This window comes from Bacillus sp. R86525, assembly GCF_042466195.1.
GTDB classification, from domain to species: domain Bacteria; phylum Bacillota; class Bacilli; order Bacillales; family Bacillaceae_G; genus Bacillus_A; species Bacillus_A nitratireducens.
The window spans coordinates 4089765-4147435 of record NZ_JAXHPX010000007.1; the positions used below are offsets into that span (position 1 = coordinate 4089765).

The window sequence follows — 57671 nt, forward strand, 5'->3', positions numbered from 1 at the left end:
TTAAGAAAAGAAACAACTATTTCTGATACACTTCGTAACTGGGTTGCTTGTTATGCAGGTAACTTAGCTGGTGCTTTATTCTTTGCCTTACTATTTTACGCAACTGGAATTTTCGAAGCAATTGATCACAGTCATTTAATGAATAAAGTCGTTGAAGGAAAAATGAATACACCTACAATGCAATTATTCTTTAAAGCAATTTTATGTAACTGGCTTGTCTGCCTTGCTTGCTTCTTACCTTCTCAAGTTAAAGGTGACACAGCAAAAATAATGGTTATGATGCTACTTGTTTTCACATTCTTCTTATCTGGTTACGAGCATAGCATTGCAAACTTATCACTCTTTGCTTTATCTTTAGTTTCACCACATCCTGAAACAATTTCTTTTTCAGGTGCTATTCATAACTTAATTCCAGTTACAATCGGTAACATTATTGGTGGGTCCGTATTTGTCGGTATGGTATACCACTACGTAACAAAGAAAGCACCTGTTGTTGAACAAGAAGAAACTGAATTAGTCGCAGCTCAAACAGAGGAAATCATACCTTTACAAGCACATATGAAACATTAAAAACTCCAAAGTTTTACTTTGGAGTTTTTAGCTCCCTACATATTTCAAGGCAATACAAGGATTAATATCCCCTTCTTCCTTCCCTCTCTCTATTCTCTGTTTCATCTGATGCATACCGATGACATCATTTGTATGAAGGTGAATTTCATTTACATATAAACCTTCCCTACAGAAAGCTTCTACAAAATCTAACCCACTTTTTTTTCGCCATCCCATATTAAAATCGAGGGAAATAATATTTATCTCATTATCCCTAACCATACGCAAGGCTAATTCTACTGTAGTTGCCAAAACATATCCGTACGGGCAACTTCTTTGATCATCCATATATACATTCATTTTCTATCTCCCCTCTATTTTGCATATGTAACCAACACGTAACATATTGCTCCAAGGCTAATAAAAGGTCCAAACGGAATTGGAGTTCTTATCTTTATACGTTTTAATGCTATACCTATTCCGAAAAAACACAGGCTAAAGCAAGATGCTAAAAATAAAGTTATAAAAATACCTTTCACTCCTATTATAAATCCGAGTAACGAAAGTAGTTTTACATCACCTCCGCCAAGACCCGCTGGATAAATCTTTTGCATGCAATATAACAAAATAAATATAGTTCCACTGCCGGCTATACTATCTATCCAAGTAACTAACGGTACAAAAATACATTCTAAAATAAGCAAAAAAGCAAACCAAATTAAAATGCGATTAGGTATTAACATATATACTAAATCTGTAACTGAAATAATAAGCAGTAAAGAAATGAGCGATAAAATGATTATGAGCTCCTGTTCTATTCCAATTACATATACAGTAAGAAAAAATAAACTCCCTGTAACGAATTCAAATACTATGTACAAACTTGAGATTTTTCTTTTACAACTCGTACAACGCCCTTTCTGCATACAAAATGAAATGATTGGAATAAGTTCTTTCGGCTTTAACGTATACTTGCAGTAGTGACAATACGAACGCGGTGTAATAATAGATTCACCTACTGGAACCCTCATTGCGATTACCATAAAAAAAGAACCAAACACCATACCCACTAACCATGCATATAAATAAGTGAACATCCCTTCCTCTCCTTTCCAAAAGAACATAGCAAAAAAAGGAGAGAACTTCTACTTCATATTATCTTTATTCTATTAAAAAAGCATGCCGTTTTCCGCCTGCTTTCCCCTATTTTATACGATGAAATATACTGCTTTTAATGGTCCGTGAACTCCGACAACAAGGTTCATTTCAATATCTGCAGAGTTACTTGGTCCTGTTATAAAGTTAATACAAGATGCAACTGCTTCGCCATTTTCTACACGTGAGTTCATATCCTGAACTGCTTGCGTAATACGAGGTACAAGTGTTTCACGTGGAATAATAGCAAAGTATACAGTCGGTAAAAAGTGTAAAGAACGCCCTTGACCTTTATGACTCTGTACAACAATCGTACCAGATTCAGCTAAAGTATAATCACTAAATGCGATTCCAATATTCGCTTTTTCCGCTATACGCATATTCTCTTCTTTTTTCTCAGGATCCCATACATTTACTTCAACATTTTGCTTTGGAAGCTCTTCTTTAAATAAAGAAGTCAATCCATAGGAATCAAAACGTTCATCTGCTGATAACATAATAGGTCCCCCGCCGTTTTCAACGATTACCTTTTGAATATCTTCGCGTAAACGGTCGTTTGTCGTTTCCACAACAGTCGTATGAATGTTTGTACATTGATTTTTAAATACTTCTAACAATTCTTCTTGTGAATAGTCTTTTAACGTTTCGACATTCACATTACTTTTCCATGCTGGACGTTCTACGCCTTCTGTTTTACGTGCGCGTCCAAGTTCTTTTGCGATATTATCTAGAAAGGACTCACGGTTTTGAATTAATCCTGTCATTATTTGTCCCCGCCTTTCTTATGATCTTTATACCAATCACGGAATCTTTCTTTACTTGGAGCCGGGAATTCACGAATATCTGTCCAGTTTTTAAGTGGTCCAACGCCTTTTGATACACGGTTGCCAGATGTAAATGGACTCATTGCTGCTGGTGCCATTTTTGATCCCATTTTATATAAAGCTGCTGAAGAAGCACCCATACTAAACATTTTCATTGCTAATTTTTCTGCAAGTGGCGCGCGGCCTTCTTGCTCAACGATAACTTGACGATGTTTTAATAATAAATCATGCAATGGAATTTTTACTGGACAAGCTTCTGTACATGCTCCGCATAAACTAGATGCATAAGGAAGTTCTTTGTAATCATCATATCCACCTAGAAGTGGTGTTAACACTGCACCAATTGGCCCTGAATATATAGAACCGTATGAATGTCCACCAACGTGACGATATACAGGACATACGTTAACACAAGCAGCACAACGAATACATTGCAATACTGAACGGAATTCCGATCCAAGAATTTGAGAACGGCCATTATCAACAACGACTAAATGAAACTCTTCTGGTCCATCTACCTCTTCCTCTTGAATTGGTCCTGCTACTGTTACATAACTTGTTAATTTTTGACCTACTGCACTACGACATAGTAAACCAACTAAAACATCTAATTCTTCCATTGTCGGAACCATACGTTCCATACCCATTACTGCAATTTGAGTTTTCGGAATCGACATAACAAGATCGGCATTACCTTCGTTCGTTACTAAACAAAGAGAGCCAGTATTTGCAACAGCGAAGTTACAACCTGTAACACCAATTTCCGCATCCATAAATTTTTCACGAAGTTGTTTACGAACAAACTTTGTCATTTCGTATGGATCATCAGAATTTTCATAGCCAAGTTTTTCTTTAAACACATCGCGAATTTGCGTTCTATTTTTATGAAGTGCAGGCGCAATAATATGTGAAGGTGGATCGTTATCTACTTGCAATATATACTCTCCTAAGTCACTTTCTAACACTTCACAACCAATTTCTTCAAGCGCATGGTTCATACTAATTTCTTCAGTTACCATTGATTTTGATTTTACAACTTTTTTCGCTTGTTTCTTTTTCGCAACGTCTTGAATGTACTTTGCCGCATCCTCTTTCGTTTTTGCAAAGTAAACGTGACCGCCTCTTTTTGATACATTTTCACTTAACTGCATTAAATAATAATCAAGATTCTCTAACGTATGTTGACGAATTTGTTCACCTAGTTCACGCCACTCTTCCCAGTTTCCTAATTCGTCTGCTGCTTTTAATCGATTTGTATACAATCTCGTTTGTGCAGAAGATACGGCTCCCCGCATAAACGAATCTTGAATTCCATCGCCTACGCGATCATTAAATTTTTTCTCACTGATTTTCATAGACATAGCTTATGTTCCCCCTTCATGAGCGACTATTCAGTACCTCAGCAATATGCATTACTTTTACTTCTTTACCTAAACGCTCAATACGTCCGCCAATGTTTAACAAACACCCACAATCTGCACCGATTAAATAATCAGCACCTGTTTCCATTACACTATCTACTTTCTCATCCACCATTTGCTCAGAAATAGGTGTCATCTTAACTGAAAACGTTCCCCCAAACCCACAACAATTTTGCTCGTTTGGCAGTTTTCTTACAGTTAATCCTTTTACGTTTGATAATAAAATCCCTGGTGCCTCTTTTACTCCGAGCAGGCGTGTCATATGACAGGATTTATGAATAGTAGCAATCCCTGGTAAACTTGCACCAACGTCTGTAACTTTTAAAACATCTACAATAAATTGTGTAAATTCATATGTTTTATCAGCAACCTTTTGTGCACGTTTAGCCCATTTGGGATCATCTTTAAAAACATGCGGATACTCATGAAACATTGTCGCACAAGAGCCAGATGGCGTGACGATATATTCTGCATCTTCGAAAGTTTCAATCATATGTTTCATCGCTTCTTTTGCTGCTTCTACATGGCCGCTATTATAAGCAGGTTGACCACAACAAACTTGCGCTTCTGGAAATTCAATTTCACAACCTAAACGCTCCAATACTTCAACTGTTGCTTTACCGACGTTTGTTTCAAACATATCGACTAAACAAGTAACAAATAAAGTAACTTTCATAACTATAATTCCCCCTCATTACAACTTCGCCAACAATCATATGGTCATCAGATGACTAAGACTAGAAGAAGTAGGCTCAACCATGGCCTATCCTCTCCCTCTTCCAAAGAAAACGCTTACTTAATCTCTCTCTATTTTATCAGAAAATTAGATTTTTAAAAGATTAAATTACGAATTTATATCGCTTTTACCTGTGACAATATGTTCTACATTTGTTAAATGATCTAGCATCGCTTGCTGCGCTAATTCCACATCTTGCTTTAACACCGCATCATATATAGATTGATGCTCCTCTAAAAGCCGTTCTGATGTTGTTTGTTCACCATATAAAATAATGCGTCTTGATTCACCAATTGTTTCAGCAATCATCTCTGAAACATGATTCATGAGCTCAAGTAAGATGCTATTATGCGAAGATTGTGCGATTCCCATATGGAACTGAAAGTCTGCTTTTTCACCAGCTTTTTCATCTCCAATGCTTTTTGCCATTTCATCTAACCAATGTTTCATATTTTGCAAATTATCATCCGTACGTTTTGCCGCAGCTGCTCGAACTGCCCCCACTTCAAGCACCTTCCGTACTTCTAATAAATTCAAAATATCCTCTTTCTTCATTAATAATTTATTATTTAATGATTTTGTTAATGAAGAAGAATCGAAATTCTTTACATATGTACCTTCTCCTTGTTTCATTTCAATTAAGCCCATTGCTCTGAGCGCACTTAGCGCTTCACGAACTGCAGATCTGCCAACTTGAAACTGCTCTGCTAATTGATGAACAGGGAGTAGCTTGTCACCAGGTTTTAACGTACCATTTTTAATCATTGTTAAAATAGCTTCAGATACTTCTTCGTAAATTTTTTTTGGTTTAATAGACTTGTACTCCAGTTAAATCACCTCAGTATCTTCCAAACAACAATTGTAACGTTTTATAAGAAATTAACATCCATAACTATTTTAGAACGAATTAGTAAGAAGTACAAATGTTTTGTTCATAAAATAGTCAAATTTTTGATATTTGTTAGATATTAATTAATATATTTCCGTGTAACTATAAAGAGCATGTCTCCGAAGTTAGAACATGCTCTCCTCATCTTGTACCTTTAATTTAATAATAACTGTCGTTCCCTTACCTTTTTCACTTTCTATTCTCCACTCACCATCATGTATATGAACAATTTGCCTTACAATTGCAAGGCCTAAACCTGTACCACCGTGTTGACGACTTCTCGCTTTATCTACTCGGTAAAAGCGTTCCCCGAGATTTTCTAAATGCTCTGTATCAATACCTATTCCTGTATCTTTTATGTGCAATTCACAGTAATCATCAATTTGCTTTAATGTTATTATGATATCCCCGTTTTGATTTGTATAACGTATCGCATTATCTAACACATTATGAAGTACTTGTTGCATACGATCATCATCAATCATTACGATAATTTCAGGATTTAAATTCGTTGAAATACGAAGTTTTTTTTCTATAAACTGTAACTCGTACGTATCAAGTACGTCTTCAATAAGCTGTGAAAAAACGATAGGTTGTTTCTTTAGAGGAAAGTGTTCACCTTCTAGCTGCGCTAAATCTAATAAATCATGAACGAGGCGCTGCATGCGATCTGCTTCTTTATGGATGAGTTGCGTTACTTTTTCCTGCTGAGGCCCCTTTGCTACACCGTCTAAAATAGCTTCACTATATCCTTTAATATAACTAAGTGGTGTTCTAAGCTCATGCGAAACATTAGCTAAAAACTCCTTACGCTTTACATCTTCTGTTTCTAAAGAATTTGCCATTTTATTAAACGCTTTTCCCAATCGTCCGATTTCGTCTTCTGAAGAAATTGTAATCCGCTCTGAGAAATCTCCAGTAGCCAAATGATTTGCAACCCGTTCCATTTGCGAAAGCGGTCTTGTAATAGCAATAATAATTTTTCTACCAATCCATATTGTAATTAGAATCATAGCAAGTGCTAACGGCGCTAAAATAAGGCCCATATCAAATATTAAATCTTTTATACTTTTTAAAGGAATATAAGAGTATACAATACCAACTAATTTTTTATTATCTAAAACAGGAATGACAACACCCATAATATTGCGATTAAAATGTTCTTCATACCCTATCTTAGTTACAGTTTTTCCATTTAATAGTGACTGTCTATCCCCTTCACTTATAAGAGAATGATGGTGCACATCGAAAGGCAAACATGCACTTAAATCACGCGGATTATACACGAAAAGAACATCTGAACTAGATATTTGATCGTATGCCCTTACTTTCTCTTCAAAAGTGGATACTCCTTCATATTTATCATATTGCGTAGCAAGACGCTTCCCTTCCATTACTAATGAATCTTTTAAATTGTCCACGTATAGCTTTTCATATGAGTATAAAGATACAAAATAAAGAAAGGAAACTGTTACACATACTGCACATACTACTGTAAGCCAAAGCTTTTGTACCATCGTAAACATACGTTACACCTCAAATTTATAACCTACACCCCAAACGGTTTGAATGTAGTTTCCACTTTCTCCAAGCTTTAGACGCATCGTTTTCACATGCGTATCTACTGTTCTTGTACTTCCTGCATAATCATATCCCCATACCTTTTCAAGCAATTGCTCCCGACTAAATACTTGTCCATTATGTTGGCAAAGAAAATATAGTAAATCAAACTCTTTAACTGTAAGTGACACTGCTTGTCCATCCGTCTCAATTCGTCTACTTTTTTCATTAATAAGGATCGGGCCAAATTGAATCTCCTCTTGCTGCTCTTGCTTTGTATAACGTCTTAGTACAGCTTCCATACGAGCGATTAATTCCCCGGGACTAAATGGCTTTACAATATAATCATCGGCTCCCATACGTAAGCCGTTTACTCTATTCCACTCTTCACCTTTTGCTGTTAAAAATATAATCGGTACATCCGATGTTTTTCGAATCTCTTTACAAACTGAAAGTCCATCCATCTCTGGCATCATTATATCTAGTACGACGAAATCATAATGATCATTCTCTAATTTTTGAAGTGCTTCTTTTCCATTTTCAGCTTCTCCCCACTCGTATCCAAAGTTATCTAAGTACATTCCGACAAGTTGTCTCATATCACTTTCGTCATCTACAACTAGCACTTTATATTTACTCATTGCCCTTCCCCTTCTCTCTCTATGAGTTGAAACGGTCCTTTGCCGACTTTAATTGTTTGTTTTATTTTCATATTCTTCATATCCATAACGCACACTTCATCGCTATCATAACTAGCTACATACCCTTCTGCTCCGCTTTTCAAAAATGAAAATGGGTTCGATCCTACTTCTACAGAAGCTACCTCTTGATATGTGCTAACATCAAATTTTCTAAGCGTATTTGAACCGTGACTTAGCGCATATACATACTTATCATCCTTTGTTATATTCACAGGCATAAACGGAGCATGTAAAGAACGCACCATCTCTCCGCTCTGTAAAGAATACACTAATACTTTCTCATTCACTTGACTTCCATCACCATGTCCACCAATCCATATTTCTTTCCCATCAGCGCTAACCGTTGCTCCTGTTGATGCTGGGGGAATCATAAAGGATTGTATAACCTCTTTTTTCTTTGTATCAATTGTCGTTAGTTTCGTATCATAAAAGTTTAGCACAGTTAATCGCTTATCATACTCTACCATCGTTATTGGTCCTTTTCCTGTTGAAACACTCCCTGTCTCTTTCCCTTTTATCGTAAAGAACCTTACCTTTTGAACATTTTGATCGGCAGCAAATAATTGTTTTTTGTCTTCTGATACGACTACATTCACAATTCCTTTTCCAGTCTTATATTTGTCCACCTGTCTTCCTTCTGTTAGTGAGTATACATACATATATTCTAACTGCTTGCCGTATACAAGTATTTCCTCATTATTTGGAAGTAGTGCAATTCCTGCCATCGGTTCATTTAATTCCCATGTCGTGATTAACTTTTTAGATTTTTCATCAATAAAACTAATACTACCTTCTTTTATATTCGTTGTTATAATAACATTTTTATCTTTAGCAATTGGTGTATATGAACTTCCTTGACACCCTACTAATAGAAATAAAAAACAGAGAAGAAAAATAAACTTTCTCAAAAGATTCCCTCCATCTTCGGATGATTTCGTTATAATTGTAAAATAACAAATAAATGTGTGGAAAATGTGAAATCTTCCTTTATTAATAAACTTACATATATAATGTACAACAAATAGAATTTGAGGTGTGCAAATTATGCTTTTTCCTGATTTAGCGAATAAAATTGTACGGGAAGTACGCAGACTAATTACAGAAAATATTATTATCATTAATATACAAGGTGTTATTATCGCAAGTACAAATGCGGAAAGAATCGGTCAATTTCATGATGGCGCACTCCGCTGTGCGAAACAAAAAAAGACTGTCATTATTACAAAAGAAGATGAAAGGCGACTGCAAGGCGTAAAGGCGGGGATGAATCTTCCTTTGCTATTCCATGATGAAGTAATCGGTGTTATTGGAATCACAGGAGAACCTGAAAACATTTCCCAATATGGAGAAATATTACGTAAAATGACCGAACTATTAATTCATGAAAATTACTTTTTAGAACAGCTAGAACTTGAGCACCGTTCTTATGAAGCATTTGTTTTTGATTGGCTTCAAAATGCAGACTGGTCTCCAAATTTTTTCGATCGTGCAAAAACACTTGGTATTGATTTATATAAGAAGAAACAACTTATTTTGTTCTCTATCGATCAAAATGACACGATGCTTCAGCGTAAAATTTGGCAACACGTACGCAATATATTATCAAAGGAGCATCTCTTTGTTCGCTGGGGAAATGATCGATTCATCTTATTTACGACGATAAGCTCCAAAGAGCAAACTTATCAGTTTTTAAAACGATTAAAACAAGACTGTGAAACTTTATTTTCTATTACTTTATATATCGGGATTGGACAAACAGTTACACCAAGCAATATGAACTTATCGTACGAACAAGCATTACAAGCTCTTTCCGTATCACTTGAAACGAAAAAAATTGTATTTAATGAAGATTTACGTTTAGAAATGTGCTTACAAGATATTTCTACTGAAACGCGGGAACAGTTTCTAGAGCGTACCATCGAAAACTTAGTATCATCTCCTGAACTTATGCACACTTTACGTTTATTTATTGATTATAACCAATCCTATAAGCAAACAGCTCAGCAATTACATATACACATTAACACATTGCATTACAGGTTAAAAAAGATTGAGGAACATACAAAACTTGATCCAAAACAATTCAAAGATTTAAATGTTTTATACTTTGCACTTCTATTATTAGATAATCATACAAAAAAGAACGATAAAATAGATTAATCTTTAGATGATTATACATAGAAAGAATCCCCTGACTTTTTTATCATTATAATGAAAGCACTGTTACAACGTTTTTTATTATTACTAAATACGTTAACAGTTTGAGGGGGATTTCCAATGTTAGAAAAGCAAATTATTGATTCATTCGTATCCATTGTTGGCGAAGATAATGTAGATACATCCAATATGGGGCGTTTAACTTATAGTTATGATGCCACTCCAAACTTCCAAGCGATGCCTGATGCAGTCATTGCTCCTCGTAATACAAATGAAGTAGCAGACGTGTTAAAAGTGTGTAACACTCATAAAATTCCTGTATATGTTCGCGGGTCTGGGACAAATCTTTGTGCTGGAACGTGTCCACTTGAAGGCGGCATTGTCCTTATTTTCCGCCATATGAACAATATTTTAGAAATTGACGAAGAAAATTTAACAATTACGGTACAAGCTGGTGTTATTACACTTGATATTATTAAAGCAGTAGAAGAAAAAGGTTTATTTTATCCACCAGATCCAAGCTCTATGAAAATTTCTACAATCGGCGGTAACATTAATGAAAACTCAGGTGGATTGCGTGGGTTAAAATATGGCGTAACACGTGATTATGTAATGGGGCTTGAGCTTGTCTTACCAAACGGCGATATCATTCGCACTGGCGGTAAATTAGCAAAAGATGTAGCCGGTTACGATTTAACTCGTCTATTTATCGGTTCTGAAGGAACACTTGGTGTTGTTACGGAAGCGATATTAAAACTTGTTCCTATGCCTGAAACGAAAAAAACAATGCTCGCACTATATGAAGATATTAACGAAGCTGCACGTGCTGTTTCTTCTATTATTGCAAATAAAATCATTCCTGCGACACTTGAGTTTTTAGATCAACCGACAATTGAAGTTGTAGAAGAGTTTGCACAAATCGGCTTACCAACTGACGTGAAGGCAATTTTATTAATTGAACAAGATGGTCCGCCCGAAGTTGTCAATCGAGATATTGAAAAAATGGCTAACGTTTGTCGTTCTATGAATGCAGTCGATGTTCACGTTGCAAAAGATGAAGCGGAAGCAGATGCCCTTCGTACAGCACGTCGTAGCGCACTATCAGCACTTGCAAGATTAAAGCCTACTACAATATTAGAAGATGCAACGGTACCACGTTCACAAATTGCTCCAATGGTTGAAGCAATTAATGCAATTGCAAAGAAATATAATATTCCTATTTGTACTTTTGGTCATGCTGGTGACGGCAACTTACACCCAACTTGTATGACAGATGCCCGTAATGAAGAAGAAATGCACCGAGCTGAACAAGCTTTTGCTGAAATATTTGCGAAAGCAATTGAACTTGGTGGCACGATTACTGGTGAACATGGTGTTGGCGCGATGAAAGCTCCTTATTTAGAAATGAAATTAGGTAAAGAAGGTATTGCCGCTATGCAAGGAATTAAACAAGCCTTCGATCCAAATAACATTATGAATCCAGGTAAAATGTTCGCGAAAGACTCTCGTAAAAGAGTGGTGGTTGAACGATGACCACATTAAATAAAGAAAACATTCAAAAGGAATTTAAAGAACGATTAAGTGAAGATGAACTACTAAACTGTATGCGATGCGGCTTTTGTTTACCGACTTGCCCTACTTATATTCAATCTGGGTATAAAGAATCGCATTCACCACGCGGACGTATCGCATTAATGAAAGCCGTCGTCGATGGTTTAATTGAGCCGGATGAAGATGTTGAAAATACATTAAATGTTTGCCTTGGCTGCCGTGCTTGTGAACCTGTTTGTCCATCTGGTGTGAATTATGGACATTTATTAGAAGAAGCTCGTGATATTATTAATCAAAATAAAAAATTCTCAGTGCCCGTGAAAGCTGTTCGTAAAGTCGTTTTTGAAGGACTATTCCCGCATCAAAACCGAATGAGAACATTAACAGGACTAATCGGATTTTACCAGCGTTCTGGTTTACAAACGCTAACACATAAAACAGGTATTATGAAGTTATTCCCTGAAACACTTGCAACGATGGATCTCGTTTTGCCAAAAGTCCCTAAAATGAAAGCAATGAAAGATCGTCCTGAATTTTTACCTGCTGAGGTGGCGAAAAAGAAACAAGTTGCATTCTTCACAGGTTGTTTAATGGATACAATGTTTTTAGAAACAAATAACGCAACGATGAAGCTTCTTCAGTTAGCTGGTTGTGATATCGTGATTCCGAAAACACAAAGTTGCTGCGGGGCATTACATGGGCATGCTGGTGAAAAAAGTGGAGCAAAAGAATTAGCGAAACGAAATATACAAGCATTCGAAGATTTACAAATAGACTATATTATTACGAATGCAGGTGGCTGCGGAGCTTACCTCGTAGACTATGATTATCTTTTAAAAGATGATCCAAAGTGGGCTGAACGTGCAAAGCAGTTTGTTTCTAAAATTAAAGATATTACTGCTATACTAGTAGAATTAGATTTCCATAAACGTACTGACTTACGACTCACGCCACAAATCATTACGTATCAAGATTCTTGTCATTTACGTAATGTTATGCGAACATCTTCTGAGCCTCGTATGTTACTAGAAGCCATTCAAGGTGCAACATACCGTGAAATGAAAGATGCGGATCGCTGCTGTGGTTCAGCTGGTATTTATAATATTGTCCATTCGGAGTTATCAATGGAATTTCTAGATTACAAAATGGAACGTGTGCATGAAACAGATGCAGCGACAATTGTTACTGCAAATCCTGGATGTCTATTACAAATGAAACTAGGTATTGAACGTGAAGGTCTTTCTCATAAAATGAGAGGAATTCACATTGTTGATCTATTATTAGAAGCAATTGAAACCAACTCGTAATAACTCGTAACATACGTAATAATAGGAAAACGGCTATCTCCTTCGTCTATGTAAAGAGATAGCCGCTTTTTTGTCTGCTACAACATTAAAAATATGTTACTTTATTATAAAAAAGAACAACAGAAACATTACAGTTTTGTAAAAATCAATCCATTATATTCCTCGAAAAATCGCTCAAACCATTGATACAATAGGATTCTTCATTTTCTATTTAGGTAACTTTATCCAAAAACCCCCTCTTAAAACGAAGTATAAAAATGCTAAAAATTCCTTTTATACTCTATGTTTCTCTTATTTCCGCCCTTTTCTTCCCTTAGGATAAATTAGGTAATTTTGAAGTCTATGAATTTTTTTCCATCTTTTTTCTTGTAAATTGTATGCTACGATGAATTGGTCAGTCAGACAGGCTGTCAAAAACAAATCGTGTGAAAACAAATTAAAACTTTATATAGGGGGACACACATCATGAAAAAGCGTGTTTTATTATCTGTAGCTGCTGCAACAGCTCTTACTTTAGGAGTATCTTCTTTAGATGCACAAGCAGCAACAGTACAACCATCTAACATAAAGGTTCAAAATATTCAGCATTCAAAAATGATGATGAAGCAAATGAGCCAACAAGAATTACAAGCATTCTTACAATCTATGGGAGTTGAATCATTAGCACAATGGAATCAAGGACAATTCCAACAAGATTGCTTCATTCCTGGTCAACAGCCTACTGAAAATGTTGTGACTGAACAACCAACAGCTAAGCCAGAAACTCAAAAGCCTGCTGAGCAAAAACCAGTTGAGCAAAAGCCTGCTGAAGAAGTTCAAAAACCAGAAGCTCAAAAACCTGCTGAAAATAACAATACTCAAAAGCCCGCTGAACAAAAACCAGCTGAGCAAAAGCCTGCTGAAGAAGCAAAATCTTTAAGCGAATTCGAACAACGTGTTGTTGAATTAACAAACGCAGAGCGTACAAAACAAGGCTTACCAGCATTACAAATCGATACTGAATTAAGCAAAGTAGCACGCATTAAGTCTGAGGATATGCAAAAAAACAACTACTTTGATCATAACAGCCCTACATACGGCTCTCCGTTTGACATGATGAAGAAATTTGGTATCTCTTATAAATCTGCAGGTGAAAACATCGCCCAAGGTCAACGTACTCCAGAAGAAGTTGTACAAGCTTGGATGAACAGTGCTGGACACCGTGCAAACATCTTAAATAGTGGCTTCACTCATATCGGTGTTGGCTATGTAGAGAGCGGCAACTACTGGACACAACAATTTATTACGAAGTAAATAGATTAAAAGAGTCTTCTCATTAGGAGAAGACTCTTTTTTAAATTTCATAACTTTCTATTATGTACGAATATAAAATGTAGAACATAAATAAAATAGACCCGAAGCTTATCACACTAATTAATACATAAAATCCCCATTTCAGGCTCAAAAGCAATGAAAATAATATGCTACATGCCATCACTTGAAAGATTCGCCTACTAACTAAACGGATTTTTTGTAATTTGATCGGTTCTTTCTCTGTATCCTTCACCTTTTTAAAAACTTTACTAAGCATAAAGAGAAACATACTAATTCCAATCGTTAGTCCTGTCTGAAAGAATATAATACTTCTCAAATTAATAAAAAGAATAAGCATATGGATAAACAACATAAATAAAGTAATACTCTTTATAAATCCGCTTACAATAAAACGCTCTCCTTCGTTAAACTTATATATATTATGTGAAATAATATACACGAATCCATGTAAAAAAATAATAAGGACAGGCAGAGATAACACGACAACTTGTTTACTTATAAACTCATTCGCTACACCATTCTCGTTCCAATGCATTGCCATACGAGTTGGTAAATATGGATAGATGCATAGAGTAAGTAAAAGACAAGCGAAAAATATTCCTAGCACATATTTATATTTGACCAAGTGATTCTCACCTCTCTTTTCTCTTAACGGCTTCGCCTCTTTTAGAGAAATTCCTGCAAAAATCTACCTTTCTCAATTTTAAACTTACACTTTACCCGTTTTCTCTTTCAAATTTTTTCATTGTATTGTTTAAATTTGCAGGGAAAGGTACGTCAACCATGATTTCTTCTTTCGTAATTGGATGCAAAAAATTAATCTTCATCGCATGTAGCGCTTGATGAGACATGTATTTTGTTTGTCCGCCATATAATACATCCCCAACTAACGGATTTCCATTATAGCTCATATGAACACGAATTTGATGCGTTCTACCGGTTTCTAACTGTAACGTTACGAGCGTAGCATCTTGTTTGTTAAAATATTTCTCTACTTTATAATATGTTATAGCTTGGTCTCCCTTTGGAGAAACACGGCGTCTCGTAGCGTGATGTCGATCTCTTCCGATAGCTGCATCAATTGTCCCTTGCTTCTTTTTTACTTTTCCTTCAACAAGTGCCGCATACGTTCTTTTAATTTTCCGTTCCATTAATAAACGATCCATAATTGCACCCGCAATTCTATGTTTTGCGAATACAACACCACCTGTCGTATCTTTATCTAACCTATGAATATGGCGAACCTTCGTCTCTAAACCTTGCATTTGAAAATGAAAAGCAACAAGATTAGCAAGTGTTCCCGTCCCATTTTTTTCAGATGGATGTGTATCCATTTGCTCGGGCTTATTTACAATGAGTACGTGATCATCTTCATACACTACATCTAATTCACCATATTCTGGATCTACGCCGTACTCCTCCTCCATAAACATATGGACTTGTAACTTATCTCCTTCTTTTAAAAGTTCATCCCATCTCCTCTGTTCTCCGTTAACCGTAATACCTTTTTCCATACGAAGCTGATGCAATAACTTTTTTGGCACCTCCCATTCTACTTTTAACAGCGATTCAATGCTTATACTATTCCATATCGCTGGAACCGTAATTTCACACCATTCGCCCTTTTTCTTTGTTTCCATACTGTATCACCTTATTTCTATTGATTCTCTCATTGTAACGGAAAACACACTTTGATGCACCGTCAAAAAGAGAAGACAGTCTTATAATAGACTGCCCCCTCATGCCCTAATCCTTTTCATTTCTTGCAATACTGCTTCAGCTTTTTGTTCATACGATAAATCTTTAAAGAAATCTGCCAATCGTTTATAGTCGTTGTATGTATCTAATAAGTCGTCTATCTTCTCGCCTTTCATAACTTGCTGCTTTTGCTTCATTTTTACTGGATAACGATACCCCGATACTTCTTGTATTTTGTAATACTCATCCTCTACTTGAATGACCTTTACAAGTTCCTCTTCTTCCGCATCCATCGTATACCCATCAAATTCTCTAAGCAGTTCATAAATGATATGAGTCCATTCATCTTTTGGATAAAATCCTTTTTCTAACCGATAACCGACAATGCGATACATATGTCCATCTTTTTCAGCAAACTGTACTGTATCATTTAGCTTAAACTTAAAATAACGAAACATTGCCTTCACCTACTTGTATGTAATGTTCTTATCACATACTATTTGCAAAATATAGGCCTTGCTATTCATAAAAAAATACTCACCTTATAGATGAGTATTTTTTAGGACGATTTTTCTTTTTTCTTTCGGAATGGTAGCCACCAGTTCCAATCTCCAAATAATTTCATTAAACTTGGTACGAGCATAAGGCGAATAATTGTTGCATCAAGAAATATAGCTAATGCAACCCCGATCCCCATCTGCTTTACTGGTAAAATATCTGTAAATGCAAACGCACCGGTAACAACAATCATAATTAAAGCAGCGGATGTAATGATGCGGCTTGTTGATACAAGCCCTTCTAACGTTGCTTGATCGTTATCTCCTGTTTCCTCATACAACTCATGAATACGTGAAATAAGAAATACTTCATAATCCATACTAAGTCCAAATACGAGGCCGAAAATGAAGATGGGTAATACAAATAAAACCGAGCTCTCTTCTAATCCGAAATGTCCACCTTCAAACAACCAAATAACAATTCCAATTGTTGCACTTAAACTAAGTACGTTCATAATAATTGCTTTAATTGGAATGAGTATAGAACGGAATGCGAATAATAAAATGACAAAGGTTGATCCAAATATAACAGACATACCAATTGCAACTTTATCTTTAATTTCATCTTCTAACTCTTGTTGGAACGTTGTCATCCCGCCTAAATAATAAGTAACATCGTTTTCTTTATAATTTTTTTTGAAATCACGAACCCATTGTTTAGCAGTTTCTGTACGAGGTTTCGTATCCAAAAAGACTTCAATTGTTGTCTTATTCTCTTTCGTATATGCTTCAAATATAGGAGCTATTTTCGCAGCTTCTGGTGATTGTAACATCCCAGCAACTTGATCTGCTTTCATTCCATTTAGCCCGTCATATATACTTTTCACCTTATATACTTGCTTATCATCTTTTAACTTTTGAATAACATCTTCTACCTTCTGTAAACTTTCTTTTGATGTCATATCTTTCTTCGTCTCTACTACTAATGTAACATCAGCATGTGTTTTGACAGTTTTATTAAATGCTTCTTCATATTTCTCATAAGCAACCCTTGTGTCACTCTTTTCAGGTAACGCTTCAACGCCAGGAAACTGCAAGTTAGCTGTACGTAGCGGTAATAAACAAATAACAATAAATGCTGTAACGGTAATAATCATGACGATTGGATGTTTCATTACAAACTGTGCAAATTTACGCCATACATTTGATGGCGTAGGCGCCGCCTGATTCTTTTTTAATATCCTTTTACCAATTAAAGATAATAGCGCCGGAAGAAGTGTGAGCGAAAATAAAATGCTCATAATAACGACAATCATCCCGCTAATAGCAACAGACTGAATATAATCAATCTTAAAGAAAAATAAACCTGATAAACCGACGAATACACATAACCCTGAAAATACGATAGCGCGCCCTGCCGTTTGATACGTAGTCGCTATCGCTTCTTTCACTGTTCTCTTCGCCACTTCCTCTCGAAAGCGATTTACAAATAACAGTGCAAAATCAATTGATAATGCAAGCCCAATCATCGGTGCAACATTTAATACAAAAATAGATAACTCTTTATCGCTACCTATAAAATATAAAATCCCCATCGTACTAATTACACTAAGTACGCCATTTAAAATCGGCAAAATAGACGCAAGCAGACTACCAAATGAGAATAATAGTACGAGAAAAGCAATAGGTAAACCAATCATCTCTGCTACTTTTAAATCATTTTGCGTCCTTTCATTAATCTCTTGATTAATTTTCGGATATCCTGTCGGTGTTACTTTTAATACTGCATTACTTTCCTTCTCAATTTTTTCAGCGAATTGTAATGTCTTTTCCATTCGTTCTTTATTTGTTTTCCCGGAAAATAATATCGTCGCATAACCGATATCATCTTTTAGCATCTCTTTATTTTGCATCGGATAATGGAAAGATTCGTATGTTTCCTTCTCTTGAATGTGATTTATAATTCCATCTATACGCTTTTGAAACTCCTCTTGAGAAGCATTCTTTTCTTTCTCAAAAACGAGTAAAAGCGTATCTTGAGACTGCTTAAAATCTTTATCTAAAATTTCTTTCGTCTTTTGATAATCCCCTTCTGTTTGGAAACCATCACCACCTAATACTCCCGGAAGCTTTGGAGCAAAAATACCGAGTGCTATTGCGAGTAGTAGTAATACGACGATTACTGTATAACGAAATTGATACAAAAAAGCGCCTAACTTCCCCCACTTATCAATTTTATGTACATTGGTCTTCACACATTTTCACCTACTTTATATAATTCACTTGTCATTTATACTGTATCACATCTCCCTATAAACAAAAAACGTCTAGGAAAACTATAATACTAGTTTTTCTAGACGTTTTTTTATCTCTCGTTATTAAGTCCCAATCTCTCGGTAAGTAAACGATGACAATAAATTGCTATGATTAACAACACGCCACCTGCGCAATAACCAGCTAAAATATCAGTCGGGTAATGAACATTTAAAATCACTCTACTTAATCCAATCAATATAATTAATATGCCCATCGAAATCGTAATACCACATTTTCCAGCTATGCTTTTCAAATTCGCAGCAATGATATAGGCAAGAAAACCGAATGTTATAATAGATAGCATTGCATGTCCACTTGGAAAGCTATACCCAAGTGCGTCAAGTGCCTCATTTAATGATGGGCGGTCTCTTTTTACAATTTCTTTTATTCCCTTATTAACAAGGTGTGTCGTTAATATAACCATTGGATACACAATCATAGCAGCATAATAACGCTTTTTCCAAAAAACGAGCAAGCTTATAATTAGTGTCGTTATAACTCCAATTGCAGATCCTAGCTTTGTAAAGTATGAGAAAAATGTAAGTGAGCTTTCCGTTTGTAACCCTTTTACCATATCACGTACGTATGTATCCATCATTGTAACACCACCTACATGTACCCTCCAAGCGATGATGCTAAATAGAATAAACAATGAAATGATACACATTAACTCATACTGATGTAACTTTTTCTTCAAACGATTTCCTCCTACTTATGAAAAAATGCGATTTCTACTTTAGAAACCGCATTTTCTTACTTATTTACCTTTTGTTTTCAGCTCTGTCCAGTAACGATCGTAATCTTTTAACTTATCGTCTACATCAACAAGCCATTCTGTACGATCTAATTCTTCTTTCGTTAAGAAAATCATGTGGTTTTCACGATATTCTTTACTATGAAGAGGACGAGCTTTTTCATTTGGATTACTGTAACCAATTGACTCATAGTTTTTCACACTTACTTTTTCATCTAATAAGTAATTCATAAACTTCTCTGCAAGTTCTTTATGTTTCGCACCTTTTGGAATCGCTAACGTGTCAGCCCAAATTGTGCCGCCTTCTTTTGGTACAACGTATCCTACATCTTTGTTATCTTTCGCGATAAACGCTGCGTCTCCAGACCATACAGTCCCGATCCACGCATCTTCTGTAATGAATTTTTGTTTAATATTATCTGTATCAAATGCTAATAAGTTTGGAAGTAGCTTCTGTAAATCATTAGACGCTGTCTTTAACTGTGCATCCTCTTTCGTACTATTAGAGAAACCATTTTTCTTAAGTCCCATTCCTAATACTTCACGAGAATCATTTAATAAAGTAACATGTCCTTTATATTTATCGTTCCATAAATCATTCCAGCTTGTAGGTGCCTCTTTCACATACTTTTTATTGTATGCAATGCCTGTTACACCCCAAGTATATACTAGAGAATACTTATTCTCTGGATCAAACGCAGGTGTTTTAAAGTTAGAAACAAGGTTCTCGATATTCGGGATGTTCTTCTTATCTAAAGGTGCTAATAAGTCCATCTTCGCCATCGTTTTCACCATGTAATCAGATGGCTGAATTAAATCATATGTCGCGCCACCAGCTTGTAATTTCGCAAGCATTTCTTCATTACTTGCATATTTATCATAGTTAATTTTCACGTTATATTTCTTTTCAAAATCTTTTAAAACTTGCTCATCAAAATTGTCAGCCCAGCTATAAATGTTTAATTCTTCTTTTTTCTCACCACAACCAGCAAGTACACCTGCAGCAAGACTGAAGCTAATTGCTATACCAGCTAATCTCTTCACTAATTTCATCGGTTTATTACCTCCTCGTTCTTTCTATATCATTCGTATTATAAAGGAAGGTGTCCTCCAGAGTTTTCTTCACCGTCTGCACCTTTGTTACGGAAGATTTCAGATAGAACCATTAATCCTACGATAACAACAATTAAAATTGTAGAAAGAGCATTAATTTCAGGTGATACTCCACGCTTAACCATACTGTAAATATATAATGGCAATGTTGTTGATCCTGGTCCTGATACGAAGAAACTAATTACAAAATCATCAATTGATAATGTGAATGTTAATAATGCTGCTGAAACAACTCCCGGTGCAATTGCCGGAAACGTTACAAAGCGAAACGTCTGCCAAGGCGTTGCTCCTAAATCATTTGCAGCCTCTTCTAAATCACGTCCCATGCTAGAAAGACGGGCCGCTAAAATAACAACAACAAATGAAATACTAAATGTAATGTGTGCGATAATAATTGTTGTTTGTCCAAGTTCCATACCTAATTGACTAAATAGGATAAGTAAAGATAAGCCCATTAATATATCAGGAATTAAAATTGGTAAATATACAAGACCATTAATGGCCCCTTCAAAACGATATTTGTAACGATGTAATGCGATCGCAAAAAACATACCAAGTATCGTTGTTACAACCGTTGTTATAACTGCAATCGTTATACTATTTACAAACGCATCAATAACATCTTGTTTTTGAAATAAATCTGTATACCAATGGAATGTAAAGCCTTCCCATTCCGCATTAATTCGAGAATCATTGAAGGAATATACCATTAAAACCATCATTGGAAAATACAAAAACAATAAAATTAACCAAGAATAAGAAACTAAAAACTTTTTCATTTTTGCCTATTCCCCTCCGTTTCCATCATATTTATATACTTTCGTTGCACGATAATATAAGTAAATTAACAGAACAGAGAATAGAACAACAATCATAGATAACGCAGATCCAAACGGCCAATCACGCGAACCTAAGAATTGATTTTGAATTACGTTTCCGATTAACGCTACCTTCGATCCACCCATAACGTCTGATACAACAAACATTCCGATAGAAGAAACGAATACTAAAATAGAACCAGTAACAATCCCTGACATCGTCATCGGTACTGTTACATTCCAAAATGCCTTTACTGGTGTTGCTCCTAAATCATAAGCTGCCTCTAGCTTACGCTTATCAAGCTGCTCAATCGCTGCATACACTGGTAAAATCATAAATGGTAATAAAGAATATACCATTCCGAGTATTACAGAGGGTGTATTATATAGCAGATTTAAAGGTTCACTAATAATACCTAGTTTCAATAGCAATGTGTTTACAAGACCTTGTGAACGTAAAATAACAATCCATGCGTATGAACGAACTAGGAAGTTAATCCAAAACGGTATCGTTGCCAATAATAAAAGGATAGAACGATATTTACGATCAACAATTGTAATTGTATACGCAAATGGATAACCAATTAATAAACAAAGTACTGTTGTAATAACAGCAATCTTTACCGTTTCCCATAACGTCCCCATATACAATGGATCAAACACACGTACTATATTATCTAACGTAAACTTCATTTCCACTGTTCCGTATGCTCCGCGTTGCATGAAGGCAAAACCCAATACGAATACAAGTGGAACTAGGAAGAAGAGTAACAGCCACGCGACTGTAGGTAGTGCGAGTAATTTCCCTTTTTTCAATTTAAGGTCACCTCGTCCTCTTGCTCCCAGCCTACGTATACATTATCTCCAATGCTCCATTGCGCTGCTTCTTCAGCAGTTTGATATGCCATTAGTAATTCTGATGTTTTCTCATCACGTACATAAAGCTTTTCCATATTTCCAACAAACTCAATATCTTCAATATGTCCAAGATGGTATTCTTTTAAAATTGGTTCTTCAACCGAACGCACCTTTACATTTTCAGGACGAATTGCTACATAGCCTTCCCCGTTCTTCACAACATTATTTTCACCGATAAATGTCGCAACGAACAACGTTTTCGGCTTATTGTAAATTTCTTTCGGCGTTCCGATTTGTTCAATATGCCCTTTATTCATAACAACAATACGATCACTCATGCTCATTGCTTCTTCTTGATCGTGCGTTACGTATATGAACGTAATTCCTAAATTACGTTGTAAGTTTTTCAATTCACGTTGCAAGTCTTTTCTTAACTTAAAGTCAAGCGCTCCAAGCGGCTCATCTAATAGTAATACACGTGGGTTATTTACAATTGCTCTCGCAATTGCTACACGCTGTTGCTGCCCACCAGACAACTTCGTAGGTTTACGATTACGGAACTCAAGTAACTGCGTTAAACGCATTGCCTCTTCCGCACGTTCTTTCTGTTCTGCAGCTGGTACTTTTTGCATTTTCATACCGAAACAAATATTTTTTTCTACATTCATATGTGGGAATAGTGCGTAATGCTGGAACACTAAGTTCATATGACGCTTGTATGGTGGCAAATCGTTAATCTTTTCATCATCTAATAAAAGATTCCCTTTAGTTGGAGTTTCAAATCCTGCGATCATACGAAGTAAAGTCGTTTTCCCGCAACCACTCGGTCCTAAAATTGTTAAAAATTCTCCTTCTTTAATATCTAAAGAAAGAGGTGGGATAATCACTTGATTTCCAAAATGTTTTTCTACTGCTTCAACTTTAATAATCTTTTTCATTTTCCCGTCCTATCTACCTTAAATTTTAATTTTTATATTCATGAATAAATATTTATGTTTTATAGACTATTTTTTGTTTCGATCCAAACAAAAATGGTTATTTAGCAAGCGTTCACTTCTATTCTTTATGTAGTATGTTTGATTCATTTTTGCATGATACATAATGTCGAACAGAAAAACCCCTTCCATTGCGAAGGGGCTATTATCATACGGCTACGCCTACTGATAAACACCATCATCATTTTAACAACTTTCGTATGAATTTTAAAGCACTTTTTGTAGAAGAGTAACGAATTTTCATATCAAATGCCGTAGATTGGGCTAAAATGCTTTTATAATGTGAAAAAGTCCGAAAACTTCCTTCCCCATGATAACTACCTAATCCACTACTTCCAACGCCCCCAAAAGGCAAATATGGTGTTGCAAGATGATAGACAACATCATTAATACAACCTCCGCCATATGAAATATTACTCGTCACTTTCTTTTGCACTTCTTTATCTTCAGAAAATACATATAACGCTAACGGCTTTGGATGTTGTTGAATTGTGCCAATTACATCTTCTAATTTGTCATATTCTATAATCGGTAAAATCGGTCCAAAAATTTCATCTTCCATAACAGTACTTTGCCATGTAACATTTGTTAACACTGTTGGTTCAATATGTAAAGTTTCTTTCTTATAATTCCCACCGATTACGGTTTTACCATCTTTCAAAAATGTACATAAACGTTCAAAATGACGCTCACTCACAATTCGTACGTAATTGTCATTGTTCAGTGGCTCTTTTCCATACTGCTCCGCAATTTCATGTCGTAACGCCTCCATTAACTGTTCTTTCACGGAAGAATGAACGTACATATAATCAGGTGCTACACACGTCTGTCCTGCATTTAAAAACTTGCCCCAAACAATCCGCCTTGCTGTTACATCTATTTTTGCATCTTTATGTACAATACATGGGCTTTTTCCGCCAAGTTCTAACGTAAGCGGCGTTAACTGTTTGGCTGCTGCTTCCATCACAACTTTTCCGACACCGACACTGCCTGTAAAGAAAATATAATCAAACCTTTCCTTTAACAATGCCGTACTCTCTTCTATACCGCCTTCTATTACCGCTACAAGCTCTTCTTGGAATAATTCCTCTAACATTCTCGTAAGCACTTTTGAAACGTTAGGCGTTAACTCTGATGGCTTTAAAACAACTGTATTTCCAGCTGCCAGCGCTCCTACTAGAGGTGCAATTGCTAACTGAAACGGATAGTTCCACGGCGCAATAATAAGCGTCACACCATACGGTTCTGGCACTACTTTCCCCTTTGATCCGAAATGAGTTAGTGCTGTTCGAACTCGCTTCGGTTTACTCCACGATGACATATATTTCAATTGAAAAGAAATTTCTTTTAATACATATCCCACTTCCGTTGTAAACGACTCATGAGCTGACTTATTCAAATCTAATTTCAATGCTTGAAATATCTCTTCTTCAAAACGCTGAATTCCATCATAAAGCTTTTTTAAATTATTTTTTCTTGTTTCTATACTTCTCGTATATCCATTATAAAAATATTGCTTTTGTTTATTTACAATAGAAGAAATACTCATTCACTCACCTTCTCCCACTATTTTTATCCAATTCTTTCATTATTTATATAGACTTTATACATAACAAATTTCTATTCGTAAAGTTACATTATATATGACTTTTCCAGCTATATAAAATTCATTGCTCACAAAAAAACTACCGAAAGAAATTCTCTCGGTAGTTTTACTGTATTAACGATATAAACGAACAGCACCTGCAGAATTATCATCAGCTTGTCCTACTACTTCAAACTTCAGACCAAGCTTCGGTAAAATACGTCCTGCATCTGGAATCTGTTGATTAATATACGTTTTAGAATCATCAAACTTCGGTACACCCGCTAAGCCATCATACGTAAATGTTCCACGCGTTGGAGATACAACCTTCCAAGCTGGCGTTTTGTCGAATGAGAACGCCGCATCAGCAATTTGGAATCGTGTACTACTTTTCACTGTTGGTTTACCATTTAAAGTTCCTACAATTGCTTCTGGATGAGAATCAACTACGCCAAGGAAACCATGTCCTGGATGTACACCAACCCAGTTATCAGTGTAAGCTGAATCCGCATACCATACAACCATACCAGTGTTAAATACTGGACCACGAGCAAATTTCAATGCGTTATCTGCCCCAGCATAGTTTCTCCACTCTACATAATAGTTATGTTTTTTCTTCTCAGTTCCGTTAGAAACCGCAAAACCATCTAATTTAAATTGTGGTGTACCTTCCGCATCATCAGAGAATACCACCTTACCATCCACTGTTAGTGAAGCATTATCAAGCGCAAAGCCGTTTAATGCTAGACCACCATCCGTAATGTAATCAAACGTTAATTTTACTTTCTTACCTTTGAATTGACTTAAATCATATGATTTGTCAATCCATTTTCCATTTGTCGTAGCTGCATTTCCACTATTTGCTTTCTCACCAAGTCTTTCAATTAACGTTTGTTGACCGTCTTCTGTTACAGCGTGTACTTCAAGGAAATCGTACTCTGCTTCAATTTCATACAATGACTTGAAATCAAATTTCGCAGTCGTTGCATTTGTTAAATCGAACAGCGGTGTTTCCATCTTTGTATGAAGATCGTCACCTTTTGTGCTGTAGTAATACTGTTTACCAAATGCAGGCTGAATTCCTTTTACATCTTTATCTGGTAAGTTAACACGAATCAGACCTGGACGATCTGACTTCGTAACACTTTGGTCTAAGTATGTTGCTAGACCGATACCTTTATTTAATTTCTCGTAATCTACCTCTACGATATTTGCCCAGTTACCACCTATTGTTTTTTGGAAAAACTCTTTATTTTGTGGTGAGAAACTCGTTGGTGTTGTTCCAGCAATTTTACCAGCCCAGCTACCGCCACTCATAATAGACCAAGCTTCAACCGGCTCACCCTCACCGCTATATTGTGTATCATACTCATCCGGAAGACCTAAATCATGGCCATATTCATGTGCGAATACACCAACCGCGCCATCTTCTGGTTCAATTGTGTAGTCGAATGCTGCCATCTTTCCGCCCCAATATGGAACTTTCGCTTGTGTACCTTCAATTGCGAATGGTTTTGGTCCCACTGTCCAGCGATGTGACCAAATTGCATCATCACCTAATTTACCACCGCCAGCCTCTTGTCCAACACCCGCATGAATGATCATTAAGTGGTCAATTAAACCATCCGGTTGATTTTGATTTCCATCACCGTTTACATCATATTGATCAAATTGATCAAATTCTGATAAATCAATACCGCTATCTACAGCTGCTTTTAATGCATCTTTTACTAAATCACGTGGTCCTTTTGGCCCTTTATTATCATGACCTGTACCAGCATCCGCACCGTAATCAGCAGCTTTACCAGGAACTGTTAACCATTTTGTTACTGTTCCGTCTACTGTGTAACTACCACCAGATTGTTCTTCGTAATATTGTTTAAACGTTTCAATTTTGCTTCCATCATCTAACGTGAATGGTTCATTACCAAATAACATTTTTTCATAGTGTTCTTTGTTAAAATCGTTAGAATACATGTATCCAGGCTCTTTATCGATATTGTTATGTTTAAAGTCAGCGTACTCTACAAGTAAAACGAGTACTTTATCTTTACGAACTTCACCGTTATATTCTTTTCCCTTTGCTGGAGAAGTTGGTACTTTACCATTCAGACCACCCTTAACTGGTCCTGTCGAAGCAGGTGTTCCTGTCGCTGGTTGGTCTAATTTTTCTTTCGTGTCTGCTTTCGCATCTTTCACTTTCTTTAAAAAGTCAGATGCCTCTTTCGTAAGTTGGTCCCCATTTGCCGCTTCTTTCCCAGGATTTTCACCCTTTTTGTTCTCTACATATTTTTCGACAGCTTTCTTTGTTTCTGTCTCTGAAGCTGACGAATCAATTACCCCACGTTTTTTCAGTGCATCTGCTAAACGCTCTTCTGGAATTAAATGGTCATCAACTGGGCTCGTAGCTGTCTTATTCACAGGTGTTTCAGCGTACGCAGACTGAGTGCCCGCGCTGAATGAAAGACCTAATGCAGCTGTCAAAGCAATTGATGATAATACTTTGAATGGTTTCTTTTTCATCCCTTATTTCCTCCCCTAATAAATAATATGTATTACAATTTAAATTTTATTAAAAATTCAATATTTTTTCAATATTTAGTTATATTATGTAATTTTTTTAATATATTTGTAAAAATTCCATAGTTAATATACGAATATATCACAATTCAACAATGTTTTCAGAAAATATTGAAAATATTTGTCAGAAACTTTATAATCGCCATAGAGGGAATTTAATGGGGATTTTATCTTTGTTTCATCTACAAAACATTCGATAATTTGACACATAAAATATAAAAATCAGTTAATTATCGTCTACTATGTAGCAGCAATTATGACCAATAATTAGGGAGGAATTACATTTGTACAAAGATAAGACTGACTCACTAGATCAAGAATGGATTGATTTAATACTTGAAGCTCTAGATGCTGGCATTGCCCTGCAAGATATTGAACACTTTTTTCAACGTATGAAGCATACGAGCCAGGCTCAATAGCCTCGTTCTTTTTAGCGAATTTTATGTTATAATAATCACATCATAAGACGACTACATATTGAGAGAAAGGTGCGCAAATATGATAGGAGAACGTATAAAACGCCTTCGTTTACAAAAAGGCATTTCACTAACAGAACTCGCCGAAAAAGCTGGCGTTGCTAAATCTTACATTAGTTCTATAGAACGAAATTTACAAAAAAACCCTTCCATCCAGTTTCTTGAAAAAATTGCAGCTGTTCTACAAATTCCAGTGGATACTTTACTTCACGATGAAACAACTACGGAAAGTCATCTAGACTCCGAATGGACACAGCTCGTTAAAGATGCGATGAGCTCTGGTGTCTCAAAAGAACAGTTTCGTGAATTTCTCGAGTTTACACAATGGAAGAAAAATCAAAAATAATACATAGTAAGGAGTGCTTAAAACGGCACTTCTTTTTCTTTATAAAAAAAAGCGGGGGATACCCGCTTTTTGATTTATTATTTTTCTTCGCCAGCTTCTTGGTTAGCATTGAATGTCCACTCTAAATTCAATGAATCACCTTGGAATTTGTTTTGATCTTTACCATCATCTTCGAATACAAATTGTACCCATAGATAGTCTTCTGTACCTGCCGCTAATCCACCTTTTTCACCCCACTCAGGAGAAAAGATGTCTTTAGCTACAAGATCTGGATCAGCATTTTGTAAATCAGCTAAAGTTGTTTCATATACAGGCTCACTTTGTTTATCCCAGTTCCAAAGGAATTTCACTTTAATGTGCTTACCAAAATCTTCACCCGCATTATCACCTTTTGCATCTTTAACAGTATACTTTGTCGCTAATTTAACGTCTTTAATCGCTAAAGTACCGTCGTTCTTTAATAAGAACTCTTTCTTAACAGAATCCCCTGGTTTTAAATTATCAATATCTACAAGCGTTTTAGGGTTTAATGTAAGATCTAACGTCCCAGCTGCAAATGTATTGTTCGATACTTCTTTATCACTAAAGAATGCAAACGTTCCTCCACCAATTAAAGATAACCCCAATGCTGCTGATGCAACTCCCATACCTAATTTCTTTTTCAGACTCACAATCAATTCCCCCTAGCTGTTTTTTGTATTTTTATCTCTTATTTCAAAATAAGAGGTGTAACTAAAACTATATTAGCTTAGCTAATATTTGTTCTTTTTTTAAAACCTTAAGTTCATTATAACGAACAAAACTGTATAAATACAATATATTTTTTGATTATTTTTATTTCTCAACATTTTTTCTTTTTTTTCGGAAAATTATTGAGAAATAAAGTAAAACTTTGATCAGTGTTTTTTGTCCATCCCACTGATTATTAACCTTCACCAAATAGCGTGCGGCGAACTAACTTCCTCGTATTCGTTGAATTTTTTGGCCTTGATACCTTCGAAAAAAACAAAGCAAATAGATGAGTAGTAGGGCTCCCTCATCCATTTGTCTTATTATTGTATTTATACCTTCCGAAATGCTGCTGTATTTTACTTGCCATTCCTATTTCTTCTGTTCTTCTTGTTTCTTGCTCTCTTCTAACTTTTTCGCTTCTTCTTGCTTCTTACTCTCTTCTAGTTTTTTCGCTTCTTCTTGCTTCTTACTCTCTTCTAACTTTTTCGCTTCTTCTTGCTTCTTACTCTCTTCTAACTTTTTCGCCTCTTCTTGCTTCTTACTCTCTTCTAACTTTTTCGCCTCTTCTTGTTTCTTACTCTCTTCTAGCTTTTTCGCTTCTTCCTGTTTCCTACTCTCTTCTAGCTTTTTCGCTTCTTCTTGTTTCTTACTCTCTTCTAGCTTTTTCGCTTCTTCCTGTTTCTTACTCTCTTCAAGGTTCTTTTGCTTTGTTGTTTCATCTACTAATAATTTCTCAAAAGCTTGAATTTGTTTATCAATCACTTGTAAATTAACCTCTTTATCAACATACTCACAGTGTTCTTTAACTATATGAAAACCAGCATTCACATACGAGAATACTTGCTTATTAGATTCACTTTTATCTCCAGTTAACTCTTCTTTCACTTTGTTATAAGGATTTTCTATTGATACATATACTTTTTGTAATAGTTCTCTCTCAGCAGTTATTTTCTCACGCCCTTGCTTCCACGTAACAAGCACCTGTTCTAACTCTTGAGTGGAAGTGAAAGTTACTTTCGATTTCATCTCTTCATACTCATGCAAAATAACTTCCTTATGTTGCTTAGCTTGTTCTGTTAACTGATCAACTGTTTTTGGAAAAATACTTGCTGTAGAAATTGTTGCCTGTACTTTCGTCTCATGAATGAAAGCTGCCTCTGTATAAGTCATCATTTGAGAACCTAAATAAAAAGTAATAGAGCACAAACATGGCAATATAAGCATCTTTTTGAATTTGCGAGGTGTCTTCAGCATTTTAATCTCTCCTATCGAACAACTCGTTCTTTATCAAGAACTATAACTTTATTATAATAAAGTGAATTACAAAATGATATAAAAATTATGTTTCTTTTTACATTTCTCTTTTAACACAAAAAGAGACTACCTTTGATAGTCTCTTTTTGTTGTCATTATTATTTCGTTTCACCATCGCCTTGCTGTGCATCAAACGTCCAAGTTAATTGTAACTTGTCGCCTTGGAATTCATTTTGGTCTTTTTTATTATCAACGAATTCAAATTTCACTTTGAATTTATCAGATTTACCTGCAGAAATACCTTTTTCATCCCAGAACCAAGCAGCTAAATCATTATTTACTGCTGTAAGTGTATCACCCTTCAATTTATCTAATGTAGTTTCTTTCACAATCGTCTCATGCTTATCTACATTTTTTAAGAATGTTACTTTAATATGTTGGCCAAAATCTTCTTTATTATCTTTCTTCGTATCTTCTACATTATAGTCTGTTTTTAATAGAACCTTTTTAATATCTAAAGAGCCTTTATTTTCTAGTTTAAATTCTTTTTCAACTGTATCACCAGGTTTTAAATTCGATACATTAACAACTGTTGATGGATTTAATGATAAATCAAGCGTACCAGCCGCAAATGTATTATTTGACACTTCTTTATCGCTAAAGAATGCAAATGTTCCTCCACCAACTAATGCTGCTCCTAGTACTGCCGATGCGATACCCATCCCTAATTTTTTCTTTAAAGTCATGTCCAAATCCCCCATAATATATATATTTGTTAATTTCCTAGTAGGAAATTATAACTAAGATAACTAGACGGATTGTTCTACTTTTTTATCTTTCTTTTCTCCGTCGATGCTACGAATAGCGCCAAAAATAGAAATCGCGGAATAGCCAAGTAAAAAGACTCCTGGAATAATAAGAAGTAATGCTGCTCCCGCTTTTGAACTCGCATAATTCAGTCCATAACCAAGGTATGGAACTGTAATATCTGCATACTTTCCGATTACATTCTCTGCCAGTACTGGCGCTAAATCTGGTCCGTTGTTGTTATCCCCTTTTGTTTCATACATTACTTTTCCATTTGTATCTTTCACACCGATAATACGGTGAGTGACAATTTTGTCATCTTTCTCTTTAAAGGTAATAACATCACCTTTTTGATATTTAGAACCATCTTTCGTTGGCTCTATCGCAATGATTGACCCTGTCAAAAATGTTGGCTCCATCGATCCTGAAAGAACGCTCTTAAATTGATATCCCATCACTGTTGGATCACCGCCACTCGCTTTTGAAGAAATAACTACAAAAGCTAAACAAACCATTACCGCAAATAAAACAAATGAGATAACGTTGCTAATCACCTTCCAAATTAATTTCATCGTCTCTCTCCCTCTCCGTTGTTTTATATTATTTGAAGTATACAATATTCATTTTCGTTCTTTAACAAGAACACAAGTAAATAATATAACGAACAATGTAGAAATGCAATAAGAAAATTTACAATTATTAGTTAAATCACTTTTGAAATGCATGTAAAAAAAGACCGTGACAAATCTCATCACGGTCTACTAGCAATTTATTTCTCTTCTGATTTCATTCCTTGTTTATTTCGGCGCAGCACTACATATAAAATGACTCCAAATAATACAATCGCACCTATCCCAACACTTATCACTTTTACATTTGATTCCTCTACTTCAGGTGCAACTGTATCTTTTTTAGGCATCGCAAACGTAACATCTTCTTTTGAAAGAACATTTATAGTCGCAATCGTTTGATTATTCTTCGTGATATCAACTGCACCAACTACCTCACCACGGTGGATTCCTTTATGATACAACGAATCTTTATCTAATGAAGCCGCCCGGAAAGTCGTTCTCACATTTTTCCCTTCATCTTTCTTAAGCATAAGTTCTACACTTTTTTCAAGTTCACTATCAATATTTTTATTTAAATACGTTGTCTTTTGATGCCAACTATGTTTATCTAGTACAGTTTGCTTCGTAAATTGCCCAAAAGAATATTCCGCCATCTGCTTCAAATCTTCATAAATTTCAGGTCTTTGAGAAGCCATTACTACATTTATAATACGATTACCGTCCTTCTCATTTAATAAAACGAGCGTATTGCGCGCTTCATTCGTAAATCCTGTCTTACCACCCATGCTATATGGATTTTCAAAATAAGTAGACTTATTAAAAATAGACACTGTTTGCGTAGATGTCGTAACCGTCGTTCTTTTCGTATTCATCGCTTGTAAAATTTCAGGATACTTTTGCACGCCCCTCGTAATCATGGCCATATCATATGGTGTCGTATAATGATTTGGATCATGCAACCCATTCGGCGTTACAAAATGGCTATCTTTAGCCCCTAATTGCTTCGCCTTTTCATTCATCATATTAGAAAAATTTTCAACATTCCCTCCAATACGCTCCGCAATCGCATATGACACATCATTTGCACTCAGCACCATTAAAATCATAAGTGCGGTATTTCTATTAATAGTCTCACCAGGTTGAAACTCAATTTGATAATTACTCTTCTCTTGATCTAATGCTAATTGTGAAAACGTAAATTGATCCTCTGGCTTCGTATGCTCCATCAGTAAAATCGCCGTTAACACTTTCGTCATACTAGCAGGAAACGCACGATGATGTGCATTTTTGTCGTACAACACATCTCCTGTTTTCGCATCAATCGTAGTCGCAAACTGACTAAAAACATTCGGCCCTTCCACAGGCGGAGGTGCCACTTGCTCCGGATTTACTCCAATATTTGTCTCAGCATATAACGTCATAGGTGTCAAAAAAAATAAACAAATAACCATAATAAAAACCGAAATTTTCTTAAAATTTACCATATGACTCTCCCTTTTCCCTTTACTTTCATATTCTATAAAATAACTCTGCCAATCTATATGTAATTTGTATTAAATTGGAAGAATATTCACTATTTTTTACTATATCACACTTTTGCGATAAGGAACATAAATATACAACAAAAAATAAGAAGGAATTACTCTTTCTTATCCTTCTCATCAATCAACGAATCTATTAACTTTTGCCCAGCTTCCTCGGCTGTAATCTCATCCGTCATACCCATAAACGACCAACCTTTAGAATCGACCCACTCAACAAACTCTTGCAAAAACTCATCATGCGTCACATCCACATCAAGAATCGAACCATCGATCGAAATCGTTCTATTTCTAGACACACGCATCTTAAACGTTTTTCTTACCATTACAATAATTCTCCCTCTACTCCTGAATATTTATAAATATCTTGTACTTCTTTTATACATGATTTCTTGAAAATTGTAAAAAGGATATATTGGCCAATTTGCATATTTAAAATGAAAATCTCTTATTATATAATCCTCACACTACATTCATTTGGTCATAAATTACTAAATACATCCATATAAAAAAACAAACCAACTTACATTTTATCACTTCAAATACAAATGACTTTAGTACAATAAAATAGAATATACTAGAAAAAACTGAAAATGAGGAGGAACTCCATGGCACGTTGTACGTATTGTAAAACGAAGTGGAAAGTAAAAGATGTATGGTCGATACTCATGACATTTGAAAAAGATTGTCCGTATTGTTTCGGAAGACAATATCTATCAAAGAAAACATTGAACGCTATGCCAGAACTTATAAGCTTACCTTTACATTTCTTATTCCCTTTTCTTGTTGATTTAAGTGATGAGGGTCCTTTAGATTGGTATCGAAAAAAATAATATAACCACTTTATTCGAACCCACTTTTCATTAAATTCTCTACTTATATATTCCTTAATACACTACTAGCGTAATTCAAAATACTTTCCCTTCAAAAGATTAATATAAAAACATTGTAAATTTTCAGTTAATTATATATAATTGCTTTAACATAATTATTAAAGATACTATTACATAAGTATTTTTAAAGATCCCGTAGCTCAGCAGGGAGAGCGCCACCTTGACAGGGTGGAGGTCGTGAGTTCGAGCCTCTCCGGGGTCATAAAACCTAATAGTATCAAGGCTTGAGAGGACATTCTCAAAAGCTAAAACTGTGGAGGTCTCCATCAGACACCACAAGTTAACAGAGGACTACTTCTAGTCAGCAAATCAGCTGGCTCAGGGGTAGTCCTCTTTTTTGTTTCCATAAAACTGAGAAAGGACTGAAAAGAAAATGCTACTTAAGTTTGCTATGAAGGATTTCAAAGAGGAAAAAGAGTTCGCTAATCTGTCTCCTCGTACAATTCAATCTTATATGGCTACCATGCATGAGTTCCAGATCTTCTGCTCTGAGAGAGAACTGATAGATACAAGAGATATTAGAGAAGCAACTGTTAAGAGTTACCTCATGTATTGCCAACGAACAAGAAAAAACAATGTAGTAACAAGAAACACAAAGCTTCACCATCTCAAGATTTTCTTTAACTATTTACAACATGAGGAGATTATCACTGAGAAAGAAAACCCTATTCGTAAAATGAAGCTGGCTAAAGAGGAAATAAAAATTGAGGTCTTTCAAGATGAACATATCAAACAAATGCTTCGCTACTATAGGAGGTTGAAAGCAAGAAATAAAAGCTTCTACGCTTATCGAGATCACACTATTATAGTTTTCCTTTTAGGAACTGGCTCTAGATTAGGAGAGCTTATCAATATACGTTGGAATGAATTGGACTTGGTAAACCAAACAGTAACCCTATTCGGTAAAGCTCGTAAGCAGCAAACTGTCCCTCTCACGGACAAGCTTGTAAAAGAGCTTTGTGAGTACAAGGTGTTTGTAGAACGTGAACTAGGTAAAACACCTGAGTACGTCTTTACTACTCGGGAAGGTACTCAGCTTACACCTAATGGTATCAAACTCATATTTAAGCGACTCAAAGCGGTAATGAACTTTACTGATGTTCGCTTATCAGCTCATACTTTCCGTCATACTTTTGCTCATCGTTGCTTAATGGCTGGTATGGACGTTTTCACTCTCCAAAGAATGCTAAGACACAGCAACTTAAGAATGACTGAGAGGTATCTTGCTCTTTGGGGAACTGCCTTGAGAGAGCAAAATGATAAGTTTAATCCACTTAATTCACTTGAGATTTAAGACAAATAAAAAGAGAGCCCTGCTTGTAGTTTGGCGACCACACAGGACTCTCTCTTGGAAGAAAACTCGAAGGAGCTTTCTTGTTTGCTATTGTATCATGCTTATTGGTACTAGCTCAAGAGGTCTTCCTTCCTAATTATATAGGAGGAATAACTATGAAGGAATTACGCAAGTATCAATCGTTTAATTCAATTAATGAGATGAACAGCTCCATTGCAGAATGGCTATCAGTATATAAGCTTAAGGAGTCTGAATATACAGTACTATGGAAAGTTGCCTCCTATAGCTGTAAGTTTATTGGAGTTAGCTACCTCAAGGTACAGACATTAGCGGATCTAACAGGCTACTCTAAACGTACTATTCAACGTTGCCTAAAGCATTTATCTGAGTTAGGTATCATTACTCGTATAGAGAGTTTTAAGCCTGTTAGAGGTGGTCATTCAGCGTTCATTAATGTGATCAATCCATTTAATAGTCACACTGTTTTGTCACTCCAAGGGGAAGCCGCGGATCCTACTCCTGAGTGTGTTGATGAGTTACCAGCTCATACAGATACAATTCCTTCTAAAGCTAAAATATCTAATAATAAAACATACGTAGACGAGTTAGGATTAGACAATTTAGTTGCTGCTGGCATTCCTTCAGAGTTCGCTATCTCAGCTATTCCTTTCTTTGATGCTAAACAAGTTTATAAACTATGGAGTCGTGTAAAGTTAGCTGTTAAGAAGCATGCTATGGATCTACCTGAAGAGGATATCATTGAGCAATCTGTAAGTGCTATTAAAGCATCCGTTCTCGTTAGCAAAGTTAAGAGAGTAAGAGACTTCACAGGATATTTCTATAGTGTAGCCGTGAATAAACTGTCTGTTGCTCAGAGGAAGATCGCTAATAAGTTATATGACTTCTTCTCATAAGCGACTTCTCAGATTACTATGTAACGCGAGCTAGTTTGTTTAGCAATGTATTTCTTACATTCTTCGTATGATAACTTATAGAGCGACTGATGAGAATTAGCTATTTAGGCTGTCTCGGTAATACAACTATCATGTTAAATAATGTAGACGAGGATGGAAAAAAACGCAATTTACTCACCTCTATGGTGTCGAAAAGTAAAAGTTAAAAAAATAAAGATTTTATACATATATCTTGTGTCTTATTTTGAAACGTAATACCATATATAGAGAAAACAAGGTAATAACTAAGGGGGATATTATAATGACAAACACTATTAAAGCTGTAAATGAGAAAACAGAACTAAAGAGTATCATCAAGCAATTATGCAGAGAAGCTTACAAACTAGGAGCTTACCCTAAAGAGTCATCCGATGAGGTTCTATTAGTAGGTGAGATCGATAATACAGTTTACCTGTTAACATACTACGAGGAAGGTTGCATCATATTAACTTCGGAGGCAGACTCAGAAGAAAACTTTACAATCACTTTCCCAGATGGTGACACTACAGAGTCCAACCTTGAAGAGTACGTGTTTCCTATGCAACCGTTATTCTATGAAGTATTCTACCAACAGTTATTCGACGTGGTAGATCCTGCAGAGTATACAGATAAGTAATAACAAAAAAATAAAACTAAAGGGGATATGTAAAATGACAACAAACACTATTAAAGCTATGGGGTTATCAAAACTAGTAATCAAACTACACGAACTACGCATTCAATCAGCTGATACGCTAGAGAACGTAAATCTAATCGAGGAAATCGCTACTACAGAGACAGCCATCCTACGAGAACTACCAGCTCTGTATAATAAAATTACAGATAAGATTCTAAGTGAAGCCATCTCAGAGTTAATTGTTGCTGAGGAGGATGATGTTGAAGCTGTAACCAACTTGAATGACATAGGAAGTGAAGCAACCAGCGAGGAGTACGAACAATTACTTAAGAAGGCAACCTTCACAGGTGACCGTTTAGCGCAAGCGTGGAATGATTTCCTAGTGGAATACGAGGGCTACTGTGAAGATCTAATCAGCGTTACTCCTCGTAGGTTCCAATAAATAACACCCACCGAGCTGGTAACTAGATAGGTATCGGCTTCTTTGCTTCCTCATGAGGTGACTTAGTAAAACTAAGTAAGCAATAACAAAAAATACCGAGAGCGCATCTCCTGAGTAATTACTCGATAGGGTTTACCCACCTACTCAAAGTTAATCCCCTCAGAATGCATCTCTCGGTATTTTAATTTCAAGATATACTAATTAACCAACGAATAGATGAATACCATAGAGTCCCTAACACTCTCTGAGTGGTCTAACTGTAAAGAGATTTCCTCCTCAGGTTTACCCTTACATTAATTGAAATTATAGTTTGTACACTCGTTGAAACCAGTGAGATAACTCTTGGGACTACTGTTTATTTAGCACAGATCCCCAAGTTTTACCTACAGTAATCCCCCTCGGATATCCTAATTTAATGATGCTCTACTTAGAAATTCTGTACAAAAAATAAAGCAAGGATTTCTCCCTGCTTCTGTTAGTTTCTTTTATTGAGAAGATTAACCACCAATATTCTTATCTGCCATTCTATACAATCTATATCTATTTTGCCCTCTTCTTTTTTCGATTTCTAAATATAACCTCTAACACTACTACTGCGATAAATCCTACAGTTAGTTGTAAACCTGTAAACAGAAGTTTAACATTTAGAGGAATATCAGGTGCACTCCACAGCAACGCTGGAGGAATAAGGATGCCAATGATTACAATGATTCTCATTATCTTCCCCATTTTGTTTCTCCTATCGTATTTTTGAAATCTATATGTATTTTTAAACTAATCTACAATTCTACTAATTTTTCACGTAGAACTAATTCACTCTCAGTCATATACCCTCTATGCATTTCCTCTACAATTTTATCATGATTAAAACATAATACCTTTTCATCACCTAAATAGCCCACTGGGTAAGGAACGCCCACATAATCAAAATCACGTTTATCTACTGATACAACCATTCTTCCAATAATCATAACAAATTGTTCTATCTCTTCTAGCTTAACAACTGTTCCAATCGGTAAAAGTTTCATTTACTCATCCTCCTTTTAATATACTCCATTAAATTAATTGCTCCTATCGCCATTGCCCCCCAAAAGACCACACCAAATGTATATATAATCTTTTCTTTTATTGAATATGGCCCCATCAGCCCGACAGCGGCTGAAATTACAACCATTATTACCATTATAATTTTCAGAATCTTCATTGTATTATTACTCCTTATCCTTCTTCTCAAACTTAGCAAAAAATCCCCCACCATGACTTTCCCCAAAGTATGCACCCATCTCTTGACCAAGGTGTATTTTAGCCCCCGCTGTACCAAATCCATACTCTAGGCGAACTGTTAAGTCATGATCTTCAAAAAATGGGATAATGTCTGGAATATCAATTTTTTCAAATAAAACTTCATATTTGTTTACTGTAGCCTCCGCTCCAAGCTTTAAGGTATACTCATCTATTCCAGCAACACCTGATACATCCCCATATTTTTGTGTCACTGTAGCTTGTCCTATATAATCATTAGACATTTCTTTTTGAATTGAACTCTCAAAAAGAGAACCGCCAGCTTTAATTCCAACCAAATCCCCGCCTGCAACATCACCGATTAATGTCTTCCCATCCTTTGGAATGCTAGCTTCGAAAGAACCTGATCCACCTTTAAATGCAAGTTTATTCCCCTGAGATATTTCATACTCTCCTTCTATTAGTGACCCTTCTGCTTTGAATCCCATATGGTCACCTTCCGCAAATTTAAAATCCCCCTTTAATACCTCGTAATCCCCTTTAAAAGGTTTCCCAGTTAAAATACTAGAGGCCATCGCAATAGCAACATCCATATTATCTACCTGTTCGAATTTATTAGCAGAATCAAGAAGAAACTTCTCAAGTGGCTCTAATATGGTTATAAATTGTGCCATTTTAAATGATGAATCACGGAAATCCGTATTAAATTTCATATAGGTTGAGCCCAACCAATTACTAGAAATCATATCAATATCTCGTTTTAGTCGCTCCTGTGTTGCAGTTGCATTCGTGATAGTTGATCTAATAGTCCATGCTACTTTTCGCAACTGTTCAGGAGTAACTTTTATATCCCCCATAGCCATTCCCCTTTTAAATATTTATATAGGATATTTTACCATAGAAAATTAATTTTACAGAATAATATTTTTTATACTCTTAAAAATCCGAAAACTCCCTACCCCTAGCCTTATCTTTCTAGGTAAAACTAAAAAGGTAGCTTTGGATTGCTACCTCACGAGACACAACCATCCAGTGTGATCTGTTGGAGGAATCTCAATTCAGCATCTTCCTCTACCCTACCTGCTTGGTATTCCAACTCACTTACCTCAGTAACATTAACCCCCTCGAGGTAGACTAACTTATCAAATAGGTTACTAAACATGTGGAACGTATCAATCTTAACTATGTGGAAATGCTCCTCAGGTGTTACCTCTCTATAGTGTGCCTGTTTATACACTTCTCCCTCAGGTTTAAACTTATAAGTAACAGCTACTTTAATATACTTGTTCATATTAGTTTCCTCTCTTTCTGTTCATCTCTCTTATTTTGTTGTGTGGCTTAAAGGCTTCTCTTTTGTATTCCAGCTCACTAATCTCCTTAACAGTTACACCTAACACTTTGCCCCCAGAGGTATGCTTATCAACTGTTTCCTGCATAGTATCTCTATAGAAGGGTTCCAAAACGGTTCTAGCCACCTCCGGAGATTCCTTAACAATCATAAAGTTAGTATAAACATGCTTCTCGTCCACTTCGTAGTAATACACTGTAGTTTCAACACTCACATAGTTAGCCATATAACTCCCTCCTCGTGTTTATAAAATATCAGGTACTACGATTACGCTATACAGGTTAATCTATACTAGGATTCTTATTGAATTCTGCTGTTGATACTGTAGTCTAAACTACATGGGAAGCCCTCCTATTCCTAAGAGGGCAACCAATTAGTTTCTTCTGATTACTTGCTTGTCGAATCCAAAACCAGTTGTACCTCCAGTACCTGTAACAGCTTGGTTAACTTGCATCTCTAACTCGTTAAGGTCTGATCCGTCTAGCTTCACAGAACCCTCATGCTTGTGAGTAATAACTACGTTCATACTATTAGAACCACCAGTAAAGGCTTCTAAGCCTGTACCTGCTAGAGCAACATCAGCCTCGTTAGTAACCCCTGAGAAGGCACCTCCGATAGCTTTCTGCATAGCTCCTGCTTTAGTTAGTGCTGACTCGTACCAAGTTGGGAAGAACGCTTCACCAGATTTATCTAAGTCACTTAATGGCCCTTTCTTGGCAGGTGAGAACGGTAGGTACTGTCGGATAGATTTCATTCCTGACCAAACAGCATCTATAGCACCATTAAAACCTTGCCTAACCCCATTAGTGAAGCTACTTAGTAACCCTTTACCAGAGTTATATAAGTCTCCTGACCAACTCCAGAAGCCGTCCCACATAGATTTCATGCCACTCCAAGCGATATTACCTAGATTATTCAAGTTGTTTTTTGCTCCAGTAGTGAAATTCTTGGCGTTAGCTACCCCAGCATCCCACATAGAGGAAGCTCCTGCCCAGGCTACATCTACCATATTGCCAAACTTGTTAGCTGCATCATCAACCATTCCACCAAGGTATCGCTTTGTCTCACTCTTCATAGAGTTGTAGTTACTAACTGCTGAGTTATACATCTCGGTAGATTTAGTCCTAACAGTGTTAGTCATGTTATTCCAATCATTAGATGTTTCAGCCCACCACTCTTTGGCGCCTCGAACCATCTTGTCGTACTGCTTCTCTACCCACTGAGTACCTTCTCCCCAGTACCTCTTCATGTCACCCCACAGTTTCTTTCCGTAAGCTGAGACAGTATCCCAGTTCTTCCATAGAAGTACACCTGCTGCAACAACTCCCATGATAGCTGCTGCGATCCAAACTCCAGGGAATAATCGTGTAGCAGTATTCAACGCAGTTTGTGCAAATGTTTGACCTGCTGTAACAGGTATCAACCACCGGAACGCCTTCATTAGAAGTCCACCTGCGTCTGAAGCTGCCTTAAATGCATCTGAGACAGACTTAACAATCATTAAAGCTTTAAACCCTAAGTAGAGCGATCCTAGTAGAGGTAGTAACCAGTTAGCGTTATCTATTAGAACTAATAATGCACCACCAAGAATACGAAGTACAGTCTCTAAAGCGCCTGACTCGATAGACCATTTAAGGAAAGCATCAGCAGCTTGTAGCACTTGTATGGCGAACGGAAATAACACTTCAATCATCTTCCAAAGTACATCTACGATAGTACCTATCAACCTAAATATTACTGGAGTACTAACTTGTACCATGTTGAGGAAGTTCTGGAATCCTGGGTTAGATTGTAGCTCCCAAGCCCACTTAGCGAACTTGTCAGTCATACTCACCATTCCATCTCCGAATTGTAAACCTAACGGAGCGAATGCTACCATGAGACCGCCGAACCCTTTGAGGATGTTACCTGCCGAGATCATTACCCTCTCGAACATCGGTACCGCAAAAGTATTCATATGCTCAAAGAATGGAGCTACACGGCCTGACTCGATAGCTTGGTTCATGTAGGCAAACATGTTAGCAAATGACTCACCAGTAGCTTGAAACACTGGGAAGAGTGGCCGCATAACAAGCCTTAGCCAGTCCATCGCTTCAGCCATAACTCTAAGAGTAGTAGGTGTCATCTGATCTTCCATGTCTCTCCATTGATCTTTAAACTCATTGATAGCTACTACAGCTTGCTTCTCAGCTTCTGTCATGTCCTGCCAGATAGCTTCCACTTTAGCCATTGCTTTGGCGTACCCCTTAGCATCGTTGTTAATCATGGCTGCATTAACATCGAGCATTGCATCTTCGAGGTCGCCTGCTTTCTCCCATGTTTTCATTATCGTGGTGGCGGCCAGTCCCCCGAATCCTACGGCAGCAATACCAGCAGTACCAAACAGTGCAGTTACAGCTCCGAGTCCACCTAGTAAGGCTGGCGTCATAGCGGAAGCTGCAATGGTGATACCTCCTATGACAGCTGCCATCTTTTTAGCTTCTGACGAGGTGTGCCTAAACTGGGCACTCGCTCGGTCATCCGCATCAATTATAATCTCAATTAAACTAGCGATTTAAACCACCTCCAATGTGACCTACGCGAACGACAAATAAGCTTACCTGCAAAGTAAGCATGTGAGTTATCGTACTCATAGGTATTTATTTTTCATCAATATCAAATAAACTTAAAAGATTAACCTCATTTGGATTATCCGAGTTGTGACGACTCTTACGATACTTACGGTTAAGCCCTAGAGTCTCAGCCTGACGGATTGCTTTTCCTTCAAAGTCTACTAGGCTAACCTTTAAGTTGATTGCATAGTTCATACCTACAGAGTCAACTCGCATAGCTTTAATTGAATTTATGAGGAAGCGATCTAGTGCTACCTCATCTAGCGGCTCCAAGTCATAGTTTTCCTTGTAGTAACTCCAAGTGTTATCGTAGAAGGCTTGCTCCTCCTCAGTCCACTCCTCAAGGAACTTCCTAGAATAAATCCCATGAATCGTCCTCTCGTGTCCCGTCTTCAAGTTTGCATCTCTCACTTTTTTTCCCTCCTTGGTAGTAGCTCCTGTGCTACGTCCTCCGTGCATTCTACAGCGGAAGTTCTTCTCATTAGTCGGTGGCTGAGTACATATCCTGCCACTCCCACAGATAGCACCACATATACTTTCTTCTTTCTGTAGCTTCTCTTTGATAGTTACCATCTCCTCAGAGCCTCTTGTGAGGTCACCACTAATAAGCCTGTCTCTCACGTTGTTTATATACTCACGGAGACCGTTAGGTAATTCCTTAGGCTTACCCATGTTATCTACCTCCCTATTACAACCCCTTATTTCTTAGTCCTAGTCCTTGCAGGTACTCCTCATACTCTCTGTCCTGATCAGCTGTGTACTTAGTGGTATTTTCACCTCTTAGGTTGGCCATGTAGGATTGATACTCAGCTTCCATCTTCATTTGTAATTCACGGAATTTCATTTGGAGTTGGAACTCTTTTGCCTTCTTGTATAGTGCTTGCTTGCGATCATCTAATTGGGGTTGCTCACTGAATAATTGTGCAGTTTTTACTTGGGGGAATGTTACGAGGCTCACCTCACGGATCTTATCGGGATTACCTTGTTTTTCAGTGTAAAAGGAGATCGATATCTTTTTCATAAGCTTCTTGGTTATCTTCTCTTTTGCCATATCGTCGATAATCCTAACTTTACCCATGAGCTTATTACCTATTACACTCACACTCTCAAGGAAGCCTACAGTATCTCGTACGCTACTCGAATGGTCTAGCTGTAAGGGTGTCTTTTCCTCAGCATTAAATGAATCAGCCAACCTCTTCAAGTCTTTGATTGTGTAGTTGCGTCCTCTGTGCATTCCTGTAGAGAATAATTCAGCTTCTTTGAGTAGATCCTCTTCGGGTGCGCCTTGCGAGAATGATTCAAGTAGGATGCCATCTTCATAGAATTGTTCAATCATTAGTTTCAACTCCTCAGTTTAAATAAATTGCAACTACTTTAGCTTATCGCTCGGGGAGTTGCCACCCATGAATACGACTCTTATAGGTTCTCGATTCGTTTTTCTGTCTCGTGGTGCAGTTCAATACCGTGCTTATCGAGTACAGCCTTCATAGCTTCAAATGCTTCCTTGACGATTTCCTTAGCCTTTTCTTGCCCTCTGGAATTGTCTTCTGAATTAGCATTGATTACAAAGGATTGACCTACTGGATTAATTTGTTGGAAGTCACCTAATCCATAGGCCTCTGATAGATCAATACCTTGCTTGTGTACACCTTTCATACCGTGTGAGCTATAGCTATCAATCCCAAAGAAGTCATTAATTCCACCAATTACTTTACTTTGTTTAATTGCCTCAACGTTTTTCTTACGAGCTTCTTCACCTTGAGATCGGAACAGCTCTTTGTTAGCTTCAAGTTTCTTTTGTTGAGCTTCTACAATTTTAGAATCCAGCTCAGAAAGTTCTTTTCGTAGGATTTCAACTCGCTTAGTTCCTTTGTCCTTACTCGCTAGAGCTTGTTTGTCATTCTCGTCAATGATTAAGTTTGCTGAGATAATCCCTAGAGCACGTTCAACCTCGCTGATTTGTGTAGCTACTCCTGAGCGTTTACCTTGTAATTCCGACTCTGCTACCGTTAACTTATCCAATTCCTTTTGTGCAGCATCTACAGTCTTCACTTTCTTACTTCCGCTTTCTAATAATCCTTTAATTGTGTTTAACATATTCGAACACTCTCCTTAGTTTTAATTAATTTAGTTTGGTTCCCTTTTGTTCCTAGAGGTGGAACTGTGTGAGGGTGTAGTTGTTGAGGTTTCCTAATCGGTAATGATTCCTAGCAGTTTAGCAATCTCCAATTTCCCCTGCTCGCTAAACTCCATTTGAACACCTGATTGGGTAGGCTTGTATCGGATATAATCTAGCTCACGTAAGTACGTGTAGTTTGCCATATGAAGATAATTCTTTCTTTTGCTTCGGTAGATAATCTTCTTATCTATTAGCTCGTTGTACAATTCTTGAGCCGATCTCATACCAAGTAATTTAGCGAGGTCAGTTGCTGTACAGTAATGTTCGTTAGCTATTACCTTGTCCACGTATTCAACCTTTGGAGTTTGCACTTTAATTGTTTCCTCTGCTTGTTTAAGCTGCTGAGTCTTCCTATCTAGTGTTCTCTGAGCTAGCAATAAAGCCTTAGCGATAATCGCTTGTTCATCATCTTCCTCTGTTGTAACAATGTAACCACCATCTTGGCGAATACTCGGTAGGACTTCACTAGTCATCCACTTCTTGAACGCTTTCGCTTGTGGCTTGCGACTAGCTAGGATTAAGCTATATAGACCTGACTCGTTAATAAAGTTTGTATTGCCTGATAAGCCCCCTATGTTTAACATAGTCACCTCATCAGAATCTAACCTTTGAGTTGCTTGCGTAGTATTTTGAATCTCTAATACTTCACATACGTCTTTAGCAGCAAACCAAACAACTTTATCCTGTTCAATTGTTCTTACTTGTCCTAACTCGCTGTGATTAAACACTTGTAAATTATTCATTTTCTTCATCTCCTTTTTAGTTTTTTTACTATTGATTTTCACCTATGCTACGATATTTATAGGATATTTTCCCCTATTCAATCTAACCCTAAAAAAAGAAGCTGTACGAGTAAGCAACTCTTTAGTGTTCCATATAGTTTTATGAACCTCAGTCGTTCCCTCAACAAAAGTAACCTCTCCAGCAATATCCTCTGTGGAACCAATCCAAGCGAACTCATCAACTAGTTTGATTGCCTTCTTAGCATCCTTTTTCATATCAACTCCATAGTAATACGTGTTAGTATGTTGCCCTCGTTTGATGTGTAGGAAGCCTTTCTCCTCGAGTTCAGCTACATGGCGTTTAACGGTTGCTAGGCTGTTCCCTGTGAGCTGGGCCAGATCGTCGTATGTGACAGTCGAACCCAAAACAATCAGCTCTCGGATAGCATCGAAAGTCGCTTGTACAGATTTTTTTACTCCTAAACCAGCAAAATCACTTTCTAGCTCCTGTAATTCCTTTCCCTTTAGCTTATCACTCTCAGGTTGCTCTCCTACTTGAGATAGGTACTCGTTGTATTCATCCTCAGTAGCTAAACCTTTTAAGCCTTGTTCGTTTCTCCACTCAATGAATGTATTCCAGTTATTCAACCTTATCAGCTCCCTTTTTGTCTTACTCTTTAACACTCAATATTCGAGATGCATCTTTCTCACCTAAAGCGGTAGCAATCCGAGATAGCGTGTTTAAACTAATTGGTGAACCTCTTTTAATCTTACTCATATATGAACGATCTAGGTTTGCCCTGTCAGCTAACTGTGTAATTGAAACTCCATAAGTATTAATTATCTTATCAACGTCCAAATAGAATTTAACTGTCACCGTTTCAACCTCCTTGGTAATTATTTTATATAGCGTTTTTACTCCACTAACCTCCAAAAGGGAGCTGGCTCATTAGGTAAGCCAGCCAAAACTAGGAGGTGGATATAATAAGTTGTTTCGAAGTGGATAACAAAATAAGTGATGTGACTATCTCTTATTTATCCCTTCAATAAGATAATTAGGAGATATGTGACTATCTCAAAAATACCCCTTCATTACTAATATGATATGGCTGTGACCTATCAGAGAAAAAATTAGCCTCCAACAGGGTTGCGACCTTTAGCAAGTCCACCTTTGAACTTTGAAAAACCATTCCTTCTCACGGTATACCGATTAGAATATACTCTTGAAAAAGATTCGCTCACATATAACATACGGGTAACATAACACCTAAAAATTTCCTACACCTATAACATACGAGTGATGTCACAACCCCTTATTTACCCCTTCATGATTAATACACAAAAAAAACTGCAACCCAGCAAGCAACCTCTACAGGCTACTCGTGAATTACAGCTTTAATGTTCAATCTATGTAAGGGTTACCTAGCTCTACCATATCGCAACCCTTACGAGTTAGGAGGTAGCAAGGTTTCGTTCTGTTGTATGCATCTTGATAGGTACTTTTCACAAAGAAATTAGTTGCCCCCAAATCTGGGGACATCCCTAAAACCCCATTATAAAGCTCGATGTCTCTAATTAAATGATCGTGTCTCTTCCCAGTCATCTCCGCAACTTCTCGGCTATCAATGTAAAGATTCTCCATTTTATTCTCATTAGTTTGTACCAATCGTAAACCTGTCATTAAAATTCCCCCTTAGTTTATATTACCTAAATCTCACTGTAGTATTACCTTTTTTTAGAATATATGTATACTATTGGTTCCGAACAGAAGATGGCATATAATTGAACTAAAACTAAACTAGGCAGGGGGAATATTAATGAGTGACGTAAAAGTGACTAATGAAGTAATCGACCCAAAAGACAAGCGTGATAGCTTAATTGACAGAGTGGAGGTACTTAGCAGGGTAAAAAACTTATTATTACTACCAGAATTAGAAGTAGCTACTACTCAACAGGTTGCTAAGTTTTATAATGTAAATTTATCCTCATTACAAAGTGTAATTAGAAGATACAAAGAAGAATTGATATTGGACGGATACGAAACAAAATCAGGAACAGAAATAGTAGATTCTATAAGGTGCAATATGCCCCAAGTAGAAATACAAACAAAGAAAGTAGGAGCACATGTGGTAACAATGAGAAATGGAGATGAATATACATTCTCTAACAACATTAATGGCTTATTCCCTAAGGGGCTATCCTCCGAGTAGGAATGCTATTACGTAATTCTGAAGTTGCCAAAGAGGTTCGTACTCAACTGTTGAACACTGAGGAGAACGCAGCACAATCAATTGAAACTTGCGAAATTTCCCCCGAGATGGAATTACACACAAGACTAGGACGATCGTTGCCGGCTCTAGGTGAACCATTTAATAACTATGAGTTTGAAAGTAAACAAGATAGAGCTTATAGCTTAGAAGGAAATTTCTATGGCTCAATTACCAAGTCATATGTAAATGGATTAGTATTGTGTGGATTATCGTTGAGTTTACTACTGATAAAACCATTTACTAATCAAGAACAGATTAGGCAAGGAATTAAATAGTTATTGCACTTGTTCTCGAGGTTTCCTATCACACCTCAGGGTACACCTGTATAGAGTATCTCATGGGTAGGCAAGAGAGGTGCCTTTAAGAATGTAATAAAGGAGTAGACCTCCTTAGCCTAACTCCTCGTGTATAACCTATATGCCGTTATCATTCCTTATCCATTTTATTGTACATATCCAACTTGCCATTTTCGAATCGTAGCATAGCAAACTCTATATCGCCTTGACCTTGGTAAATTATAGTTTCTACGTAGCCCTCTTCATTGTATAATTCACCTTCACCGCCAACCAACTCAGCTACATCCTCACGGGTCATATCATACTCAAGAGCTTTAAACTCTTCCTCATTTATGTACCCCTGAGATGGCTTGTAGTCCTCGAGTGGTACCTTCTTGGTAGCTTCTTCTTGAGAACATGCACCTAATAAGCTGATACCTATAAATAAAGCTCCAAAGCGTTTGATCATTTAACCTCCTCCTTAGTTCAATTTATTCTATTCGCTCTTAAGGTTGCCCTATCAATATTATCTAAGGAAGTCAGCTCTGTGTAAATAACTTAGTGACAGGGTTTCTAAGGTATTACTAATTAATTAAATTCTTTAAGTTATTCTCTATTAGTTCCAGCTCAGTAAAAAGAAATAATTAAAAGAACTACTGAGAAAGACTAATAAGTTATTCTATATAGGTTTACTACTTGGTGAAACCAAGAGAAAGACTATATAACTATTCTCTAAGAGTTTATCCTTCTCTAGGTTTTAAGTATTTAAATACATTTAAAACAAATAACTACCTGAGGTAGAACTAATTAGTTGAACTACAGAGCTAAATAAAGCTATTCTCTGTAGGTATTACTTAATTAGTTATCCTTCTCAGGTTTTAAGTATTTATGTTTTGAGAAGTTAAGAACCTATGAGTTAGACTAATTAGTTGAACTTAATAGTTTTAACTCTTTAGGTTTTAACTTACTAGAATTATCTAATGGGGTTAAACCCTTGGTACTACTGGGTTTACTACTAGTTTCACTACTTAGATTTAACTACAGAGTATCAAAAATAAGCAGTTATTCTTTAAAGGTAAAACTCTTAGAGTAGAGCTGAGAGACAGATCACTCTTGAGGGTTCCTCCAAAAGTGCCCACCCCTAGCAGAAGCTAGATATACCAAGGGATACAGCCATTTTAGAGACTCCTAAAAAAGGTCAGAGTATCAAAAACAAGCACTTTTTAGGAGGAGCTAACGAGGACGGTCAACGGAGATGTAACTATGAGGGCGAATGTTGGGAAAATAAATTTTATAAAATTGACTTAGGAGGCCGATTTTGTGTCTGTATAGTAACACTGTATGGCACCATCCGATATGTGCACCCACCCCTACGGTTGTAATACGTGAGGCTAGGGAGGGAGAGCCAAGGAGTATCCCGCCTCTACAGTCACAGAGAGCCAGCTAACGAGAGCAACTGTCAGAGGACAATACCACAGAGTCTAGCCATACAAGTAGTACATATGAGCTGGGCTTACCTCATACAACTATCAATAACAAATACCTTATGAGCTGGCACTCTTCAACCGTACATACAAGTATCAACTTACGTATCCGCTTATCAAATCCGCACACGAGGATACTGTTAGGTACACACTCAAAAGATGCAGCTACATGGTTCATACTCGTATACAAATAAAAAAGAAACAACGAGGCAGCAACTTAATTGTCACCTATCTCGTAGTTCCTTCTTGTAATTTCCTCTTATTAATCTCTTTATATAGCTTACCTTGAGATATCCCTACTTGACCAACAATGTCCTTGATGGAATATTCTCCTGAGTCATACATCTGTAGAGCTATCCTTATTGTATCATTGTCTAATTGAGGTCTACCTAGTTTAACTCCACGTTTCTTAGCGCTTGCTAGTCCTTCTTTTGTTCGTTCTGCTATTAAGTCCCTTTCGAGCTGGCTGATTACTGCCATCATAGAGAACATAGCTTTTCCAGTTGGCGTTGAAGTATCCATATTTTCCTTTAGCGATACGAAAGTAACACCCATATTATTTAACTCCTCGACAGTTGTAAGGATATCAAGAGTGTTTCTCCCTAGTCTGCTAATAGCTTCTACAATAACGGTATCACCTTCTCGTACTGTATCCATGAGCTGGGTTAGTCCTGCTCGATCTTTCTTAGTTCCGGTATACTTCTCTTGAATTAATCTATCATAGCCATACTTATTGAGTGCTTCTAGTTGTCTATCAAGTAACTGCTCATCAGTTGAAACCCTAGCATAGGCGATTCTCATCAGGTTCCTCTCCCTTACATTTATTGTGCCTTTAATGTAACATGAGAGTGTATTAAGTGTAAACGTTTTGTATAATCTTTTATGTAATAACTTTATGTAACACCCAAAAGGCTTAACGGCAAGGTTTGCTTCCCTAGTTAGATGATTACACTTATCTATCGTTTTATGTAATCTTAGGATAGCCCTATTTAACATAGTCGTAGTAGCTACCTTTCTGCTTGAGTGTGCCTGTGAATTAGTACTTAATATTCAACTCGGTAACTGTAACTGGGAATCTTTCATTTGTTGTTTTAACTGAGCTAGTTACTCATGAGTTAGACTCATAAGTTCCAGCCTCCTATAAAGTAAGATTTGTAAAGTATTTACATAGAGTTATGTCTCAGGTAATGTAATAGCTAAGTAACCTATGGGGAAATGGGGAATGTAGAGTGATTAAAAAGTTATTTAAAAAACTTTCAGATGACTTTAAGAGTGACTGGGGAGCTATGAAGGAACACAAAGAAGCTATGGATCACTTACCTACTAAGGCCGTTCTTGTGTATAGCAGCAATAGAGAGTTTGTCTTTACAGGTGCAGACATGGTGCTGTTCCTAGGGAGTGGCCGTGATAAGAAGATGTACCTGACGAACCAACTAACGGGGAGAAATGTTAACTTTTATAAGGATAGTAGAGTGTCTTACGAGATGGTGGAGTACATAAAAGCTACTAAGGAGATACTGTGAGGTAGAGCTATACAGGTTCTACCTCTTTTGTTTGTACTGGTAGGGTTCCGAGGGAGTTTCGCTTTCTCAGGCATAGCTAAGTTGTTATATTTTTATACCCTTTATAGTTCCTATATCAATGTACTGAAAAGTGACCACATCGAGGTGGGTGTTTTACCTCTAGAGTTAAATTAAGAGGTTCCCCATCAGCTCTCCCTCTCTTTTTTCTCGCAAGTTTCCATACATTGGAATCACAAACAAGATTGCTTCTCTTTAAGAAAATCCTCAACTATTATAAATATCTGTCTCATTAACTCAAGTAAACCTCTCGCAATATTTAGTATCTCCTTAGATGGTGTATATTTAACCATCACTGTTTCAGTACCACCTGAGCTTTTTACTTTTTCGTTTCGCATCTCATAAGGTGGCTGGTTATGTATTATGTCATTTCTCACTTTAGAGGCTTTTTGAAATTCTATAGAATCCCTAATTTTATTTAATTTATTATATAACTCTCTATCTAGTTTTTTAATCTGATACATCGCACTATTAAAGCTTTTATTAATATTTTTTGTTTTACCTTTTATTTTCTTCTCAGTTTTTAAGCCTAAGCAAGCAAACAACAAATGAGCTAGTAAATCTAAAGCTGTAAAAGCTTTTGGAAACAAGATATCAACATTGTTCTCAAAGTGAATCTTATTCGTCCATTCTTCATTTGGTAATTTATCCAAATATGGATACTCTCCATCTGAGATACCTCGATTTGAATAATATAAGAGGTATGAGTAACTCAAATCCAACTGAAAGATTCTATTATTTAATGAACGTGTAAAATCCTGAGCGGCAATATGATGATCAATTATATCAAATCCAAAAAGTTGCTCCCTAGTCCAATAAAATAAGTCTCCCTCAATTCTATAACTATAAAGTGGACTTTCTTTTAAAAGAGGTGCCATCTCTTCTTTTGTTGGGAATTCAAACAAATCAATTTCAATAGTCATTCTTCTCCTCCTTATCTATTCCTAGTGTATAGCAATATCACAAGTCTGTTAATAAGATTTCACGAGAACACCCTCTTAGCTTCTTCCTCCTAATCACTTATAATTGAGTTATTCTCTCTAACAGTATGGCTTAAGAGTCCTACCTCACCAGCTTATCAAGAGAGTTTCTATTGATTGTCGAAGTGTAAACTCCATAGAAAAACACTGCTTAGATCCAAACAGTGTTTAGGTGATACCTATTTACTTTCTTCCCCTTGAGCTGGAGCCTTTGGAGAAATCCCATTAATCTTTAAAGCCAGCTCAACAAGTGCATCTTCTCTCTTGCTCTCATTCTGAATCTTAGACAGTAAAAAATTACCGAAGTAAAAATGGTGCGTGTGCACAAAACGATTATGGAACTCTGTTAATGATTTTACAGCCTCAGAATGCATTTTCAAATAAATTACAGCAATAAAATTAGATAGAATAGCTCCTATCGCACCTACCGAGGCTACAATTATCTTATTTTCTAGCTCGTTGGAACTGTTAGTAATTAAGAAATACAAAGTTATTCCAATTATTGCAAAACCGATTAATATACATGCTATACCAACAACAAATATCCATGAGCTTTGTTTTAAGTTCTCATCATAGTATCTCTTCAATTCAAAATGGTGATGCTTAAAAAGTTTTTCCGATCTTTCCTCTAATGATGAGTGAGAGATACTTAATAGATCTAACTCATTCTCCACCTCTTGTAGTTCAGTTATATACTCATTTGACGGTCTTCTTAAAGGTTGTGTAAAAAAATACATAACCATGAATGTAAAAGATCCCGTTAGGCCAATCAAATAAATTTTTGTTCCTGAACTATTTTCTTTGAAAGAATCTGCTTCGCTATACATCAAATAAGCAAGTATACAGATACTTACGACACCTAAAATCAAGAAAAGTTTATTTCTATTCTTCCTCTCAACAATCAATTGATTTAACTCTTTTTTTCTTTCTTTAAGTATGGTTTTACGCGGAGTTAAAAGTGGATCAATATTTATCTTAAACTCCTCCTTTTATCATTATATCCTCCTATTATATTATAGTGTACCAAAAATCAACAGACGATAATTTCCATTTCCTGATGTCCCCCCGAGATAGATTACCTAGTTTACTAATTAGCAATAAACTTGAGAACGTTAACTCAAAAGCCACAACTGTGGAGGTCGCAACAAAAGAGGGTTGACTAAATATTAAAACTACTTTAGTATTTTCCGTAAGAAACTCTAACTGAAGTGGTTCTCAATGAGGATAATAACTTGAGAGCCTTGATACATATAAGTTTTACTGATCCCAAACCTCTACAGTTCACTGGGAAGTTCCCTTGACAGGGTGGAGGTCGTGAGTTCGAGCCTCTCCGGGGTCATATAAAAAGAGACACGATATCAACCTACTTGGTGATATCGTGTCTTTTTTTATCCAAGGTACTTCTTATAAAAACTAAAAATCTTACCAGTTAATCACTTCCCACCAAACATCTTCTCCAAAGACTTCGCATTAGCAAATAACAATTCTTGTAGGTTGTCATCAGCAACGATTTTGTAGTCGCCATCTTTGTCTTTCTTTAAGTTCAATGTAACTTCGCGAGTTGCCATCGCTGCCTCTTTATCCGCTAAGTTTTTGATGATAGTTGATGTCATTGTTTTTTCTATTGCCTTTTCAGATTGCTCTTTGTCTTCGCTAAAGGCACTAGCGAAGGCCATTGGCATAACTTCTCCCATTGCTTTTGTTACGGCAACGGATAGATCAACAGATGTAACTTTTACTTTAACCTCTGCTTTGTCATCCTTTTTTGATACTTCTTCTAGCTTTTCAAATTTAAAGCTTTTTGTAATTGCGCTCAGCATTGCTTTTCCGTCAGCATCGTCTGTTTTTTCATTTAGTTTACTAAACTCTTTATCACTTTCAACAAATGTGCGAGCCTTTTCTAGGTCACCTTTTTGTATCGCTGTTAAAAATTCTTTAGCAGTATCTTTCGGGTTTGCACATCCTGCTAGAACACCAACTGTTAATCCTACTACCATCATTAACAGCAATAATTTCTTTATCTTTTTCACGTTTATTCTCCTCTTATCTTTTCTAGTAAGTCATCACTATATAATAGTATGAAACTGACATTACAAACATTTTTTAGTATATCATTTATATGATTTGTTTTCTATTCTTTCCCTAAAGACAAAGAGCCTTGTAGCATTTCTACAAAGCCTTCTTTATAAAATAAAAACCAGCAACTTTAAGATTGCTGATTTATCTCTTATTCATATTTGAAAAAACAATAACAATTACTCCAAGTATATAATGTCCTGTTACCATCCATATGCTCCGATCAAAAATCATAAGAGACAACCAAAGCGATATATTAATAGCAGCAAATAATAAATATAAAATGAAGTCTCTCTTTTGTAGCGCCTCTCTATTCATCAAAATGCAAACGGCACCGATAGGAGGCAGAATAAAGCAAAGGAAAAAGACAAATGTTTTTCTTAACGACCACGGATATGAAGTTACTGTCTGCATATGAGTCTCCTTTTCATTATAGTACTTGTTTTAACATCGGCCTTGCTACTCTATATTCTTCACTATTAGGTTCTTTTACGAGTATGGGACGCCTTTCATCCTCTTCTTCTAAAATCATTTCAAATACTTCTGTTTTTTCTTGTAATATGTTGGATTCGCTATTTTTAGTAGGTTGTTGGCTTGTTTCAATTTTCTTTGTCACTTCGCCAAGCTTTTACCCGACTTCTTCTGCTTTGACAGGTTCATTCGTAACGTAGTATTCCTGGCCCTCCCATACTAACATAGGTGGCACTTGTTCTCGTTTGTTACATATTATGTAAGTAATACTAGCTATAAGTAGTGGACATACTGCTATAAAGAAGATAGCTTTTTTATTCATATACTATTCTCCTTACCTATCATTTTATTGGATTATATAATACAGAGAATAGATAGTAAATGGCTTTTATGGTAATTTTTGCTTTATTCTTCGAAAAGAAAAACCTTACAAAGTAAGGTTCCATTTTTAACTTCTATAGTGACTGATTTATTAAAACGATCATTACGATAATCGCTATAAACATAACAACTAAACAGCCGATCATTTTATAAAATCCTCTTTTCGTTAACGTCCCGCCTTGAACATCTTTACGAATAAATAAGAATACGGCTAAAAATAATACAAGCCCAATGCCAAAAGCATACATCATTTGCATATGTTAATCTTCCTTTCTCTCTTCCATCTTAATATCTTTTCGATAAAACAACAAATGAGATAAAAACTGTACTCATCGTAAGTGCCATAAGTATATTCAATAATTCAATCGCAGATAGTGTAATTACTTTTAAGTTCAAACCAATAGAGAAAAGAAGATAATATGCTGTTAGCGCAAAAAAGCTGAAGAACATCCCTTTATAACGAATGAGTTTCATTCGCTCATCTTTTTCCTTAAATTGCGGGTGCAAGTAGCTTAGGCAGAAACACATAATCATCATTGCAAGCACGGTATAAGTTGGAATTGGCGGTGCTGAATGGGTCATTATACCTGCTAGTATCATAAATCCACTCATAATTAAAAAGATAATTCCCATAATAACAAAGTACTTTTGTGAATAATTCATCCTTTCTCCTCCTCTTCTTTTGCTTCATAAATAAATACATGTTCTATCGTTGTCTGGAATGTTTTCGCTATTTCAAATGCTAATGGAAGTGATGGATCATATTTCCCTTTTTCAATTGAAATGATGGTTTGTCTGGAAACCCCAAGTTTCTCAGCCAATTTCTCTTGAGATAGTCCAAATTTTTTTCGGTATTCGACCATTTTATTTTCCAAGGAAATTTCTCCCTCCTCCCTTATATCGAGTATATATGTAAAGGAAGCTTTACGTCAAGGTTCCTTTACATTCATTTAGATTATTTTGCATTCTATTTATATAGAAGAAACTTTTCCAACTTAATCATGTCTATTTTGAAATGAAACATGGAACAATGTATATATCCGTTACTATATCTCCTCCCCACTTTTGTGAAAATTTAATATCTCCATATTTGTTTTATCCTTTTAAACTATTTCATTCTTCTCCTTATTAGATGAAATGCGCTATTGCTTTTACGTTGTTTTTCGCCATATTTATAGAAACTAACGGTTTATGAAGCATTTTTTATGTTTAGCCACTTTTTTTGTAGAAATCCTTCATTTTCCTTTCGATATTTAACACTATCGAAATAAAGTTTACGCTAAATTCATAATTTTTTATTTTTTATACTATATTCCGTTATATTGTTGTATAATATCAATGAAAGCGCTTATTATTTCAATATATATAATCCAAACCAATCTTTATCGAAACATTCTAACAATTTTACTTATATTTAAATGCAACATTATAGTTATTAATGTAGGTATACCAAATATATCCACCCCATTTTTCTGTAAAATTACTTTATAACATGAAAGATTAACTTGGGTGATAAGTTATTGTGAATGTTTTTTTACAAAACAGATAAGTAATAGTGTTTGGTATTATGTAAATTATTGTAATAACATAAGAGTAAAGATAAAATTTACATTAATTTTTAGTTCATCAATTATTGAAAAAGAGCAAAATGCACCTTTTGTATAGGAAAAGGATTATATGCATTGGGAGGTTTAAACAAATGACGAGGAAGAATACAACGACAAACCCTTGGACCAAGTTCCATGGTCCGAACCTTGGTTATGTTATTGAACAGTATGATCTTTACGTAACCGGAGCAGGTTCTGTTGATCCGGAATTACAAGAGCTTTTTGAAATTTTTGGAGCTCCTTCGTTTCAAGATGATGTCGTAACAGGGGACAACACAGCAACACATTTTTCTCCTCAAAACACAGGGAACATTGAAAAAATTCTTAAAGTCGTTCAACTTGTTGAACAGATTCGTTCTTTCGGGCATACATTGGCTCACATCAATCCGATGGAAGATGCTGCAAATGGACAATCTCTTCTTGAAAAAGCAATGAACGAATTGAGCGATGCTGATTTGAAAGCGATTCCAGCTAAAACAGTATGGCAAGATGCACCAGAGGGTATTCACACTGCATTTGATGTAATTCATAGATTAAAAGACGTTTATACAAAATCTTTAGCTTATGAATTCTCACATATACAAGATAGTGAAGAACGCGTGTGGTTGCATCAAATGGTGGAATCAAATTCATTGCGTCAACCATTATCAAATAAAAAACGAACTGCTCTTTTAAAACGTTTAACAGCTGTTGAAGGTTTCGAGCAATTCTTGCATAAAACATTCGTTGGTCAAAAACGTTTCTCAATAGAGGGCGTTGATATGCTTGTACCTGTACTAGATGAAATTGTTTCAGAAGGTGCTAAAGGCGGCGTTGAAGATGTCATGATTGGTATGGCTCACCGTGGTCGTCTAAGCGTACTCGCTCACGTACTAGAAAAACCATATGCTCACATGTTTGCTGAGTTCAAACATGCAAAAATAGAAGGCGCAGTGGCAAATGCTGGCTGGACTGGCGACGTGAAATACCATTTAGGTAGAGAGCAAGTCGTTGGTAATGAAGAAGTTAGCACTCGCGTTACATTAGCAAATAACCCGAGTCATCTTGAGTTCGTTAACCCTGTTGTTGAAGGTTTCGCACGTGCAGCTCAAGAGAATCGTAAAAAATCTGGTCTTCCAGAACAGGATACTTCAAAATCAT

The 57671-nt window shown here is 36.3% G+C and carries 65 protein-coding genes, 1 tRNA gene and 1 pseudogene (2 of these 67 cut by a window edge); 17 read left to right on the forward strand and 50 right to left on the reverse strand.

Going from position 1 to position 57671, the window contains the following annotated elements:
* Nucleotides 1-570: the 3' portion of a formate/nitrite transporter family protein gene (locus tag SJY24_RS23790; protein ID WP_000893054.1), read on the forward strand. The gene continues 282 nt to the left of window position 1, outside the view; 570 of the gene's 852 nt are visible here — the last part of the coding sequence; the start codon falls outside the window, past its left edge; its stop codon occupies nt 568-570.
* Between the two features lie 27 nt (nt 571-597).
* Here SJY24_RS23790 and SJY24_RS23795 read toward each other — a convergent pair whose 3' ends face one another.
* From SJY24_RS23795 to SJY24_RS23835, 9 genes are all read right to left on the reverse strand, one after another.
* Entirely contained in the window at nt 598-909 is a 312-nt protein-coding gene (locus tag SJY24_RS23795) for a cyclic-phosphate processing receiver domain-containing protein (protein WP_377866393.1), read from the reverse strand.
* Between the two features lie 14 nt (nt 910-923).
* Nucleotides 924-1646 (reverse strand): prepilin peptidase, encoded by a 723-nt coding sequence (locus SJY24_RS23800; RefSeq protein ID WP_377866394.1) that lies wholly within the window; start codon nt 1644-1646, stop codon nt 924-926.
* Between the two features lie 111 nt (nt 1647-1757).
* On the reverse strand, nt 1758-2468 hold the full coding sequence (locus SJY24_RS23805; protein ID WP_097830148.1) for a LutC/YkgG family protein: 711 nt from the start codon (nt 2466-2468) through the stop codon (nt 1758-1760).
* A complete protein-coding gene (locus SJY24_RS23810) occupies nt 2468-3889 on the reverse strand; it encodes a LutB/LldF family L-lactate oxidation iron-sulfur protein (protein ID WP_000061921.1) in 1422 nt (473 codons plus the stop codon). Before SJY24_RS23810 ends, SJY24_RS23805 begins: the two co-directional genes overlap by 1 nt.
* Before the next feature lie 16 nt (nt 3890-3905).
* A complete protein-coding gene (locus SJY24_RS23815) occupies nt 3906-4625 on the reverse strand; it encodes a (Fe-S)-binding protein (RefSeq protein ID WP_000869146.1) in 720 nt (239 codons plus the stop codon).
* Nucleotides 4626-4793: 168 nt separating this feature from the next.
* Complete coding sequence (locus tag SJY24_RS23820; RefSeq protein ID WP_255257118.1) at nt 4794-5483, reverse strand: FadR/GntR family transcriptional regulator; 690 nt, start codon at nt 5481-5483, stop codon at nt 4794-4796.
* 216 nt (nt 5484-5699) lie between these two features.
* A complete protein-coding gene (locus tag SJY24_RS23825) occupies nt 5700-7100 on the reverse strand; it encodes a sensor histidine kinase (RefSeq protein WP_377866395.1) in 1401 nt (466 codons plus the stop codon).
* Between the two features lie 3 nt (nt 7101-7103).
* Nucleotides 7104-7775: a response regulator transcription factor gene (locus SJY24_RS23830; protein WP_098499892.1), complete on the reverse strand. Its 672-nt coding sequence runs from the start codon at nt 7773-7775 to the stop codon at nt 7104-7106.
* Nucleotides 7772-8743 carry a YncE family protein gene (locus SJY24_RS23835; protein ID WP_377866396.1) on the reverse strand — a complete coding sequence of 324 codons (972 nt, stop codon included), beginning with the start codon at nt 8741-8743 and terminating at the stop codon, nt 7772-7774. Before SJY24_RS23835 ends, SJY24_RS23830 begins: the two co-directional genes overlap by 4 nt.
* A 136-nt stretch (nt 8744-8879) precedes the next feature.
* Between SJY24_RS23835 and SJY24_RS23840 the strand changes: the two genes are divergently transcribed.
* The 4 genes from SJY24_RS23840 to SJY24_RS23855 all read left to right on the forward strand — a co-directional run bounded on the left by SJY24_RS23840 (nt 8880) and on the right by SJY24_RS23855 (nt 14143).
* The gene (locus SJY24_RS23840; protein WP_377866398.1) at nt 8880-9995 is read left to right on the forward strand and encodes a CdaR family transcriptional regulator; all 1116 of its coding nucleotides are present in this window, start codon (nt 8880-8882) and stop codon (nt 9993-9995) included.
* 117 nt (nt 9996-10112) lie between these two features.
* Nucleotides 10113-11525, forward strand: coding sequence for a glycolate oxidase subunit GlcD (gene glcD / locus SJY24_RS23845; RefSeq protein WP_377866400.1), 1413 nt, complete (start codon nt 10113-10115; stop codon nt 11523-11525).
* Entirely contained in the window at nt 11522-12850 is a 1329-nt protein-coding gene (locus tag SJY24_RS23850; protein WP_377866401.1) for a (Fe-S)-binding protein, read from the forward strand. Before glcD ends, SJY24_RS23850 begins: the two co-directional genes overlap by 4 nt.
* Nucleotides 12851-13315: 465 nt before the next feature.
* The gene (locus SJY24_RS23855) at nt 13316-14143 is read left to right on the forward strand and encodes a CAP domain-containing protein (RefSeq protein ID WP_000747564.1); all 828 of its coding nucleotides are present in this window, start codon (nt 13316-13318) and stop codon (nt 14141-14143) included.
* A gap of 40 nt (nt 14144-14183) precedes the next feature.
* Here the strand turns inward: SJY24_RS23855 and SJY24_RS23860 are convergent, their stop codons facing one another.
* The 11 genes from SJY24_RS23860 to inhA1 all read right to left on the reverse strand — a co-directional run bounded on the left by SJY24_RS23860 (nt 14184) and on the right by inhA1 (nt 27321).
* On the reverse strand, nt 14184-14789 hold the full coding sequence (locus SJY24_RS23860; RefSeq protein WP_377866402.1) for a DUF1648 domain-containing protein: 606 nt from the start codon (nt 14787-14789) through the stop codon (nt 14184-14186).
* A gap of 91 nt (nt 14790-14880) precedes the next feature.
* A complete protein-coding gene (locus SJY24_RS23865; protein ID WP_377866403.1) occupies nt 14881-15804 on the reverse strand; it encodes an RluA family pseudouridine synthase in 924 nt (307 codons plus the stop codon).
* Nucleotides 15805-15903: 99 nt separating this feature from the next.
* A complete protein-coding gene (locus SJY24_RS23870) occupies nt 15904-16320 on the reverse strand; it encodes a histidinol dehydrogenase (protein WP_071744732.1) in 417 nt (138 codons plus the stop codon).
* A gap of 101 nt (nt 16321-16421) precedes the next feature.
* Nucleotides 16422-18614: an MMPL family transporter gene (locus SJY24_RS23875; RefSeq protein WP_377866404.1), complete on the reverse strand. Its 2193-nt coding sequence runs from the start codon at nt 18612-18614 to the stop codon at nt 16422-16424.
* A gap of 110 nt (nt 18615-18724) precedes the next feature.
* Entirely contained in the window at nt 18725-19372 is a 648-nt protein-coding gene (locus SJY24_RS23880) for a phosphatase PAP2 family protein (protein ID WP_377866405.1), read from the reverse strand.
* Nucleotides 19373-19432: 60 nt separating this feature from the next.
* Nucleotides 19433-20482 (reverse strand): spermidine/putrescine ABC transporter substrate-binding protein PotD, encoded by a 1050-nt coding sequence (gene potD, locus SJY24_RS23885; protein WP_016093032.1) that lies wholly within the window; start codon nt 20480-20482, stop codon nt 19433-19435.
* A gap of 38 nt (nt 20483-20520) precedes the next feature.
* A complete protein-coding gene (gene potC / locus SJY24_RS23890) occupies nt 20521-21321 on the reverse strand; it encodes a spermidine/putrescine ABC transporter permease PotC (RefSeq protein ID WP_377866406.1) in 801 nt (266 codons plus the stop codon).
* Nucleotides 21322-21327: 6 nt separating this feature from the next.
* The gene (gene potB / locus SJY24_RS23895; protein WP_377866407.1) at nt 21328-22176 is read right to left on the reverse strand and encodes a spermidine/putrescine ABC transporter permease PotB; all 849 of its coding nucleotides are present in this window, start codon (nt 22174-22176) and stop codon (nt 21328-21330) included.
* Entirely contained in the window at nt 22173-23156 is a 984-nt protein-coding gene (potA, locus tag SJY24_RS23900) for a spermidine/putrescine ABC transporter ATP-binding protein PotA (protein ID WP_098499912.1), read from the reverse strand. The genes potB and potA overlap by 4 nt, the downstream gene beginning before the upstream one ends.
* A 238-nt stretch (nt 23157-23394) precedes the next feature.
* Nucleotides 23395-24762, reverse strand: a complete 1368-nt coding sequence (locus SJY24_RS23905; protein WP_377866408.1) for an aldehyde dehydrogenase — start codon at nt 24760-24762, stop codon at nt 23395-23397.
* 171 nt (nt 24763-24933) lie between these two features.
* Nucleotides 24934-27321 carry a M6 family metalloprotease immune inhibitor InhA1 gene (gene inhA1, locus SJY24_RS23910; protein ID WP_377866409.1) on the reverse strand — a complete coding sequence of 796 codons (2388 nt, stop codon included), beginning with the start codon at nt 27319-27321 and terminating at the stop codon, nt 24934-24936.
* 341 nt (nt 27322-27662) lie between these two features.
* Here inhA1 and SJY24_RS23915 point away from each other — a divergent pair, with 341 nt between their 5' ends.
* Together SJY24_RS23915 and SJY24_RS23920 are read left to right on the forward strand one after the other, a co-directional pair.
* On the forward strand, nt 27663-27797 hold the full coding sequence (locus SJY24_RS23915) for an anti-repressor SinI family protein (protein WP_000276220.1): 135 nt from the start codon (nt 27663-27665) through the stop codon (nt 27795-27797).
* Nucleotides 27798-27876: 79 nt separating this feature from the next.
* The gene (locus SJY24_RS23920) at nt 27877-28200 is read left to right on the forward strand and encodes a helix-turn-helix domain-containing protein (protein WP_000578889.1); all 324 of its coding nucleotides are present in this window, start codon (nt 27877-27879) and stop codon (nt 28198-28200) included.
* Nucleotides 28201-28277: 77 nt separating this feature from the next.
* Here SJY24_RS23920 and calY read toward each other — a convergent pair whose 3' ends face one another.
* The 6 genes from calY to SJY24_RS23950 form a co-directional block, all read right to left on the reverse strand.
* Nucleotides 28278-28871 carry a biofilm matrix protein CalY gene (calY, locus tag SJY24_RS23925; protein ID WP_000053718.1) on the reverse strand — a complete coding sequence of 198 codons (594 nt, stop codon included), beginning with the start codon at nt 28869-28871 and terminating at the stop codon, nt 28278-28280.
* Nucleotides 28872-29301: 430 nt separating this feature from the next.
* The gene (locus tag SJY24_RS23930; RefSeq protein ID WP_377866410.1) at nt 29302-30186 is read right to left on the reverse strand and encodes a DUF4047 domain-containing protein; all 885 of its coding nucleotides are present in this window, start codon (nt 30184-30186) and stop codon (nt 29302-29304) included.
* Between the two features lie 158 nt (nt 30187-30344).
* Complete coding sequence (locus SJY24_RS23935) at nt 30345-30932, reverse strand: TasA family protein (RefSeq protein ID WP_377866411.1); 588 nt, start codon at nt 30930-30932, stop codon at nt 30345-30347.
* Nucleotides 30933-30995: 63 nt separating this feature from the next.
* Nucleotides 30996-31565, reverse strand: a complete 570-nt coding sequence (sipW, locus tag SJY24_RS23940) for a signal peptidase I SipW (protein ID WP_377866412.1) — start codon at nt 31563-31565, stop codon at nt 30996-30998.
* A 197-nt stretch (nt 31566-31762) separates the two neighbouring features.
* Nucleotides 31763-33049, reverse strand: coding sequence for a D-alanyl-D-alanine carboxypeptidase family protein (locus tag SJY24_RS23945; protein ID WP_377866413.1), 1287 nt, complete (start codon nt 33047-33049; stop codon nt 31763-31765).
* A 155-nt stretch (nt 33050-33204) separates the two neighbouring features.
* Nucleotides 33205-33432: a hypothetical protein gene (locus SJY24_RS23950; protein WP_002064332.1), complete on the reverse strand. Its 228-nt coding sequence runs from the start codon at nt 33430-33432 to the stop codon at nt 33205-33207.
* A gap of 282 nt (nt 33433-33714) precedes the next feature.
* Here SJY24_RS23950 and SJY24_RS23955 point away from each other — a divergent pair, with 282 nt between their 5' ends.
* From SJY24_RS23955 to SJY24_RS23980, 6 genes are all read left to right on the forward strand, one after another.
* Nucleotides 33715-33939: a hypothetical protein gene (locus SJY24_RS23955; protein WP_377866414.1), complete on the forward strand. Its 225-nt coding sequence runs from the start codon at nt 33715-33717 to the stop codon at nt 33937-33939.
* Between the two features lie 189 nt (nt 33940-34128).
* Nucleotides 34129-34201 (forward strand) — tRNA-Val (locus SJY24_RS23960).
* Between the two features lie 171 nt (nt 34202-34372).
* Nucleotides 34373-35293 (forward strand): tyrosine-type recombinase/integrase, encoded by a 921-nt coding sequence (locus SJY24_RS23965; protein ID WP_377866415.1) that lies wholly within the window; start codon nt 34373-34375, stop codon nt 35291-35293.
* A gap of 155 nt (nt 35294-35448) precedes the next feature.
* A complete protein-coding gene (locus tag SJY24_RS23970; RefSeq protein ID WP_377866416.1) occupies nt 35449-36207 on the forward strand; it encodes a helix-turn-helix domain-containing protein in 759 nt (252 codons plus the stop codon).
* Nucleotides 36208-36508: 301 nt separating this feature from the next.
* Complete coding sequence (locus tag SJY24_RS23975; RefSeq protein ID WP_377866417.1) at nt 36509-36862, forward strand: hypothetical protein; 354 nt, start codon at nt 36509-36511, stop codon at nt 36860-36862.
* Between the two features lie 34 nt (nt 36863-36896).
* A complete protein-coding gene (locus SJY24_RS23980; protein WP_377866418.1) occupies nt 36897-37304 on the forward strand; it encodes a hypothetical protein in 408 nt (135 codons plus the stop codon).
* A gap of 540 nt (nt 37305-37844) precedes the next feature.
* Here the strand turns inward: SJY24_RS23980 and SJY24_RS23985 are convergent.
* The 7 genes from SJY24_RS23985 to SJY24_RS24015 form a co-directional block, all read right to left on the reverse strand.
* Nucleotides 37845-38033: a hypothetical protein gene (locus tag SJY24_RS23985; RefSeq protein ID WP_000516413.1), complete on the reverse strand. Its 189-nt coding sequence runs from the start codon at nt 38031-38033 to the stop codon at nt 37845-37847.
* A gap of 50 nt (nt 38034-38083) precedes the next feature.
* Nucleotides 38084-38332: a DUF4176 domain-containing protein gene (locus SJY24_RS23990; protein WP_061686355.1), complete on the reverse strand. Its 249-nt coding sequence runs from the start codon at nt 38330-38332 to the stop codon at nt 38084-38086.
* Complete coding sequence (locus tag SJY24_RS23995) at nt 38329-38508, reverse strand: hypothetical protein (RefSeq protein WP_377866419.1); 180 nt, start codon at nt 38506-38508, stop codon at nt 38329-38331. Before SJY24_RS23995 ends, SJY24_RS23990 begins: the two co-directional genes overlap by 4 nt.
* Nucleotides 38509-38515: 7 nt before the next feature.
* A complete protein-coding gene (locus SJY24_RS24000; RefSeq protein ID WP_377866420.1) occupies nt 38516-39403 on the reverse strand; it encodes a WXG100 family type VII secretion target in 888 nt (295 codons plus the stop codon).
* A gap of 155 nt (nt 39404-39558) precedes the next feature.
* On the reverse strand, nt 39559-39837 hold the full coding sequence (locus SJY24_RS24005; protein WP_377866421.1) for a hypothetical protein: 279 nt from the start codon (nt 39835-39837) through the stop codon (nt 39559-39561).
* A 1-nt stretch (nt 39838) separates the two neighbouring features.
* A complete protein-coding gene (locus tag SJY24_RS24010) occupies nt 39839-40120 on the reverse strand; it encodes a hypothetical protein (RefSeq protein WP_377866422.1) in 282 nt (93 codons plus the stop codon).
* A gap of 147 nt (nt 40121-40267) precedes the next feature.
* Nucleotides 40268-42124: a phage tail tape measure protein gene (locus tag SJY24_RS24015; protein ID WP_377866423.1), complete on the reverse strand. Its 1857-nt coding sequence runs from the start codon at nt 42122-42124 to the stop codon at nt 40268-40270.
* Between the two features lie 100 nt (nt 42125-42224).
* Between SJY24_RS24015 and SJY24_RS24020 the strand changes: the two genes are divergently transcribed.
* Nucleotides 42225-42452 carry a hypothetical protein gene (locus SJY24_RS24020; RefSeq protein ID WP_377866424.1) on the forward strand — a complete coding sequence of 76 codons (228 nt, stop codon included), beginning with the start codon at nt 42225-42227 and terminating at the stop codon, nt 42450-42452.
* A gap of 81 nt (nt 42453-42533) precedes the next feature.
* Here the strand turns inward: SJY24_RS24020 and SJY24_RS24025 are convergent, their stop codons facing one another.
* From SJY24_RS24025 to SJY24_RS24055, 7 genes are all read right to left on the reverse strand, one after another.
* Entirely contained in the window at nt 42534-43178 is a 645-nt protein-coding gene (locus SJY24_RS24025; protein WP_377866425.1) for an HGGxSTG domain-containing protein, read from the reverse strand.
* 16 nt (nt 43179-43194) lie between these two features.
* Nucleotides 43195-43842, reverse strand: coding sequence for a hypothetical protein (locus SJY24_RS24030; RefSeq protein WP_377866426.1), 648 nt, complete (start codon nt 43840-43842; stop codon nt 43195-43197).
* Nucleotides 43843-43922: 80 nt separating this feature from the next.
* The gene (locus SJY24_RS24035; protein ID WP_377866427.1) at nt 43923-44603 is read right to left on the reverse strand and encodes a hypothetical protein; all 681 of its coding nucleotides are present in this window, start codon (nt 44601-44603) and stop codon (nt 43923-43925) included.
* A 93-nt stretch (nt 44604-44696) separates the two neighbouring features.
* A complete protein-coding gene (locus SJY24_RS24040) occupies nt 44697-45428 on the reverse strand; it encodes a BRO family protein (protein WP_377866429.1) in 732 nt (243 codons plus the stop codon).
* Nucleotides 45429-45470: 42 nt separating this feature from the next.
* Nucleotides 45471-46055: a winged helix-turn-helix domain-containing protein gene (locus tag SJY24_RS24045; protein ID WP_377866430.1), complete on the reverse strand. Its 585-nt coding sequence runs from the start codon at nt 46053-46055 to the stop codon at nt 45471-45473.
* Nucleotides 46056-46077: 22 nt separating this feature from the next.
* Nucleotides 46078-46284: a helix-turn-helix domain-containing protein gene (locus tag SJY24_RS24050; protein WP_377866431.1), complete on the reverse strand. Its 207-nt coding sequence runs from the start codon at nt 46282-46284 to the stop codon at nt 46078-46080.
* A gap of 525 nt (nt 46285-46809) precedes the next feature.
* Nucleotides 46810-47088, reverse strand: coding sequence for a Rha family transcriptional regulator (locus SJY24_RS24055; protein ID WP_377866432.1), 279 nt, complete (start codon nt 47086-47088; stop codon nt 46810-46812).
* A gap of 136 nt (nt 47089-47224) precedes the next feature.
* Between SJY24_RS24055 and SJY24_RS24060 the strand changes: the two genes are divergently transcribed.
* Nucleotides 47225-47617, forward strand: a complete 393-nt coding sequence (locus tag SJY24_RS24060; RefSeq protein WP_377866433.1) for a hypothetical protein — start codon at nt 47225-47227, stop codon at nt 47615-47617.
* 486 nt (nt 47618-48103) lie between these two features.
* On the opposite strand, the gene SJY24_RS24065 is transcribed toward SJY24_RS24060, so the two are convergent.
* Nucleotides 48104-48421: a hypothetical protein gene (locus SJY24_RS24065; RefSeq protein ID WP_377866435.1), complete on the reverse strand. Its 318-nt coding sequence runs from the start codon at nt 48419-48421 to the stop codon at nt 48104-48106.
* Between the two features lie 1243 nt (nt 48422-49664).
* On the reverse strand, nt 49665-50237 hold the full coding sequence (locus tag SJY24_RS24070) for a recombinase family protein (protein ID WP_377866436.1): 573 nt from the start codon (nt 50235-50237) through the stop codon (nt 49665-49667).
* 428 nt (nt 50238-50665) lie between these two features.
* Here SJY24_RS24070 and SJY24_RS24075 point away from each other — a divergent pair, with 428 nt between their 5' ends.
* Nucleotides 50666-50959: a hypothetical protein gene (locus tag SJY24_RS24075; RefSeq protein WP_377866437.1), complete on the forward strand. Its 294-nt coding sequence runs from the start codon at nt 50666-50668 to the stop codon at nt 50957-50959.
* Between the two features lie 230 nt (nt 50960-51189).
* Here SJY24_RS24075 and SJY24_RS24080 read toward each other — a convergent pair whose 3' ends face one another.
* The 8 genes and pseudogenes from SJY24_RS24080 to SJY24_RS24115 form a co-directional block, all read right to left on the reverse strand.
* Entirely contained in the window at nt 51190-51939 is a 750-nt protein-coding gene (locus SJY24_RS24080; protein WP_377866438.1) for a Cthe_2314 family HEPN domain-containing protein, read from the reverse strand.
* A gap of 236 nt (nt 51940-52175) precedes the next feature.
* Nucleotides 52176-52901 carry a TRADD-N-associated membrane domain-containing protein gene (locus SJY24_RS24085; protein WP_377866439.1) on the reverse strand — a complete coding sequence of 242 codons (726 nt, stop codon included), beginning with the start codon at nt 52899-52901 and terminating at the stop codon, nt 52176-52178.
* Nucleotides 52902-53429: 528 nt separating this feature from the next.
* Nucleotides 53430-54026: a hypothetical protein gene (locus SJY24_RS24090; RefSeq protein WP_377866440.1), complete on the reverse strand. Its 597-nt coding sequence runs from the start codon at nt 54024-54026 to the stop codon at nt 53430-53432.
* Between the two features lie 190 nt (nt 54027-54216).
* A complete protein-coding gene (locus tag SJY24_RS24095) occupies nt 54217-54486 on the reverse strand; it encodes a hypothetical protein (protein ID WP_377866441.1) in 270 nt (89 codons plus the stop codon).
* A 16-nt stretch (nt 54487-54502) separates the two neighbouring features.
* Nucleotides 54503-54865, reverse strand: a pseudogene (locus SJY24_RS24100) (hypothetical protein).
* Nucleotides 54866-54998: 133 nt separating this feature from the next.
* Complete coding sequence (locus SJY24_RS24105; RefSeq protein WP_001178300.1) at nt 54999-55181, reverse strand: DUF3976 domain-containing protein; 183 nt, start codon at nt 55179-55181, stop codon at nt 54999-55001.
* A 28-nt stretch (nt 55182-55209) separates the two neighbouring features.
* Nucleotides 55210-55587, reverse strand: a complete 378-nt coding sequence (locus SJY24_RS24110) for a permease (RefSeq protein WP_377866442.1) — start codon at nt 55585-55587, stop codon at nt 55210-55212.
* A complete protein-coding gene (locus tag SJY24_RS24115; protein WP_212089686.1) occupies nt 55584-55799 on the reverse strand; it encodes a helix-turn-helix transcriptional regulator in 216 nt (71 codons plus the stop codon). The genes SJY24_RS24110 and SJY24_RS24115 overlap by 4 nt, the downstream gene beginning before the upstream one ends.
* 824 nt (nt 55800-56623) lie before the next feature.
* Here SJY24_RS24115 and odhA point away from each other — a divergent pair.
* On the forward strand, nt 56624-57671 hold the 5' end (the start) of the coding sequence (gene odhA / locus SJY24_RS24120) for a 2-oxoglutarate dehydrogenase E1 component (RefSeq protein WP_377866443.1). 1820 nt of this gene lie beyond the right edge of the window; the window shows 1048 of its 2868 coding nt (coding positions 1-1048); its start codon is at nt 56624-56626; its stop codon lies off the right edge, out of view.

Coding starts and splice junctions, on each gene's coding strand:
- SJY24_RS23815 (WP_000869146.1), bottom strand. CDS start 4,625: ATGAAAGTTACTTTATTTGTTACTTGTTTAGTCGATATGTTTGAAACA.
- SJY24_RS23830 (WP_098499892.1), bottom strand. CDS start 7,775: ATGAGTAAATATAAAGTGCTAGTTGTAGATGACGAAAGTGATATGAGA.
- SJY24_RS24105 (WP_001178300.1), bottom strand. CDS start 55,181: ATGCAAATGATGTATGCTTTTGGCATTGGGCTTGTATTATTTTTAGCC.
- SJY24_RS24035 (WP_377866427.1), bottom strand. CDS start 44,603: ATGTTAAACACAATTAAAGGATTATTAGAAAGCGGAAGTAAGAAAGTG.
- glcD (WP_377866400.1), top strand. CDS start 10,113: ATGTTAGAAAAGCAAATTATTGATTCATTCGTATCCATTGTTGGCGAA.
- SJY24_RS23825 (WP_377866395.1), bottom strand. CDS start 7,100: ATGTTTACGATGGTACAAAAGCTTTGGCTTACAGTAGTATGTGCAGTA.
- SJY24_RS23990 (WP_061686355.1), bottom strand. CDS start 38,332: ATGAAACTTTTACCGATTGGAACAGTTGTTAAGCTAGAAGAGATAGAA.
- SJY24_RS24055 (WP_377866432.1), bottom strand. CDS start 47,088: ATGACAGGTTTACGATTGGTACAAACTAATGAGAATAAAATGGAGAAT.
- SJY24_RS23920 (WP_000578889.1), top strand. CDS start 27,877: ATGATAGGAGAACGTATAAAACGCCTTCGTTTACAAAAAGGCATTTCA.
- SJY24_RS24070 (WP_377866436.1), bottom strand. CDS start 50,237: ATGAGAATCGCCTATGCTAGGGTTTCAACTGATGAGCAGTTACTTGAT.
- SJY24_RS23865 (WP_377866403.1), bottom strand. CDS start 15,804: ATGGAAACAAAGAAAAAGGGCGAATGGTGTGAAATTACGGTTCCAGCG.
- SJY24_RS24080 (WP_377866438.1), bottom strand. CDS start 51,939: ATGACTATTGAAATTGATTTGTTTGAATTCCCAACAAAAGAAGAGATG.
- SJY24_RS24110 (WP_377866442.1), bottom strand. CDS start 55,587: ATGAATTATTCACAAAAGTACTTTGTTATTATGGGAATTATCTTTTTA.
- SJY24_RS23855 (WP_000747564.1), top strand. CDS start 13,316: ATGAAAAAGCGTGTTTTATTATCTGTAGCTGCTGCAACAGCTCTTACT.
- SJY24_RS24065 (WP_377866435.1), bottom strand. CDS start 48,421: ATGATCAAACGCTTTGGAGCTTTATTTATAGGTATCAGCTTATTAGGT.
- SJY24_RS24030 (WP_377866426.1), bottom strand. CDS start 43,842: ATGATTGAACAATTCTATGAAGATGGCATCCTACTTGAATCATTCTCG.
- SJY24_RS23945 (WP_377866413.1), bottom strand. CDS start 33,049: ATGGTAAATTTTAAGAAAATTTCGGTTTTTATTATGGTTATTTGTTTA.
- potA (WP_098499912.1), bottom strand. CDS start 23,156: ATGAAAAAGATTATTAAAGTTGAAGCAGTAGAAAAACATTTTGGAAAT.
- sipW (WP_377866412.1), bottom strand. CDS start 31,565: ATGAAATTAATTTGGAAGGTGATTAGCAACGTTATCTCATTTGTTTTA.
- potD (WP_016093032.1), bottom strand. CDS start 20,482: ATGAAATTAGTGAAGAGATTAGCTGGTATAGCAATTAGCTTCAGTCTT.
- SJY24_RS23935 (WP_377866411.1), bottom strand. CDS start 30,932: ATGACTTTAAAGAAAAAATTAGGGATGGGTATCGCATCGGCAGTACTA.
- SJY24_RS23970 (WP_377866416.1), top strand. CDS start 35,449: ATGAAGGAATTACGCAAGTATCAATCGTTTAATTCAATTAATGAGATG.
- SJY24_RS24060 (WP_377866433.1), top strand. CDS start 47,225: ATGAGTGACGTAAAAGTGACTAATGAAGTAATCGACCCAAAAGACAAG.
- SJY24_RS24025 (WP_377866425.1), bottom strand. CDS start 43,178: ATGGGTAAGCCTAAGGAATTACCTAACGGTCTCCGTGAGTATATAAAC.
- SJY24_RS23905 (WP_377866408.1), bottom strand. CDS start 24,762: ATGAGTATTTCTTCTATTGTAAATAAACAAAAGCAATATTTTTATAAT.
- inhA1 (WP_377866409.1), bottom strand. CDS start 27,321: ATGAAAAAGAAACCATTCAAAGTATTATCATCAATTGCTTTGACAGCT.
- SJY24_RS23810 (WP_000061921.1), bottom strand. CDS start 3,889: ATGTCTATGAAAATCAGTGAGAAAAAATTTAATGATCGCGTAGGCGAT.
- SJY24_RS23870 (WP_071744732.1), bottom strand. CDS start 16,320: ATGTTTCGTTATTTTAAGTTTAAGCTAAATGATACAGTACAGTTTGCT.
- SJY24_RS23995 (WP_377866419.1), bottom strand. CDS start 38,508: ATGAAGATTCTGAAAATTATAATGGTAATAATGGTTGTAATTTCAGCC.
- SJY24_RS23805 (WP_097830148.1), bottom strand. CDS start 2,468: ATGACAGGATTAATTCAAAACCGTGAGTCCTTTCTAGATAATATCGCA.
- SJY24_RS23930 (WP_377866410.1), bottom strand. CDS start 30,186: ATGCTGAAGACACCTCGCAAATTCAAAAAGATGCTTATATTGCCATGT.
- SJY24_RS23965 (WP_377866415.1), top strand. CDS start 34,373: ATGCTACTTAAGTTTGCTATGAAGGATTTCAAAGAGGAAAAAGAGTTC.
- potC (WP_377866406.1), bottom strand. CDS start 21,321: ATGAAAAAGTTTTTAGTTTCTTATTCTTGGTTAATTTTATTGTTTTTG.
- SJY24_RS24040 (WP_377866429.1), bottom strand. CDS start 45,428: ATGAATAATTTACAAGTGTTTAATCACAGCGAGTTAGGACAAGTAAGA.
- SJY24_RS23985 (WP_000516413.1), bottom strand. CDS start 38,033: ATGGGGAAGATAATGAGAATCATTGTAATCATTGGCATCCTTATTCCT.
- SJY24_RS24095 (WP_377866441.1), bottom strand. CDS start 54,486: ATGCAGACAGTAACTTCATATCCGTGGTCGTTAAGAAAAACATTTGTC.
- SJY24_RS24000 (WP_377866420.1), bottom strand. CDS start 39,403: ATGGGGGATATAAAAGTTACTCCTGAACAGTTGCGAAAAGTAGCATGG.
- SJY24_RS23800 (WP_377866394.1), bottom strand. CDS start 1,646: ATGTTCACTTATTTATATGCATGGTTAGTGGGTATGGTGTTTGGTTCT.
- SJY24_RS23840 (WP_377866398.1), top strand. CDS start 8,880: ATGCTTTTTCCTGATTTAGCGAATAAAATTGTACGGGAAGTACGCAGA.
- SJY24_RS24005 (WP_377866421.1), bottom strand. CDS start 39,837: ATGAACAAGTATATTAAAGTAGCTGTTACTTATAAGTTTAAACCTGAG.
- SJY24_RS23950 (WP_002064332.1), bottom strand. CDS start 33,432: ATGGTAAGAAAAACGTTTAAGATGCGTGTGTCTAGAAATAGAACGATT.
- SJY24_RS24010 (WP_377866422.1), bottom strand. CDS start 40,120: ATGGCTAACTATGTGAGTGTTGAAACTACAGTGTATTACTACGAAGTG.
- SJY24_RS23980 (WP_377866418.1), top strand. CDS start 36,897: ATGACAACAAACACTATTAAAGCTATGGGGTTATCAAAACTAGTAATC.
- SJY24_RS23975 (WP_377866417.1), top strand. CDS start 36,509: ATGACAAACACTATTAAAGCTGTAAATGAGAAAACAGAACTAAAGAGT.
- SJY24_RS23795 (WP_377866393.1), bottom strand. CDS start 909: ATGAATGTATATATGGATGATCAAAGAAGTTGCCCGTACGGATATGTT.
- SJY24_RS24015 (WP_377866423.1), bottom strand. CDS start 42,124: ATGGCTAAAGTGGAAGCTATCTGGCAGGACATGACAGAAGCTGAGAAG.
- SJY24_RS23955 (WP_377866414.1), top strand. CDS start 33,715: ATGGCACGTTGTACGTATTGTAAAACGAAGTGGAAAGTAAAAGATGTA.
- SJY24_RS23850 (WP_377866401.1), top strand. CDS start 11,522: ATGACCACATTAAATAAAGAAAACATTCAAAAGGAATTTAAAGAACGA.